The organism is Exiguobacterium sp. s133, from assembly GCF_018618595.1.
Taxonomy (GTDB): Bacteria; Bacillota; Bacilli; order Exiguobacteriales; family Exiguobacteriaceae; genus Exiguobacterium_A; species Exiguobacterium_A oxidotolerans.
Genome location: NZ_JACSMK010000003.1, coordinates 1 through 53,224 on the forward strand (window position 1 = coordinate 1; position 53,224 = coordinate 53,224).

Genomic DNA, 53,224 nt, shown 5'->3' on the forward strand with positions numbered 1-53,224 from the left:
CAGATTTTTGGATCTGATACGTACTCCCGTCTTCATTCCCGTGTAGTTGTTCGATAGACAAGCTGCTGATCATTTTCACAGAGATAGCAGTCGTAATACGCATCATTATAAAAGGCATTCGTTTTGAACATACCTTTCACCCCTTTGGGGCGAGTGTAGGGGAAGACTGGCAAAATACACTGTCTGAGAAGTAAATGTACGATGGGGGCGGTTTTATAGGCGGAGTCTGCGACGACTGCAAACGGGACGGTAAAACGGTGGATGATGAGCTCGAGCAAGGGATTTAAAATGATACTATCGTGAATATTACCTGGTGTGACAATTGTCCCGAGTACAAAGCCATTCCGATCACACGCTGTATAAAAGGAATAGGCGAACTGCTTTTCACGCTCCCCCTTCACGTAATATCCTGACTCAGAATCCGTGGTACTCTCCTTCGTCAAACGTCGATCATTCTCGTCCTTCTTCTTGGGGGTAAAACGCTTTTTTTCCGTGCGCCTCACGATCATCATTGATTTCTTGTTCCAGTTCATCATGATAAAAACGTGCTGCACGACGAACATGTTTCTTTTTATATTTAAGCTTATTCGCATTTGCTTTGACGTGTGTCGAATCGATAAACAGGACCACTGGGTCCACGAATCCAGCATCGACGCCTTGGGTCAGAATTTTGTAGAAGATATCTTCAAAAATCGTCGTGTCTTGGAAGCGTCGGACATAGTTTTTTCCGAAGGTTGAAAAATGAGGAACCTTTTCATCCAATCCAAGTCCTAGGAACCAACGATAGGCGACGTTCGTTTCGATTTCTTGGATCGTCTTCCGCATAGAAGGAATACCGAATAAATATTGAAGAAGAGCCATCTTGATTAAGAGAACAGAATCCACGCTAGGTCCTCCGTTATTTTCACAGTACAACTTTTCAACCAATGGATAGATGAATTGAGAGTCCATCACCTGATCGACCTTGCGGACCAAGTGGTCCGCAGGAACCAATTGTTCGAGTGTGACCGTGATGTTTTCAGAACGATGGGGTTGATTTCGTTTTCCCATCATGGGAAACCCTCCTTCGTGGTATATTTCTTTTACTTTATAATATGAAAGAAAGCTAAAAAAGCCTCGATTTCCGATCTAATCGCTTTCTAGTGGAAAGCAAACAGGAGCGACCCTGCAGCGAAGCGATGTTTGCCACAGGAAGACGATTAGGGAGGAAAGAGAGAGCAAAAAAAAGATGGGAGATCACATTCAAGTGACCTTCCATCTAGTTTGTCTACACGCTGAAACCCTCATTTCAAGAGGAAATAAGGGTTAACGTTTCTTTTTGAGTAATTTGAAAATTTTTCGTTTTACCCTCACATTGGATTTAAAATGACACCTGCATTATTCTCTTTGAACAGTGACTTATGGATTTCTAGAATTTCTTCTTTTTTTAACTCGATTGTATATTGTTTAGCTCCCTCAAATGAGTACCCTTTAAGTATACTACGTTTTTTAGATAAGATTTGTATCAGTGGCTTTTCAATCATGCTACTTTGTGATTCATATGTAAGCATATACTTACCTGCAGGTATCTGATTGCCAATTTCATAGTAGCCAGAATTCGAGATTTCATATTTTCCCGTATCGTCAGTTTTTAAAGGCTTCCGCTTAGAGGGTGTAAGTATAAAGGTTCCCTTCAAAGGAATTGACTCACCGTCACTAAATGAAATTCCCATCCACTTGTCATTGTTGCTCATTTTTTTCTGCATAAACATGGCGTCATCAGTAGTAGATTGAACATCGTATTGACCTTCGGGAAAATCTTCTCCGACTTTATACTCACCAGACTTTAAAGTAACTTGCTGCAGTGCATCTTGCTCTTTATGTGTGAAAAAGTTAGATACATATGGATACGTAATAGAGGCGATACACACGCACATTAGTAGTACAAATATCACTTTCTTATTCTTATTCATTTACGATTCGTCCCTGGTCGACTACAATACGTCCTTCATCCATATAAATTACGTGGTCACATATTTTTTCGATGTCTTCTTTTTGATGACTCGACACGAGAATAGTTGCGCCTCTTTGCTTTTCACGAACCAATAACTCTTGAATCAAGTTGACACCACTCTGATCGATAGCATTGGTCGGTTCATCTAACAAGATAATGTCCGGCTTTTCAAAAATTGCTTGTGCAATGTTCAATCTTTGTTTCATTCCTAAAGAATACTTCTTCACCTTCAACTTTGATGTCGGATCTAAACCTACTGCTTCGATTGCCTCAATCATATCTTGTTCGGTCGCTACTTTTCTAATTTTCGCGAGAATTTTTAAATTTGTCATTGCATCATACTGTGGTAACAGTTCCATGTTTTCAATAATGATGCCTAAACTTGGTGGAAACGATATTTCCTCATGAAGTACTTCGTCGTTAATCTTTACTGTGCCGGCAGTAGGTACGATTAATCCGGCAATAGATCGGAGTAACATCGTTTTACCCGAGCCGTTTCTTCCAAATACGCCATAAATTTGACCTGGTAAAAATTCAACAGTGATGTCTTTCAAGACAGCTTTTCTTTTTATCTCTTTACTTACATTCTCTACTTTAATCATTATCTTCACCTACATTATGTCTAATTTTTTAAATCGTTGAATTGACAGCCATACCAATAAAATTTCTAGTAACATGATACCAATCATTCCATATGAACTATTGACGATGTTACTCGAGAGGAAATCCCAGTCATTTAAACCGTTGCGCAACCCCATTGCATAGTTCGATAAAAAGAAATAGTTTGAAAGCATAGCTGTCTTTTGAAACTCGGCGCTCAGTAAGGTTGGAACAAGAATATAAATGCTTACGATGAGCTGAGCGATTTCCGATTTAAAAAAAAGCTCCATGTACATTTGTATCGAAAACATTACGACTAAGCTGCCAACATAGATTACCATCATATACGTATATGTATCGACCGATAAATCATAAGTATTGACTTTAAACAATCGAAATATAAGAAATTGAAAAGAGATAAAGAATACTAAAGACAAGAACATGGACAGGAATTGCTTCATCATGAACATATTCTTGCTATATCTTCTAGTAATATAGGGGATTCCTTTAAATCGAATTGCTTCTCTTAGGTTTCCTGAAAAATAGAAACTCATGACGATTACCGGGAAGTACCAATAGAGTAAGTACTGGTACGTCAACATTCTACTCGATGTCAATGGTACCCCATCCAAGAAAGGAAATCGGGACATCTCTAAGCTCGAAAACTTTAAGAAGATCATTTGAACAATAATCGAAAGAAGTACTAATACAAATAAACGTTTGTTTTTTATCATTATTTGTACATATCCTTTCTAACAAAGGCAGCAAGACCGAGACTAGAGGCAAATGCAGCAAAGAAAAATTGTCGGATAAAGATAAGCGCAATATCTAAGACGCCCCATTCTCCCTCAAGCATTTTGTTGTACATTGATAAATCTTTTAGCGGACCCCATATTTGACTTAACAATAATTTTTCCATAAAGAAAAGCAGACCAATAGTAAAGACTACGATGAAGAAGGACTTGGTCGAGGAATTTACAAGATCTTTTACCAATTCATACAGAATCCCCACGAAGCTATAGAATAAGAAAAGACTGATCGTGTTTAAAAAGACAATCTTCAAAAAATGATTACTTTCTAAGACTTCACTCGGAAAATGTTGATAGGACATTCCTAAATTGATCACGGAGTGCGTAAGTGAAAAGAGAAACGCAGTGAGCAAAATCTGTCTAACTCTTAGGAAGAAGTATTGTTGACGAGACTTGAACCGTGTAATAGACCATTTAGCTTCTCGCGAAAAGAAACTATTCAGTAATATCAAAAACGGTGCTACATAGAATAAGGAATATGCTTGGATCGAACTAAATCCGAAAGCACTGTTGTTGGCAATTAATAAGATATCGTCATATGTAAGGTCACCTGTCTTTAAATAGGGGTTACTTAAACTAGCCTTCGTTTGAGTATTCCAAATAAAGATTAAAAACAGGACCACACCCACTACTGCACTGATTTTTTTAGTCTTCATTGAATTTTACTCCATACACATAAATAGTCAGCGGGAACAGACATAAAACTAATAAAGACAGGAAAAAGATATTCGTCAAGTCAGCAAATCCATACTCAGTAAAGGGTTGAAGCAACAATAAGATAGAGTCTTTCTTTAAAACGAGTAAGAACCAGACAAAGAATGTTGCAGCGTATGCTATTTTTTTATCCAAGAAAAACAAACTAATACTCGTTCCAAGCATTCCTACTAATCCTGCAATGAGTGAAAAGAAGAAAATGTATAAAAGAGCTGTGGTTAATGGGTTAGCGATACTAAAATTAAACAGCGGATTGTCATCAAACTTGAGTTCAGTTTTACCGCCCGATAATGTGCCACCCCAAAAAACAATATGTACTAACACCAAATTCAGCATTAAAGAAGTCAAAATCGTACAGAAAGAAGTTACGAAAGAAATAAATAATTTTTGAGCAAAGTAAGCTTTTCGACCAATTTTACTAATCAGTATTTTTCGATATCCTGTTTTATAGTCTTGAATCGCATTGTCTCCACCTAATAACAGTAAGTAAATAGGCAAAAACCATAATAAAATAATTTGAGGTGCATGACCAATACTTGACCCAGTTAAAAAAGAAGCAAATACAGGCTGATAAACTTCATCCGACAACTGTTGTTGTCTCGTCAATAAAAAGATTTCAACCATTGGAATGCATACAATGATCAAGAATAAGATTCTACTCATACGATTTTTATAAAGATTCAACAACTGACTTTTAATCATAAAACCATCGTCCCTTCTTTCACTTTAAAAAATGAATAAATCAGTTTCTTCGTCCCAATAACCGCTTACAGTATAAGTGTTAGAAGTATAGTTATTATTTTCTGCTGCTAAACAAACATACGATTTACTCGCTGTTTGTTTAGCAGATCGATAATAACTACCCCCGCCTTGTTGAACATCAACTGTGTTGGAAACTTGAGTTCCTGATTTATCTAACCAGTATGTAGCGATTTTTCCTGTTCCTTCAGAAGTGTAACTCATGTTTACTTTCCACTTGTTAGCTGTATTTTCCGTTTGACGGTATCATTTGCCATTATAAGCATTACCATAATTGGATTTTAAAGTAATTCTGTATCCAATGTTATCATTAGAAGCCAATGCAACTGATGATGTTCCTAGAACACCAAGTCCTAGTGCTAAAGCCATTCTTGAGTTTACTAATTTCTTTTGTACTTTCATAGTTCTTTTTCCTTCTAGAAATTATATTGGTAATTAAATGAAAATATATCACATATTTCACTTATATTATTTTACATTAAGAAATTTATTTTATCATTTTAAAGGATTTTATTACTTAAATTCCCTTTATGAAAATATTTAAAATTTATTTTTCAATAAAACATTAATTTGAACATAATTATTTTATAAAAAAATAAAAAAAACTAATATTTATCAATTAAAATTACAACTTGAAAATATTTACTTACATTTCGGATTTAACAAATTGTGTAGTGCTTAAATCCTTTAATTTTCTCTCAAGAGCTTTTGAGAGTTACAGATAGTTTTACTTATATCAAATAGATTTACTGTCCACCTTTTAAAATTAAGCCTTTTATCTTACTTTTGTCAGGTGAATATTTATTTCCATCGAGTGATTGAACATTTTGAACAACACGATGTATAGCGTTTCAAATAAAATAAATAAGTTTTATACTGATTCATAATTGATTTTGTTGTTTATAAAACCTTAAATATTAATGACTTTCTTTTCTTGTTTCCTTCTAATAAAAAAGTGATGTTCTCGATTTCGAAAACACCACTTTTTTTATGTTTTATTTAAAAACGAAAGATTGACTAAAATGAACGGTTTTTTCTTCCTATTGCCGCAAAGACCATCAAGGGATTTGAAGATAAAATCGTCTTCAGTGGCTTTACATATTTTTGTAGAAGATACAGGAACACACTCATGATACAAATGGATAGATGAATTGAAAGTCCATCATCTGATCGACCTTGCGGACCAAGTGGTCCGCAGGAACCAATTGTTCGAGTGTGACCGTGATGTTTTCAGAACGATGGGGTTGATTTCGTTTTCCCATCATGGGAAACCCTCCTTCGTGGTATATTTCTTTTACTTTATAATATGAAAGAAAGCTAAAAAAGCCTCGATTTCCGATCTAATCGCTTCCTAGTGGAAAGCAAACAGGAGCGACTCTGCAGCGAAGCGAAGCGGCGCGATGTTTGCCACAGGAAGACGATTAGGGAGGAAAGAGAGAGCAAAAAAAGATGGGAGATCACATTCAAGTGACCTTCCATCTAGTTTGTCTACACGCTGAAATGCCTGACATCCGAAGAACGGGTGTCAGGCATTTTTTAGAGATGCGTATGATCGGCGACGACGGCATATTCCGTCACGGCATTCGAGAGGACAAGTGGTTTGACTTCAGAAGTCCCCTCGTCTCGTTTTTTATGGACGCCTTTATATGCTTGGCTCGCTTGCCAAGCGTGGAAATCTGCTTGTTTTCCCCATGTCGTCATGATCGTCACGACATCGTGTTCGTCCTGACTAATATCGACGAGCACTTGCATCCGGATAAATCCTTCCATCTGTTCAATCCCTTTTGTCGTCTTAAAGCGCGCCGCAACTTGATCGGACTTCCCTTTGACGACGCGTAGTTGATTCATTACAATCCACATACCGATTCCTCCCTTGTTCACTGCAACTAGTATACCGAACGAGAAGACGAGTGCCCACTCTTGATGCTTCAGTCGATGCTGTTCGACAGGAAGCGGAACCGTTCTGCGCCTGAGGCGTCCACCGCGTGGAGATCAAAGAACAGTGATTTCGGAAAAGCTTGTGGGAGCTTTTGCACCGTATGGAACCGTTCCTTCGTTGCGACGTCAAATGTACGCGTCATCGCTTCGATGGCACGGGTCTCTTCTGCCCCGTTCGTGACTGCAACCTTGAATGGTGCTACCGTCAAATGATCAATCAGGCGACGGTGATTTTCACCGACGACAATCAGGAAACGGCCGGCGTCCGTATCGATGACATCCGCTTCCGCCCACTCTTGTCCGTCGTGTACGGTACGGCGTGTGACGTGAGTGACGGCATACGTTGCCTCGTTGCGCCGTAACACAATCAAATAGCGCGTCGTCTTCGTCTCAGCATAAGCGATCGCTTGCGTGTCGCTTAATGTTTCTGTCCAGTAGACCTCTTTCGTCGTAAGCTGAATGGTCGCATTTTTGTTGAAACCGGCGACGACCGCTTGCGGTGTCAGTTCTGGGACCGAATCCTGGAACGCAGCGAAATGGTTGTCGTGTTGTAAAAATAAGAAACAACCGATCCCGACGAGGAAACTACTGATGAGCCAAACAAGTTGTTTCTTCATGCAATTCTCTCCTTGTGTAAGCGACGGTCCGTTCAACCGATTGATGGTTTCGTCTAGTTCTTTAGCATAACAAAGACCTGCTCGTCGCAACAAGAGCAGGTCTTATTTCCCGATGGAAAATCCATCAAAGTGTCGTCCGCCATGTTGTGTTAGCCACGTCTCGATCAACTGAATGACCGGTTGTTTCTCATCATGACGGAAATAACGTTCGAAAGCATCCGTGAATCGGTCAGCATCTGCTTGACTGAGGGCGGCGAGTTCACGCGGCAACCATTTTCCTTGACCGAGCCAGCGTCCGGATGCCGTTAAGTGAAAGGCAGCTGCTTGATCGAAAAGACGTGTTGCGATGGCAAGTCCTTCCGTCCGGTCGACTACCCCGATAAAATCATCGAGCAGATCCGTCAAAAAATAGCGATTCTGATTTAATTGTTCAACCGTCCATCGCGTTGGTCCGGCAAGCAATTGGCGCGACGCTTCCGTTTTCAACCGGTCGACGAGTGGATGCACCCGGACCGGCACCGCTTCCGCGACCATCCGTTGCAGCGACGGACGACGACGCGCACGGTCAGCGTCGAAAAAATCACCAATCGTCGCTTCCGTATAAATGAATGCTTCGACGGGGTATCCTTCATACAGAAACGACTCCCGGTAGGTGCGTGCTCCTGTTGGCATGAGGACGATCAGGTCGATATCAGACGTCGCTGTCGCCCGTCCACGGACATGACTGCCGGCGATCATTGCGGCTAAGGATTCAGGGAATCGTTCAGCCACCAGTTCATTCGTAAGTGTAAGAATTTCTGGATTCATGTCACTCCATGACCCGATCTTGGAATAAGGCGTTATCACTGGCGAAAACGGCCAATTCATCCCCCGGTACAGCGACGATTGAGGCCGTCGCTTCGGCGTTCAACCGTAAATCGACCGTCCAGGATTCGTAATACGTGTCCGAGCCGTTGACGACGAGTGTCTTCCCGGAACTGAACGTCAGAAAAAGGTGCGGAATCGTTTTTCCGATGCGTACACCGGTAATCCGTTCTGTATGTAAGGTGACGATCAAGTGTAACATCTCTTCTTTCGTCATATGACGGACGACCCAATCTTTTGACGATTCGACGTCCCCGTAATAGAGGCGATCGGTTTCAATCCGTAACGAAATTTCCGGGTTCATCGTATCGTAGAGATTAATGAAATCCAGGCTGACGAAACTAGCCAAGTGAATCGTCGAGAGCTGTGTTCCGGTTAAGTAGGTCGTTAAAAGTTTTCTCGCAAGTTGATGGTCTTCTTTGTTCATCTGTACACACCTCTTCATGTAAGTTTTAAGTCAGTTCAAGATGATTTCCAGTCCATACATCACCGTCATGAGTCCGGTCATCGCGAGCAGCAGACACACTAACACGATTTGCAGGATGCCGGTATACACGTGTCGCATTTGACTGAGTAGTACGATCGAACAGGCCGACAGCAAAATTCCCAAGTAAAACAGCCAACTGAACGGATCGGCGACGGCGATTCGGAAATAGCCGCTCAGGACGATACTCGAGACAATCAAATAGAGGATCGAAGAGCTGACGACGACAGGGCTCGATCGACGCAATACATGATTCAAGAGCGTACCTCCTCTTAAAAAGAATCTTTCTTCCAACAAATTTACCACATATTAGTAAGTCACGGGAGTCCTAAAGAAAAAAGGAATCCTATCGGTAACGATAGAACCCCTCTTCAGACCGACTCAGTCTGCTTTCTTTAAGATGTTGAGTAACCATTTTTGCAGGTCTTTTCCACCTTCGTAAAAAGAGCTGTCACGTAATTCGAACGTGTGCCCGCCTTGCTTGATTGCTTCGTTAAACGTATCACCAAGATCGCGGTTTTCCCACTTGCGTTCATCATTCAAATATTTAAAGCCGAAATTACATTCGACATTAAAAATGATATGGAATGGTTCTTTAAATGAATTGACGGCCCGAATCATCTCGAGCAGAATCATCCGCTTCGGTGTCGATTGTTTGATGGTGTCGATCGTCGTCGTCCGACGCCCGTGAAACTCGACGACGCGGACGGCACGTCCCTGGTCTGCTTTAAAATCATAACTTGTCCGGATGGAGACGATAATTTCTCTCATGCTTTCTGTCATACGCTCTCACTGCCTTTCTCTCGCTTTCGAGTATACCACCCCACTCCACCTTCCTTGAAGAAAAAATTTTAGTATTCCGTCCTGAGACGGATTGAATACTACCATATTTTGTATTAAAATGAAGTAAATGACGAAAGGAGCCTTGTTTTGAAACCGTTATTTTCCATTATCCTGACTGTTTGTTTAGTCTTCACAGGGTGTTACTGTTCCCTTGAAGCACGAACAGACGACCCGCACTTCAAATCACGGACACGTTCGATTTCGACGTATCATACATTCGCTATTGAATTTTCACATGGACTCCGCGCTGATCAAGTTTCGAACCGAACCGTTACCGTCACGGATTCGACGGGGGAACGGATGCAAAATGAACTCGTTGTCATCGATGGGAAAGAGTTGCGGATTAAACCGCCTCGCTCTGGGTATCGGAAAGGACGACAATACATTATACATATCCGTGACTCGATTGATGCCCGGAAACAATTGAAAACAACGACTGTCCGCGAACGGATTTTTACTGTTGATCGTTAACAGTGAGATTCGTTTTTCTTATGTATTTTATTAAAAAATCGGATTGATCAAGCGTTATTTGCTTTCGGACAAATTAAAAGATGACGGGGATGTCCGTCATCTTGATTACGCTACAGCCTATTGCCCTATTATAGTATATGCTCTCGTCTTATCGGCCTAATAGGCACTCCATCCCCCGTCTGCAACGACGATTGCCCCATTGATGAAACTCGCGTCGTCTGATGCAAGAAACAAAGCGAGCTGTGCGATTTCGTCAGGTTGTCCGGTTCTGGGGTTCAAGCCCATCCCGAGCATCGTCCGTCCCATCCCGAACTCACTGATGTTCGTCATCGATTGTCCGATGTTCGTCTCGACGGCACCGGGCGCGATTCCGTTACAGCGAATCCCTTCTTGTGCATACATGAACGCCGTGTTTTTTGTCAGACCGACGACGGCGTGTTTGGAGGCGGCGTACGCAGCACCGGCACGCGCTCCGTTTAGTCCACCGATTGAGATGTTGTTGATGATGTTTCCGGAACCTTGTGCACGAAATAAGGGAATCGCGAGCCGCATCGTCTGCATGACGGCAGTCGTATTGATGGCGAGAACGCGGTCCCAGCGTTCATCGGTCAGCTCGTCGACCCCTTCCATCCCGTCCATGATTCCGGCATTGTTGACAAGGATATCGAGTTGTCCGTAAGCCGCTAACGTCTCGTCAAACAGTTGTTTAATCGCTTCAGCAGACGTGACATCCGTTTTGATGGCGGTCGCCGTCCCGCCGGCTGCTTCAATCGCCGCGACTACTGCGTTTGCCCCGTCCAGCTGAATGTCAGACACGATGACACGTGCTCCTTCTGCTGCAAACCGCTCCGCGATGCTCTTGCCCATTCCGGACGCCGCCCCCGTCACGATGGCAACTTTGTTTTCGAGTCTCATGTTTTTTCATCCTCTCTGCTTAAACACGACGATCTTACTCGTCTTTACCCGTTTCGACGTGTCATTTCACTTCAATCACGAAAGCCGAGTTCCCGTCCCCTTGCTCCCAATCAGCAAGGACATGATACACATAGATTCCGCGCGCATCAGGTGCTTTGAGTTGTTCGTCTTGCAGCGTAACTGTCTGTCTTGTCTCTGCATCTTGCCACTGTTCGATTTTTAAATCGTCCGGCGTAGGACCGTCATGAAAGGCAATCGTAATCGGTGACTCCGGTCGGACCACGGTCGGCTTCAATTTTTCTGTCATTTCGAGCGGGTTCGTGTAGATATAGTCGACACATTGTCCCCGTATGAGACCATGCCAGCAATAGGACCCTTGCTGCGTCGGGATCGTTTGGTTTCCGACCGACACGTCAGGAAGCGGCGGTTGATTTCGGAATGGTTCGATGATGAAAATCAATCCAATCACAAGTAAGATGACGATTAAACGAATCGTCCGTCGTTTCATACGAACCAGCTCCTTTTTTTCATAAGTGTCTTCCGTAGGTTTGTCCTGCAGCAAAACAGGCAATAACTCAACAGTGAGCATAAATCAGTGAAGCAACTACTACAGGAGGTTATCAATCATGGCTGAAAACAAAGTCGTCATCATTACAGGTGCATCAAGCGGTATCGGGGAAGCAACAGCGAAGTTACTTGCGAAGAACGGTGCAAAACTTGTCCTCGCAGCACGTCGTGAAGATCGGTTGCAAGCATTAAAAGAAGAAATCGAGCAGCTCGGTGGTCAAGCGGTCTATCAAGTGACGGACGTGACAAAGACGGAGCAACTCGAACAACTCGCGAAACTGGCACAGGAGACGTACGGATCAGTCGACGTCCTCGTCAACAATGCCGGTCTGATGCCGTTGTCGCAACTCCATAAAAACAAGCAGGATGAATGGGATACGATGGTTGACGTCAACATCAAAGGCGTTCTTTACGGAATCGGGGCTGTCCTTCCGTACATGCGAAAACAAAAATCAGGGCATATCATCAACATCTCGTCCGTCGCAGGTCACGAAGTCATGCCGTCAAGCGCTGTCTACAGTGGAACGAAGTTTGCCGTGCGTGCGATTACGGAAGGTCTCCGGAAGGAAGAGTCGGTCGATAATAACATTCGCGCGACAATCATTTCACCGGGAGCCGTCGATACGGAGCTAAAAGACCACATTACGGATGAAGACATCAAACAAGGGATCGGCAACATGCAGGCGATTGATGCCGACGCGATTGCTCGGGCAATCAACTATGCGGTCAGTGAACCGGATGATGTTTCGATCAATGAAATCCTGATCCGTCCGACATCACAAAAATAAGGAGTATACAAGAACGGCCGACACATCGTCGGCCGTTTTTTAGTGCTGTATCATCTGTTCGGCGATCAACCGGTACGATTTGAGCCGTTTGTCTTGGTCGTAAGCATTGTTGATTAACAAAAATTGATTCGTCCCGTACCGGGTTGCCAACTGTTCGAGTGCTGCTTCAACTTCCGTCGCCGTTCCGACGATAGTCCGGCGCCGGTCGTGTTGGATCCGTTTTAATTGTTCCGGGTTCCAGTCCTTCGTCCCGACGGTATCAAACGACGGGACGATCGAGTTTCCGAGCCGGATCCCTTGAATCCAGGCATCTTGTGTCGTCGCCAACTGTTCTGCTTCTGTTGTCGTTTCGGCACAGATCGCAAACACACAGACGATGACCGTCGGCTCCTTGAACTGCGCACTCGGAATGAACTGCTCGCGGTATGTCCGTAATGTCTCTTCCCAGCGGTCCGGATTGATGAAATGACCGAAGACAAGCCCCATCCCCCGCTCTGCCGCGAGCCTTGCGCTGTTCGGTGACAGGCCGAGCAAATAGAGGGGAGCCGTTTGCGTGAGGCGCGGCGTCGTCTTGACGATCCGAAACGGATGCTTTGCGGACAACGAATCAGTTAAAAAACCGGACAATTCATCCATCAAGCGTGGGAACTCAGAATACTTATTCGCTTCCCCGTCCGTCAAGGCACTTCGTGTCCGCTCACTTCCGCCTGGAGAGCTTCCGATACCAAGTTCAATCCGTCCCGGATAAAAGGCTTCGAGCGTCGAAAAATTTTCCGCGACTTTTAACGGGCGGTACTGCGGTAACAGGACGCCACCCGTCCCGAGCTTAATCGTTTTTGTATCACTCCCCATCCGGGCAATGAATAATTCAGGCGCTGCGCTAAGTAAACCGTTCGTATTATGGTGTTCGGCGAACCAGTAACGCTCATAACCAAGCTGTTCTGCTGCTTCGACGAGTCGTTTCGTTCGAATCATCGTGTGTTCGATCGTATCCCCTTCGTGGAGCGGGACTTGATCGAGTATGCCAAGTCGCATCATGCGTCGCCTCCTTTACTGATAAGTGTAAAGGGTCAGCCGTCCGAAAACAAAATCGGTGCTCCGTCAGACCGTGACGAGTCGCGAATCTTCGATGACAAGTCCGTCCTTCATCTCGATTTTTCGATTGGCGCGGTCAGCAAGCTCCGGGTCATGGGTGACGAACAAAACGCCACATCCTTTTTCAGCGTTCAACCGTTTTAAAAGTTGAAAGATGATTTCCCCGGTTTCCGTATCGAGGTTCCCCGTCGGTTCATCCGCGAGGAGCCACTTCGGCTCATGGACGAGTGCCCGGGCGACGGCGACACGCTGCTGTTGTCCGCCGGAGAGCTGGGACGGCAACGAGCTGGCTTTTTCTGCAAGACCGACTTGGTCGAGTAAGGCAAGTGCCCGCTCCTTCTTATCATAGGAAACTTTGCGTCCGAACAATGGAGCCATCACATTTTCAAGTGCCGTCAACGTCGGAATCAAATGAAACTGTTGGAAGATAAATCCGACGTTCTCGAACCGGAAATCAGACAGTTCTTTGCTCTTCAACTGATTGATCGGGCGGTCGCCATACAATAGCTGCCCTGTCGTCGGTCGATCAAGTGTCCCGATCAGACTGAGTAACGTCGATTTCCCTGATCCAGACGGTCCGATGATTGAGATGAAATCACCTGCGTCGAGCGTCAGATTGACGGCGTCAAGTGCCTTCGTTTCGATACCGTCCCCTGAAAATGATTTACCGATGTCCTGACACTGAAATGTATCCTTCATCTGATTTCCTCCTTAAATTCATCTTGTCCTGAATGGAATTCGTGATATATTTGGAAAATCCTGCAAAACAAAAACGACCTTTAAAAAAAGATCGTTTTACGTCGAGACAGAGGGACGTTTAACCCGTTTTGCACAGACTTCATACGGAATCACATAAAACAGACAGGCGATGACGGCAAAGCGAACGATTCCGAGCACGTTCAGTTGGATATCGATGGATGATTGACCAAACGCTTGATAACCACCGATAAACAAGAGAATGGCGAAGGTCAACGTCGTCAGATAAATCAGGAGACGTAACGGTAAAGGGTACCGCCCGGCAATCCATAACATGGGAATCCCGAACAAAAATGAAAAAAGTGTCACGGCAAACGTTCCAAATTGATAAAGAAATTCATTTTCTAAGTTGTTTAACAGCGCATAACCCGTAAAACATAAAAACGATAAAAGGACACTCACAGCAGAGTAACTGACTAAGCGCATCGTTTATCCTCCTTTGAATCCGTTTACAAATCCAGACACGACCACCATCATCTCGGAATGAGACGATGGACGACATCAGCTAACGTTTCTGCTGCGAGTTCTGCTTCTAACGCCTGTTGAGCCCGGCTGAACGTCGTCTCGAGCGCGCCTTGAATCTCGCGGCCGATCGGACAATTCGGATTCGGGGACTCATGCATCATGAATAAGTCTTCTTTCGGCTCAACAGCACGATAGACCATCAGCAATGTGATGTCTTCCGGCTTTAGTGTCAGGATTGCACCGGTCCGTCCCGCCTGTGTCTTGAGCAGTCCTGCTTTTCGCAGGAGACCGGTCAGGCGACGGATGACGACAGGGTTCGTATTGACACTCCCGGCAATGATTTCGGAAGACATCGGTTGTTCTTCACTTGAACTGATTAAAGCGAGTATATGCACTGCGACCGCTAGTCGACTATTGATCATTGTTTTCACCACCAATATCTTCAGTTTAGTGAGGGGATGTTTTTTTGTCAATTTCCTTGACAGAATAAATTTTTGTAACTAAAATGATTACAAGTGTCATGCTACATAAACTTAAAAGGAGGAGATGTGAGATGAAAGTTGCGATCATCGGTGCAAGTGGGAAAGCAGGACGAACTATTTTACGGGAACTGGCAGAACGGGGACATGCCTTGACGGCAATCGTCCGAAATGTAACCCGGACGACGCACGACTCCGTCCTCGAAAAAGATGCGTTTGCATTGACGAAGGACGACCTGTCGGGATTCGATGTCGTCATCAATGCCTTTGGCGCGGCGCCTGGAGATGAGATTCAGCACGTCGAACTCGGTCGCCATTTGATGGAGGCATTGTCAGGAACGGCAACGCGTTTAATCGTCGTCGGTGGCGCCGGCAGCCTGTTCGTCGACCAGGAACAAACGACACGTTTGGCAGATACACCGGATTTCCCGGAAGCATACCTTCCGACGGCGAAAAGTCAGACGCTTAACCTGATTGATTTGGAACAGGCGACCGACTTACATTGGACGTTCGTCAGTCCGGCAGCCTTCTTCGATCCGGAAGGTGAACGGACAGGAACGTACCAACTCGCTTCAGACGTCTTGACCGTTAATGCAGCAGGTGACAGTTACATCAGTTACGCCGATTATGCCGTCGCCATTGCGGATGAGGTCGAACACAATCGCCATGATAAAGAGCGCATTTCAGTTGTCTCGAAGTAACAGATAACGCCCGATGTCCTGTTCAAAAGGACGTCGGGCGCTTTTTCTGTCATGCTTGGTTTAATTCTTTACTTCAAAGGAGTTACGTAATGCCCAAATCGTGGTACCTAACTCCTCCAGTAAGGCATGTGCCCGTTTTTCGATTTTTTCCGGGAGCGCATCTTGACTGAAGTATGCCAAGTCAAAACTTTCGTCATCATTGATTTGTAATGTCCCCGTGACTTCGTGCGCGTGGAACAGGTTGATCACACTATCCGTCTCGTCTCCGTTCGGATATGTGAACTGGTAGCGTGGTCCGGAAAAGACACCAATGAGTTTGACCTTGTCCGTCACAAGTCCCGTTTCTTCATATAATTCCCGGATTGCGACTTCTTCTAATGTTTCCCCGAGTTCCATCGAGCCGCCCGGTAATCCCCAATCGTTTGTATCGGAACGGTGTTGGAACAAAAGTTGTCCTTGTTCATTGATGACGAGGATTGTCGCACCGACGCTGATAATCGGTCGACTGCCGATGAATTTTCTTAATTCTGTTATGTATCCCATTAGTTGTCCTCCTTCGTTACAATTGCTTCCAATTTCACTGTACCCTCTTTTGTAAAATACTGTATGATATGAAAGTTAGTTCATTTTACCAAAGGAGTGGATTTTAGTGAAGTCGTTTCCTGAAGAACTAGACCTGTTGTCCTTATTTTCAGTAAAACCGGATGAACCGGTTCCACTCTTCTATTACGACGAATCGACGTACCGCTTTCAAAATGCCGTCGAACAGTTCATCGTTCGTCTGACACCGGCAAGCGGTCAGTTTTCCCTTCAAGTCAATCAGCGTTCCGACGGTCGACTGCTGTCGAGTATGTCCTTACAGGCATTATCGTCATTTGAAATCATTCAAGACGACCGGGAAGCTGCACGGATTTTACTGACCTTGGAACAAGACGAAGTCGTCCAAACCATCGAAATCGACGTTCGTCCGAAGTTTCGTCTCATCTTTCAAGAACAATTAACGCGTTAAAAGGAGCAGATCATGTCGTATTTCGTATTATTGGGGACTTTTTTGCTGGCGACGCTCCTCCATGAACTCGGACACGTCGCAGGTGCCAAGCTCGTCCGGATACAGGTCCGCACCCTGTCAGTTGGGTTCGGTCCCGTTCTCGCGCGGGCGACATACCGTGGCGTCACCTACCAGCTTTGTTTGCTGTTACTCGGAGGGTATGTCTTACCGGCTGACGCTGCTGTCAATCGCGGTAGACGGATCGTCTTCGTCGCTTCGGGACTAATCATGAGCATCGTCCTCGTCCCGCTTGCTTGTCTCTCGGTCCTGCAAATCATGAATCCGGCACAATCTCTAGTGGCCGGGTGGTATCACCTGATAACACCGTGGGTCACGTATCCGGTTCACTTCCTGTTTGATAGTCTGCCGTCTCTTTTGCCGGACGGTCCTTACACCGTGACGGTCCTGCTTCAGTTACTCGCTGCGACGAGTCTCTTTCTCGGATTGACGAACTGTCTTCCGCTGATCATGCTCGACGGCGGACAACTGCTTTTGCTGCTGTTTGAAGGTTGGTTTCCCATGTTGCGGCAACAAGAGCGCAGATTACTCAAAATCAGTTATGTCCTGCTCGGCCTATTGATTGCCGTCCCGATTCTCATTGTATTCGTCAAACACATCGAGACGACGTATCCGATTCTGTTGGTCGGTGCCTTCATACTTTACCGCGTCGTCAAACTGTCTCCGGGCATGCGCCTTTAAAATCAAAAAACAGACCACTTTGTGTGCAACGGCAACAAAGTGGTCTGTTTTTTGTATAGAGAATATCCCCTCGTCCGGTCATTTGACGATCATGACGGGGCTTTTAACGCGTTTCGCGACTTTATGGCTGACGCTGCCGAGGACCATTTCCTGAAGCGAGTTCAACCCGCGGCTACCGATGATCGTCATATCCGTCGGCTGCTGATTCGCATGCTCGACAATGGCCGGCCCCGGTTCCCCGCGGAGGATTGTAACGTAATAGGACACCCCTGCCGCTTCGAGCTTTTCTTCGACCGGTCCGAGCTTTCGTCGCCGTGCGACTTCTAGCGCCCCGCTCCCCTCCGAATGCAAGACTTCTTCGCGTGCTTTCGCGAAGTCTGCGACGAAGACGACCTCAATCTTGCTCGATTCGTTCAAGCGTGCGAGTTTAATCGCCTCTTCCGCTGCACGGACAGAATGGTCAGAACCGTCGACGGCTAATAGAATATGATTGTACATACAAATCACTCCTTCAGGTTAATGGGGTGAGGACTTCGAATCCGGTCGGTTATGAATCGCCAAGCGATCGACGAGACGTTTACTTTCCGGATTCAATCCAAGGATCGTGATACTATTCTGATTCGACATCAAGCGTAACATTACCTTGTCGATGGCACCGACTCCTGAATCATCCCAGATTTGTGTCGATGAGAAATCGATGATGATCGCAGTATCGTGGACCTCATAATCAAAAGATGCGATGAAGTGATCGACGGAAGCGAAGAAGAGTGGTCCCTGGACGGTATAAATCGTCTGATCCTTCTCCTGTCGTTTGACGACGTTGATTTTTGAGACTTTCGCGACAAAGAACAAGGCGCTCAAGATGACTCCAGTGATGACTCCGATTGATAAATCATGTGTTGCGACGACCGTGATGACCGTCGTCAACATAACGATTGCATCGGCTTTCGGCGCCTTTCGGATATAGGTGAAGGACGACCAATCAAATGTTCCGATTGAAACCATGATCATAATCCCGACAAGAACCGGCATCGGAATTTGAATGACCCAGTTGCCGAGGACGATGATTAAGAACATTAAGAACAGTCCCGCGACGAGCGTCGAAAGTCGACCACGTCCCCCGGATTTAACATTGATGACGGATTGTCCGATCATCGCACATCCAGCCATTCCTCCGAAAAAACCGGTGACGAAGTTCGCGATCCCCTGCCCCCGTGCTTCGCGGTTCTTTTCGCTCTCCGTCCCCGTCATGTCGTCGACAATCGTTGCTGTCAGCAACGATTCGAGCAATCCGACGATCGACAAGGCGAGTGCGTACGGGAAGATGATGCCGAGCGTCTCGAATGTGAACGGAACGTCCGGTAAGAAGAACGATGGCAATGACCGCTCGATCGTTCCAAGATCTCCGACCGTCCGTAAGTCGAAGCCGAAGTAAATCGTCAGTCCCGTCAAGACGATGATGGCAACGAGTGGTGCCGGAACCGCGTTGAACAAGCGCGGCAACAAATAGATGATGGCGAGTGTGATGCCGACAATGACATACGTCAACGTTGAAATCCCGACGAAGTGCGGGACTTGTGCCATAAAAATCAAGATTGCCAGTGCGTTGACGAAACCAATCATGACGGCTCTCGGGATGAACCGCATGAAGCGGGCAACCTTCAAGATACCGAATACGAGTTGAATGACACCGGTTAAAATCGTTGCCGCTAATAGATAATCCAGTCCGTGTTCCTTGACGAGCGGGACCATCAGGAGTGCCATCGCACCGGTCGCTGCCGATATCATTCCCGGACGTCCGCCGACGAAAGCGATGATGACGGCGATACAGAACGAGGCATACAAGCCAACCATCGGATCGACACCGGCAATGATCGAGAAGGCGATCGCTTCCGGAATCAATGCGAGGGCGACGACGATTCCCGCTAAAATATCACCGCGGATGTTTGAGAACCACTGTTCCCGGAGTGTCAAATTCATCAATTTCGTTCCACCTTTCCTTTCACCCCTACAGGGTTTCCCGTATACTAAGGATGACCCGAATGGGTGGTTTCGTTGAATGTCCGTTAAGCGTACCACTTAAAGTATCATAATGGAACTGTTTTGGGACGATTGATTTTACGACTAGTGTACGATGTGAGGAGAATTTTATGATTATCAGTTATATGCGTCCGTTTTATGAAGATCCGGAATGTATCCTTCAAATGGAAGCCGTTCAAGCCTTCAAACCCGAACGCCAAGTCATCGAAGAACACGCTTCGTCCAAACGACGGGAAGCGCTCGAACAGTTAATCGCTTCACTGGCGACGGGGGATGTGGTTGTCGTCTCGCAACTTTATGTCTTGGCTGACTCATCGCGCCATTTGATTGAATTGCTTGAACAAATCGAACAAAAGCAAGCATACCTCGTGACGATCCGGGAACAAATCGATACCCGCGAACCGCTCACGCACTCGTTTCGAGAACTCGTCGAACATCTTGTCGCCCTGCAAAGCGATGTCGTCAGTATGACGACACGACAAGGGTTGACGAAAGCGAAGGCGGACGGGAAACAGACGGGCCGCCCGCGTAAAGCAGATGCCAATGTCAAACGGGCGATTGAAATGTATCAAAGCAAACAGTACAACCTCGCTGAAATCCGTCAGGAAACGGGGATTAGCAAAAGTACGCTCTACCGCTATTTGGAGCAATGATGCGAGACCTGTTAATCAAATCCGTGTTTCCTTCCGAAGTGACAGGAAACACGGATTTTTCATATTTTACAGTGAAAGTGGGTATACTGACTGTAACGAATAGATGAAGAATGGAGGTACTCCCCATGACTGCAACGGAAGAAGAACAGACAGTACTGAAACAACTCGAAACCCGCTTCAAGGAACAGATGCACCGGCATCCGAATGTCGACTGGGGTAATGTCGAAAGACGCTTACAGGAACAGCCTGATGCCTTAGCGGTTCTCAAACGAATGGAACAGACCGGTGGTGAACCGGATCTCGTCACGGACCCGGACGCACCCGATGACTTAACCTTTTTTGATTGCGTCAAGGAAAGTCCGACGGGTCGCCGCAGTTGCTGTTATGACCAGGCTGCCCGCGAGAAGCGTAAAAAAAATTCACCTGCGACGAGTGCGCTCGAACAGGCAACGGAGATGGGGGTCAGCTTATTGACAGAAGCGCAATACCGAATGCTGCAAGCACTCGAACCGATTGACCTCAAAACGTCGAGTTGGGTTGCAACGCCATCATCGATTCGTGACCAAGGTGGTGCGCTTTATTGCGATCGCCGGTATGATACGGTATTCGTCTATCACAATGGAGCGGATTCCTATTATGCGAGTCGTGGCTTTCGCGGCTGCTTGACGCTGTGACGTGAAACAGAGATAAACCAAGAGTTACTCCGTGCTTACGTTGGAGTGTGTCTTGGTTTTTTGTTTACCGTCTAGTCAAGGTGTGGTCACTTGCATCAATCGCTCGTTCAAGGAGTTGGACCTGTTGATGCATCGTATCTCCATGACGTTTTAACTGTTCCTGCCGCGCGATGTTCACATTCATTTGATCACCCAGCGTCTTGCCGTACGTTTGTAACGTCAGTAAGGTGTGCTGGATGGTCTTGAGGTGCGAGGCGACTGCTGGATTCACCGTATTGACCGCATGGCGTTCCAGCTCGACGTGTCGTAATGCTTCTTCAATCCGGGATGAACCGGAAAATAGCTGGGTCATCCCGTCCGTCGCTTGACCTAACTGTTGGAACGTGTCATTGATGTGGGTCGTCATCTGGCTTAAATCGCCTTCCATCGTCGTGACACTCGCTGTCAATTCGTCGTTGGCTTGATTGATGCTCCGAATCAAGTGCGTCACGTCAAGCGATAGCAGTTCGACTTCTTTTGCGACGATTGCGAAACCACGCCCCGCTTCACCGGCGCGCGAGGCTTCTATCAAGGCATTAAGCGATAACCGTCGTGTCGCCTCAGCGACGCGTTGAATCTGCTGAATGGAGTGGTTCATCGAATCATTTTTCTCACGTGTGCTGTGTAGTGACCGCAAGACGACGTCGGACGACGTATGTAACGTCTGCGTTCTGATTTTCAACGCATCAAGAATGGTTTCTTCCTGTGCGATCTCCGACTGGAACTGGACGAGCGTCCGTTGACTCTCTTGTAGTGATTGATTCATCCGTTCTAACGCTAACGAGGAGGTGTGCAGGAGTTGATCCGTTTCTTCGACGACAGATTCCACTTCCCGTGAATGGGTGGTCAAGGAAGTGGCGACTTCTGAGATGGCGGTCACCGACTCCTCGGTTGCCGATAGCTGAGTCATGAATTCCGGTTGCATCCGTTTGAGCTGGTTACTCGTGTTGCCCAGTTCATCCGTCAAGCTTGTGATTTGGTTCATCAATTGATTGTACTGGAACACTAACTGTTCGACTTCAAACGTGGTGGTCTTAAGTGAAAGCGGCCGATAGTTCCGTTTCGCGTGGGCCTCTTCAATCTTCAGCGAGAGGACGGATAACGGGGCCAGCTGTTGTTTAATCCGGAAGCGGATCAGCAGACTGACGAAAAACAGGACCGCGAGGCTTAAGGTCCCGAGTTCGAATGCCAGTGCCTTGGCCGGACCAATCAGTTGATCCCGGTCGACCGATAAGAAGACGATCGTATCGAGTTCCTGAATCGCTTTTACCAGGATGAACCGGTCTCCATGTGTTACCGTCGTGACGGTTTTCGTGTTTAAGTCGCGCCGGACGGTGGTTTGCTCGGTGTTCGTTAATGCAATTGCCGGGAAAACCTGATCTTTCGTACGGAACGTTTCGAACGCAGCTTCATAATCATCTTGCGCAAGATCCGCCAACTGTTGATTTTTCGTCCGTTTCACCGCTTGATCCCGCGCTTTATTCGCTTCCGGATAGGTCAGCGCAATCGCTTTGACGCTTGTATCGAGCATCGTCAACTCCCGTTCGAGCCGTTCCGTCACTGACTTCGTCGATGTCTGATATACTTCATAGACGCTCAGTAAACTAATCGTCAGTAAGCCGATTCCGACTAACGGAATTAACCACCCGTTCAATTGTTCACTCAGCAATGGTTTTCTTTTTCTAGGTCTCATGGCGTATCATCTCCTCGTCGAGTCTATCGGAGATGTCGACCGTTTCATTTATGAAGGGCGTGTAACGATTCGGTAAACTTCTGGTGCGGGCTGCCGCTACACGACTTCGAAAGGAGAAATGACATGACAAACTGGCAAATCTGGATGGACCATTATGGGTATCTCGGTGTCTTTCTCGCCCTGTTCGCCCACTTTATCCCGACCGAACTGATCATGAGTTATGCCGGCTTTTTAGTGGCGACGAATCAGCTCTCCTACGTTTTGATGCTTGCGACGGGCGTCATCGGATTCGTCCTGTCGCAACTCGTTTTGTATGGTCTCGGCTACTTCGGCGGTGAACGGCTGCTGCATGTGCTGACGAAGTGGCTTCACGTACGTCCGGACCGTTTGCAACGCGCCGAACACAACTTACGCCAGTATGGTGGCTGGTACCTGCTCTTGTCCCCGCTCTGGAAAACGGTTTTTGCGTTTGGTGCCGGGACGGTCCGGATTCGCTTGACGACATTTTTACTTTCAACGGCACTGTCCTTTACGGTCTGGTCCTTGCTCTTCATGACGAGCGGTTACTATCTAAAGGAACGCTGGGATCTCGTTGCCACATTTGCCATGAAACACGTCTCCTGGATGGTCTTGTTCGTCGTGCTTTCTGTGCTCGTGATTCGTTGCTGGAGCAGGAAAAGAGATTGATTGAAGAAATCAAGGACCGCATGACTCGTCTGACTTTACTTGATACTTCCTTCGATTCGAATCGAGATTTGTTTAATCAAGATTGCGACGAATAAGATGAACGGGAAGAATTGAAGTGGGAACAAAAATAATAACAACGTCGCCGTGACGAAAGGTTGTTTCAAAATGACGGTACAGCTCGCAGCAACGGCGACGGCGACGAGTAACCCGGGTGTATACGGAAACAAGACGGCAAACGCGAAGCCGATGGAGGTACTTGAGAAAATCGCCGGAAAGATTTTCCCGCCCCGCCATCCGAATGAAAAACAGATATTCGTCAGCAAAGCTTTTCCGAGCGCAAGCAAGACTAAAAAGAGAATGGATTGATCGAGCGCTTCTTTTGAAAAGTCTAATAGTTCATGTTCACCGGAAAATAAAAAATACGGTGACCAGATACCAAACAAACCGATGGCGAGTCCGGCGCTGATTGCGAGTCCGAGCGGTGATGGATATTTGATTGCAAGCTGGTCCGTCCATCGACCAAGAAGAAGAAACACTGCTCCGAAACCTGCCCCGATGAGGATTGCCGGGACTATGAAGTAAAGGACTTCCCGCGTCCAATTGACTTTTGGGGTACTGATACCGAATACGGAAGCACTCGGGAAGAGGCGGTTCAACAACGTAAACGCTAAAATCCCGCACGCTGTCGTAATCCCGTACAAGAGGGCTTTCGTCAGTTTTGATTGAAAACGACGTTCTGCGATTCCCTCTTCGATCGCTTCACTGACACCGACGAACGGTGCATAAAATATCGTCGCTAACATCGCCCCGATCCCGAGTTCAAGCAATTGTTCCTTTTTATGAATCGTCCACGTCATCCGGTCGCCGATCCACGTCATCAATCCTCCCAAAATACTGACGAGTGCCGCTTCCGGACCAAGACTTGCCCCGAACGTTAAGACAAGTAATGCCGCGCTACTGTTTTTGATAATCGCCCCTTCATACGTAACCCGTCCGGTTTCCTGAAATTCACGTAACGTTTCGTGCATCGTCTTCGGATAATCCCCGATGTATTTCTGAAACAGTCCAATCAACACCCCACCCGTCGCTCCCATCCAAATCGGGTACCAGGTGCTGTCAAACGTTTCCGGTAATGTCGTCCACACAAGATGAATCAATGCGTTGACGACGCCTAAAAAAAGTGACGCGACTACACCGACGAGAATCCCGAGTAAGCAACTGTAGAAGATAAAAACCAGATTGAACTTCACATCATTCCCCTCCTCCTTTAGACCTCATTTCGGCTTCCGTTTCGTTTGATGAAATTCTTTTAACGCCCGATTGAAGTTGGCAATGACGGCACTGAGGACCCCGATGCCAAGCAACACGTAGACCATCGAAAAGATTTTTCCGAGTGGCGTGATCGGATGAACGTCACCATAGCCGACCGTCGTCAATGTCATGACCGCTAAGTAGACGGAATCGAGATACGTCAATTTTTCGACGCTATGATAGAAGAACATTCCGACCGCGAGTAAGAAGACGACGGAAAACATGACAGCTTTCTGTTCTTCTTGGCGAAACAGGATTCGGACGACATGAAACATGTTTCGCATCAATATGAAAAAGGCAATCATCGAATCAGTCCTTTAATTGGAATGGAAGTTCATCAAGATTGAATGACCGGTTGCTGAACCAGTTGGATTGACGCAACCGTTCTTCGAGATAACGGTTCAGGACGGCTGCTGCTTGTTCGCCCGTCAAGGCGTTGATGTCCGGGACCTGATTGATCACCAAGTTTGTATCCGCTAATCCATAGTCCGGTAAGCTCGATTCGATTGCCGTCACCTCTTCTTGAGACAGGCGTTTCCCGGTGACCGTCACCGTCAATTGTTCTTTTTGTTCATCATAGGACTGGTCAATCACCACGTTTTCTGCGAACTGCTCATCGATTAACGACGTGATCCCGGTACTGATGACACTTTCCTGGACTAACGTCACGGCAGAAAAAATACTGGGGATCGTAATCAGGATGGACAGGACGGCAAGTGCAATGTTAATGCGAGGGTTTTGACGTTTATTAGCATTCACTGCAGAAGCGATGCCCATGAACCGAATACCGATGAACGTCGCAATCGTGATGAAGCCGCAATTGATGACGAATAAATAACTCGACCCTAAAAAATAGTCCAAATTCATCGTCGCAATCGAATAGCCGACCGTACAAAGAGGCGGCATTAAAGCGGTCGCAATCGCGACACCGGGGACGATGTTATTGCTTACTTTTTTTCGCGCACCGATGATGCCTGCCGTCCCGCCGGCAAACGCAATCACGACATCCCAAATCGTCGGTGACGTTCTTGCAATGATCTCATTACTTGCATACGTGATGGGTGAAATGGAAAAGTATAACGTTGCCACAATCAGACTGACGGACACTTGGACAATCAATAATTTCGTCGCACGTTTGAGGAGTGTTAAATCGGATACGGATAATGCAAATCCGACACCTAAAATAGGGGTCATCAACGGCGAGACGAGCATCGCGCCGATGATGATTGGAATGGAGTTCATGTTCAGACCGATTGAGGCAATGAAGATTGAACACATGAGAATAACGGAGTCGCTCGGTGTTACTTTTAAATCGGCATACATCTTATCTTTAAATTCACTCGGCGAATAATGATGATCCATTATTTAATCAACTCCTTTAAAACAAAAGGACAGCTGTCGTGAACGATGCATGATGTTGATCCATTTAATTAATGGTGATGCGAATGAGGTGCGGCACGCCCCTCGAGTTCACAAAGTAAGGCATCACTATGCTCGTGATTGGCAGTCTCGATTTGAATCGTCGCATGATGGATATGTTGATCTTCAAGCTTATGCTTGATTTCCTGAAGTAACGCCTCCCCTTCAGCAATCGACATGTCCCCGTCCGTGACGACGTGACACGACAGGGCATTCAATCCACTCGTGATCGCCCAGACATGTAAGTCATGGACGTCGTTGACACCCTCTGTCCCTTGAATCGTCGCGGTGATTTCTTCGAGATTGACGTTCTCAGGGACACCTTCCATCAAAATATTGACGGCTGATTTCGTCACGAAGTAACCACTTCGTAAGACGAGCAGCGCTACGATGATACTTGCGAGCGGATCGGCCCAGTTCCAACCGAAAAACATGATGAGCAAGGCTGCTGCAATCGCACCAATCGAGCCGAGTGTGTCACTCAAGACATGGAGATAGGCACCTTTCATGTTCAGGTTTTCTTTGACGTCGCCTCCGCGTAGCATGATCCAAGCGACAAGCAGATTGACGAGAAGACCGATGACACTGACGATCAGCATCCCTGTCGAGGCAATCGACGTCGGCTCTGTAAAACGACGAATCGCTTCATAAAAGATATAGAGCGAAATCGCGATTAAAGCGACACCGTTGATGACGGCAGCCAGGATTTCGAAACGTCTGTAACCGAATGTCTTACTGCCGCTCGCTGCCCGTTCCCCGAGCTTAAACGCGACGAGCGAAATCGCGAGTGACGCCGAGTCACTTAACATATGTCCGGCGTCAGCGAGAAGTGCCAAACTATTCGTCAAGTATCCGCCAATCACTTCAACGATCATAAATAGTGTGATGATGGAAAAAGCAATCAATAATACACGTTTGTTTCCAGTGTGTGCATGGTCGTGCCCGTGGTCATGTCCCATTTCATTCTCTCCTTTAAGTGTTGTCTGCAATTCGGACAGTCGATCGTCCGTAGATGCACGCGGAAAGGATGAAGCAGCTTCTTGTTTAAAGCAGATCGCAACCCGTTCAATTCCTCGTATATTGCAAGTAGTTCCTATCCACTCGATACCCGAAAAAGACAGGAACAATTCATCCGGTTCAAAAAAAGGAATTACAGTTCTGGATGGAAGCAGAACGGAAACCTAAAAAATCGTCGTGTAAAAAAGTAAAATAATTCAAAAAACATGGTATTATATAGGTTATATAGAATACAAGAAGGTGAATCCGCATGCTTGTTTTAGGAATGAGTATTGGTATTATCATGGCATTAATCTTTACCAAACTTCAAAAACCCGATGAAGCTTCTCAATTATCAGTTGAACTGATCGGACATCATACGAAAGATGTTATTTACGTTTACGAAGTGAAACCGATCCAACGCTTTCGGTACATCAGCCCGTCGCTTGATGAACATATTGGTGATGGCGTCGTCGATGCGAGCTACGCCGATCCGGCTGTTTGTTTTGACCGTATTCATCCGGATGACTTTGATATTTTGATTGCAAAGATATCAGGTACGGGAAATTATGATACCGCCTTTTTACAACGGTGGCGGACGAATGATGGACGATATGTCTGGTTTGAGGAGTATACAACTCCGATTTATGAAAATGATGAACTTGTCGCAATCCAAGGAATCATACGTAATGTTGAACAAGCGATAACTGAAAAAAATGAATTAGAGAAACGGTGCAGGACCGATGCTTTGACAGGACTTTATAACCGTTATCAATTTGATAATATGATATCGGAACTTATGCCGTGTCAAAACGTTCCACTCGCTATCTTATTATTTGATTTAAACGACTTAAAGATTCAAAATGATCATCACGGTCATGCTGCCGGAGATGAATTGCTCAAATTGACCGCGTTCGCTCTAAAGCAGCATAGCCAAAACGTTTACCGCATTGGCGGTGACGAGTTTGCCATTATCGAATCACACTTGACGCTTGAAGAAATCGAAACACTAAGAGCAGGCATTCATGCTGAAATGGACAAGATGCATATCGCTCTCGCTTCGGGCTTCGCGAACGGAATGGCACAAGATGTCGAGCAGCTCATCATGCAAGCTGATGCTGCCATGTACATTGATAAATCAACAAAAAAAATCCGTACATCTTCCACACTTTAAAACGCGGAAGATGTACGGACTTTTTATATAAGCGAATGAATGGTGCTTCGCCTTACCGACTGATTTCGTCATGCTCAGGAGCACCGTCTGAACGAATCAATTTCTCTAGAATCTGAACAAGCCTTGAACGTTTGACCTGACTGGATGCATCTTGATGCGGATTTACGAACTGGCAACTATCGTTATCGTAATATTTTCCAGAAGCATTTTTGAACTCGTCTGAAAGTGCGGCGTCCACTAAAATTTTTGCGCCAATTTTCACATCATGACCTTCAATGCCAAATGCAGACTTGACCATTTTACTTCCTAATAGTGATTTAGGGTTAATAGCGATAAAGGCAGGTGCTTGCTGTTTCGCCATTTCGATGGTCCACATTGTAAGTGCTAACTTGCTTTGAGCGTATGCATCCCCGTCAGGCAATACTTTTTTTCCGAGAAGGGCATCGACCTCTACTTCTTGTTGAGCTGCTGACGAAACGTTAATGACGCGACTACTTGAAGACATCAATGGCAGAAGCGCTTTTGTCAGCGTATAAGGAGCAATTGTATTTACGGCAAACCGAATGTCTAAACCTTCAGCAGTAACCGTTTCGGGTGCACCGTAGACGCCGGCATTGTTAATGAGCACATCGATTCCGGAAACCTCATGAGAGAGTTGCTCCGCCAATCGCTTAACCTCGATTAACCTAGACAAATCTGCTACAAAAGGTACGATTGTCGAGTTTTTCAAAGTTTTACACACAGCGGTTAACTTCTTTTCGTTCCGTCCGTGTAACAATATCGTATGACCTTGTTCGGCTAGCATCTTTGCTGTCTCAAGTCCGATTCCGTCTGTAGCACCGGTGATTAGGATATTCATCAGAATTCTTCGATGATTTCAGATTGCTCGAGTCGCGATTTTGGTAAGGATGCATTAAAATCAGAAGCAGCCCGATAGCCTAATGAAACGACGACACTTGAAGTGAAGCCTTGCTCGCGTAAGTTAAATTCTTCATCTAATACTTTCATGTCTAGTCCTTCCATTGGGACAGCATCGATTCCTAAATCCGCGACGCCGAGAAGGAATGACCCTAAGTTCAAGTACACCTGCTTTTCCGTCCAGTGTTGAAGATCTTTAAAGTCGTATTTGTGTAAATCAACGAAAATTTTTCGCCCCCCATGATTTGCCTGCTTAAATTCTTCTTCAGCAAACCGGCCATCCGCATCTTCTTTTTCCGTCAGATGAAGTAAATATTCGTCTGAAATGTCGCTTTTCGCGGCAAAGATCACGACAGCTGCTGCACCGGTGATTTTTGATTCGTTGAATCCGAAAAAGCCTTGTGCCGCCTTTGCAATCCGTTCTTTCCCTGCTTCACTTGATGCGATGACAAAGTGCCACGGTTGGACATTTGTTGACGAAGGTGCTAGTTGAAGGAGTGATTTAATTGTTGCCATATCTTCTTGTGAAATTTGTTTTTCCTGATCAAACTCTTTTGTAGAGTAGCGTGTTTGTAATGTGTTGATCAATGTCATATTGCCACGTCCTTTGTATGTTTAATGTGTAAAGTACTTCGTCAGTATATATCCCAGAAAATCGGCAAACAAGTACTGACATTTTTATCCGTACGGACATTAAAGTACAAAAAACGTGAACCGTTCACCCCTTAGTAAAAGGCGCACAGTTCACGTTTTTATGTTTTTTACTCGTATTCCTCGCTAAAAGAAATTTCACCATACTCATACGTTTCGTGGTAGGTTTTTCCCCAAGTGCCCAACTCTTTCAAAATCGGCAGTAATGCTTGTCCCAAGTCCTCTAACGCATATTCGACTTTCAATGGCAATTCGTCATATACTGTTCTTTTTACAAGCCCCGCATCTACCAGCTCTTTTAGTTGTCTTGAAAGGACACGTTCATTCACATTCGGTATTTTTCGTTTCAATTCGCCGAACCGGAGGATTTTTGCTCCGCCGATATGATAAATAATCAAAGGCTTCCATTTACCGCCCATGACATCTAAAGAAAGTTCAACATTACAATAAAAGTGCTTCTTGTTTTGATTCACCATCTTAATCTCCTTTCTATCATTCCCTTTTTGAGTTTATGCTTTTTGAATGAAAGAAACTAGGAAAATGCTGATTGATGGTAATACCAACTTGATTCGAAAGGATTTTTAAACAACTGTTTACAGCTTGATTGATGTAGCTAGTAATTTCTTGATTGTGATTTTTATAAATTTCCAGCTTCTCGGTTTCTAATGAGGCATCAAGTTGAAAATCCAATGCCAACTCGTCAATTAAAGTAGGCAGATAAGTCTGATCATAGCCTTCGATTTCAAACAAAGGAACCGTTAGCGGAGAGAGTTTGAGTTCATATAATTTAATAATCCGACCATTTAAACGGTTGAAATCCCTGTAAGATTTTTCTAAATCCGCCTGCCATTGCTCGCGTGAGACGTACGCGACCTTCTCGAGGTAAAACGCTAACCATACCTGATCGGATATCAAATGACAGAGGTAACCGAGGTAAAACGGTTCCGCTAATCGTGTTTCATATGTATGCAAAAAGCGGTCCAGGTTAATCCGGTTCTTCCCGTTCTCATCCAGGTCCTTAAAGTGGGTTTTCCCTTTCGGCACGCCCATCAGACCGTGGATATCCGGTGCAATCCCGCCTAACAGAAAATCACTCCGGGGCTCCGGTTTCAGCTTGTCCGCGAGCAATGACGCAATACAATAATGCATGATCCGCGATCCCATATGTCTTCGCTCCTTTTAGTTTAATCGTTCGCGCGTTCATCGATTCGGCGGACGGCATCAAGGACGGCGTCCGGTCGGTCCAGATGAATCGCATGACTTGCCTGCTCCACAAACTGCAGCTCGCTTTGAGTCGACAGGTCGCCCTGTTCGCAAATCAATTGTTCCCATGTGTCCTCAAGTAACCGTAGCTCCGCTTCCGGCAACCCCTCTTCGATTCCGCTGTTCACGGCCAGTTCCTTGTCGCGTCCGAGCACAATAAGTGGAAGATTAGCGAGACGACCGCGTCGTTCCAACGTAACAGCGTCGTTCTGCCACTGTTCGATGGCGGTGGCCATTTCGCCGTACAGCAACGGATCGGTTTGGAAATCGAGCAGCTCTCGTTGGACGCTTACCGGTAACTGCCGTTGCTCGTGTGTCAGTTCTGGTCGAATGGCCTCGCATAAGGCGTGACGTGTCATTTCCGCGTAACTTCGGCACTTGTCAAGCCAGACCTGATCCGTCGACAGTTCATCGAGGACCGGTAACGTCAAGGAATCGAGTTGCCGTAAGCGAACGGATGTCGAGTCGACGAGAACGAGTCCACGGACGGTTTCCGGGTAATCATGCGCCATCTGTTGGGCACACAGCCCGCCGTAAGAGTGTCCGACAAGCAGGACCGGCTCCGTGACGTCTAAAGTTTTCAGTAATTCCTGCAATTGCAAAGCGACCGCAACTGTCCCGGTTTGAGTTGTGTTCATCAGTTCATGGCGGTGAAATGAAATCACGCGAAATGTTTGTTTTAATGATTCAATGACTGGATACCATTCATGATAGGTGCAGCCAAGACCGGGCAGAATGACGAGTGGTCGTCCCGGCGTTTTCGTATCGAAATGGGACATGTATATCCTCCGTTTTCTACAGTATAAACATTTTTTCCTATAGTCGTCATTTTTCCATTATAATGAAATTATGTTTTGATTTTATTATAAGAATGGCGGTAATTGAAATTAAAAATATTCAAGCTGTTATCTTTGATTTAGACGGTACCCTTCTGAATCGTCAGTTGTCCTTACAAAGATTCATCACGGGACAATACCAGCGTTTTTTTAACGACTTACAGCCTGTTTCACTGCCGGACTATTCGCGTCGCTTCATCACATTAGACAATGATGGTTACGTTTCAAAAGATGTTGTCTATCAACAATTACTTCAAGAGTTCGAGATCACGACGGTAACGTGGCGTCAATTATTCGACGATTACCTCGTTTTCTTTCCAGACCATTGCATCGCGTATCCTGATACGACGGTCATGTTAAACAACTTAAATAAACAAGGTTATCTGATTGGCCTCATTTCAAACGGCGCATCTGACTTCCAGCGCGCCAATTTAGAAGCTTTAGGGATTGTACATTATTTCAATCACATCCTCATTTCGGAAGACATTGGAATCAAAAAGCCGGACCCGCTTATTTTTAACTACTTTTTAGAAAAGTGTGCCCTTGACGCACATGCGACCGTCTACATCGGCGACCATCCCGTAAACGACGTTTACGGTGCGCAGCAAGTCGGGATGAACGTGATTTGGAAAAGAAACGGATCCACGCGTCGGCCCCCGTGTACGGACTGGATCGACGACTGGTCCGAATTAGGCACATTGCTTCAGAATGACCAACAAAAAGGAGTTTTTACCATGTCAGAACTGCAATACCAAATCCGCCCCTACGCGGACCACGATTTCGAGGCGATTCAACGGTTGAATGCGGCTGAAGGCTGGAGTAATCTCGTCGCCCGTGCTGACGAAACAAAACGCGCCTTTGCGGCGTCTAACGTTGCTTACGTCGTCGTCATCGACGGCACCGTTTCCGGCTACATCCGTGGCATGACGGATACGGCGATCACGCTCTACATCTGTGAGCTGTTGATCGCGGACAGTGCCCGCGGGCAGGGACTCGGACAAGCCTTGCTCGGACACGTCCACGCCCTCTATCCGGCGACACGGCTCGAGATTCTCGCGAGCGCCTCCTCCCACTCGTTTTACGAACAACTCGGCTATCGTCCGTTTTATGGTTTTCGAAAGACGATCGATGCCACCGTCACAACGCCTCCCACATCGCTTTGAAGACGACCGGGTCGACCTTAAAGAAGACACCCAGTTGGTGATAGACGACGTAGCCGCCTGCAATCAGCCGCAGCGACACTGTGATCCCGTCCGCTTGCGTCACGCGTAAGACCTTCATTGTTTTGTAATCCGTGACTTCTGGCGGTACTTCTTCGCGTGTCATCGCACGGCCCTCGTACAAGGCATCAATGAAAGCCCGGTACCGACTGTCCGCTGTCATCGGTTGTGCCGTTTCGTCGTCGTTCCACTGGTCAAATGTTTGATAGGCGAGGCGTCTGACCGGCGCGTCGAGGTTTAAATCCCGGAAAAAATCGTTGCCTGTTTTCAGCACGAAGCCCGTCTGGCGCTCGAGTAGCCAGACTTTTTTTATGCCTTCTTCCTCCCCTACAGCGAACAGGCGCACGGACGGCTTATAGCCGTCGACCCGATACAAAGTGACCGGTCCGAGGTTCGAGCCACTTTCCAGTGTTTCAGGGGTAGTATCACCCGTTTCCTCAAGTGTTGCCGTCACGCGCCCCAGTTTCTTCCCTTGCAGGGCACGGACGTCATCCGTCAGCGGTGTCTCCATCGCAAGATAAAGCTCATTTTGATAGACGAGCCCGAGGAGCATACTGCCTGCGGTCGAACTGCCCTCCACTTGTTCGTCCTGCGCCCAGTTCGGGACGACGACGGCACCGTCTGTCCGTACGATTTCTGCCGCAGGCGGTGTCTCTTCCAGTAGCATGCCGCCACCGACCGCCAAAAGGAGTGCTGCTGCAACCAGTCCTGTCGCGGTCTTACGTCCGACGAAGCGCGGACGGCGTGCCTGCTGAACGCCGGCGAGCAAATGACTGCGAACCTGTCCGCGGGGCACATCGATTGAATCCACTGCGCGTTTGACCTGCTCTTTCATTCCGCCCCGCCCCCTTTCACCTGTTTGGCCTGAACCTTTTGAATGGCCCGGTAGAGTGTACTTTTGACCGTGCTGACCGGTATTTGCAGAAGATCGGCGACGTGCTGCAGTGTGTAGTCCTCGTAATACCGTAAGAACAGGATCGTCCGTTCCGCTACCGTGAGCACTTCGAGCAGCTCCTGCAAGTAAAGATCATTGACGAGTCGCTCCTCGAAAATAACTGGTTCGGCGACATCCGTTGCCGCCGTCGCATAATCGACCCGGATTCCTTGGGTTTTCTTTAGCATGTCGAGCGCACAATTGATCGCGATCCGCGTCAACCAGGTTTTGGCGATCGTCGCGTCCAATAAAGTATGGCGGTGTTTCCAGGCGCGATAGGCAACTTCCTGCACATTTTCGAGTGCATCCTGGTCATTTTTTAAGTACAGGTAGGACATCTTGTAAAGATAGGTATCATGACGCGTCAAAAACATCAGAAACGTTTCATCGTCAAACGCGGGTTGCCGCTTGTTTCGCCGACCGATCATCGCCCGTTCTCCCCTTTCTGTCTGTCACTACCTGTTAGACTGCGTAACCGACGGATTTCGTTTCAACGATTTAAATTTTTTTCACTCAAGTTGATTCATTCTCCGCTTCATGGACACCCGGCCAGTTCTTTCCCCACTGTTTTTCCGTCAGCCGTTGCCGGTAAATCACTTGCCGTGCCGTCGCCTGGAACAGCGGCGTCGGCCGCAGCCGTTGTTGCAACAAATCACCAACACCGTAGGCCGTGAAAAATTCGAGCTGGTCCGCTTGTAGCGTCAGACCGATCGCCGTCACCGTCTCCGGAAACTGTGCCATTGCGTCGCGGGACGACCGGTATGGCGGTAAGTCATTTTTGGTATGCATCCGTGCCTGATTTTTGACGGACCAGGGGTAGTCCGGCAACTGTTCGTTCAGTCGGGCTTCCAGCATTTGGTCAGTCGCTTCCGTCGTGTCGGATGCGTCAAAATAGATGACGTCGATGTCCGCCACCGCTGTCGCTTCCTTTTGCTCTAAAACATCCCAAACCTTTGCCCGGACATACCCGGCACAAATCCACCAGTCCGGTAAGTCGAGTGTCGCGACCGCCTCAAGAAGTATTCTTGTCTCCCGGTCCCGTTCAAACATCTGGACGATATCTGTTTCCGTCTTCATTTGCACCATCGCTCCTTTTTAATCGAACCACGTCACGCCATGCTGCTTGATGAAGGCAAGTTCTTGCTCATAATGCGTCGCATGCCCCTCCTCAATCATCCACTGAAACGCCTCCTCCCCGTGGGCTGCTTTACGGTGAATCGTCAACAGGAGGGCTTCAATCCGTAGCAGTAACGTATCAAACAATTGCTCTTTTAATTCCGGCATCCCGTAAGCCGCTAAAAAGATGTCGATGCGGCGTTTGATCCGGTCCGGTCCCGTAACGGGGTCATAATCGACTTGTCGCCCGTGTTCATCGTGATGATGGCGGCTGAGCGGGACGAACGTATACAACGTGTAGGCGATGTCCCAAATCCGTGGTCCGGGTGCCGCTAAATCAAAGTCGATGACGCCGATTGGTTTTTTGTCCTTAAAAATGACATTGTAGACGGCAAAATCATTGTGACAGATGACTGCATACGGCAGCGGCGTATTGTCGAGCGGCTCCCATGACGCGGGTACTTCGAAGTCTGCCGTGGCATCATGAAACTGACGGAGTAACCGGGCCGTCTCTTCTAACACGGCCTCCGACCACATGTAGGCTTTGAGGGGATAGTTTCCCGCCTCCCCGTCAAGATACGACAGGATTTCCCGATTTTGCGGATCGATTCCGAGAAACCGTGGACTTGCCGGATACTCTTTTTTCTCGAGATGCACGAGCAGCCGGTGAATCCGCGGACTGTCCGGCTTTTGTTCCCGCCGGACCGTGTCGCCTGCGCGACTGACGGCAGAAACGTTTCCCCCTGTTAACGGTTGTTCCTGTTCGCTTTTCTTTGACAAGATGTAACCTCCCTATCGTTTCGAATCAAACTTGGGTAAGAAGACGATGATACCTGCACCAATCAAACACATGATGACATCACTGAACGTAACCGACGCTACATCAAAATCAAGCATCGTCCTGACAAGCTGCCAGACGAGCACGAGCGTGATTGCTAAAGGAACGGTCCGTTTCATCCAGCGGGGTATGCGAATCCATTCTTGTAATAACCGTGCTCCCCATTTCTTCAACACGTCACCTGCTTTCACGATTGGTTAATCCCATATTTTCCCTATCCAATTTCAGTATAGCATTATCGGAAGGCGTGATACACTGGTTAAAAAGACTTGTCAGAGAGGGTGGATGCTCGGTGAAAGCAATGACGATTGAAAAATATGGAAACGTACCACTCGAACTAACGGAACAGCCTCTTCCCGTTGTCTCCGCACATGATGTCTTAGTCGAAATTCATGCCGCGAGCATCAATCCGGTTGACTTTAAGATTCGGGACGGCAAGGTCAAACTGTTGATTCCCTTCCAGTTCCCGTTGATTCTCGGCAACGATTTTGCCGGCATCGTCACGAGGGTCGGTTCCGCGGTAACACAGTTTCAAGTCGGCGACGCCGTTTACGGACGCGCCGAAAAACAGCGGATCGGGACGTTCGCGGAATTCATCGCCATTCATGAAGACCTACTCGCACGAAAACCGGAGGCGTTATCGTTTGAAGAGGCGGCGTCGATCCCGCTCGTCGGTTTGACGTCCTATCAGGCACTTCACGACGTCTTACAAGCGACACCGGGTCAAAAAATCTTGATCCAGGCCGGTGCCGGGGGTGTCGGGACGTTCGCCATCCAACTGGCGAAGGCGATGGGACTGTATGTTGCGACGACTACCAGTCCTGCCGGTCATGATTTGGTCAAAGCACTCGGTGCCGACGAAATCATCGACTACCGGACCGTTGCGTTCGATGAGGTCTTACATGACTTCGACGGCGTCTACGATACGATTGGCGACGACACGCTCAGACGGGCCTTTAAAATCGTACGGCCCGGTGGACAAATCGTCTCGATTTCCGGATTGCCGAATGGTCGGTTCGGTAAAGCGTACGGTTCCGGATTTTTAAAAACGATGTTATTTCGTCTCTTGACGGTCCGTGAGGCCTTTCTCGAGCGAAAATACCGCGTCACATACACGTTTTTGTTCATGAAACCGAGCGGACGACAACTGCAGCACATCACGGAATGGATTGAGACGGGGCAAATCAAACCGGTCATCGATCGCGTCTATCCGTTTGAAGCGGCACAGGAGGCACTCGCCTATTCGGAATCCGGTCATGCGAAAGGGAAAGTCATCTTGAAGGTGAAGTAAGCGAATTAAATGTTTTTGACAACCCATGCTGAAAGGAGCAGACGGATGCAGTTTTATATTGGATCAAGCTTTGCAAATATCACGAACGTCCGGATATTACAACACAAACTGATCGATCGCGGATTTACGCTGACGTATGATTGGACCCAAAATGAACGGGCGACGAGTAAAGCGGCACTGCAAACGATTGGTCATGCTGAAAAACAGGCCATCACGCTCTCGGACTGCGTCATCATTTTACTGCCGGCAGGGAAAGGAAGCCACATCGAGCTCGGAATCGCCTTAGGACAAGACAAGCCGATTTTTCTCCATTGTGTTGATCAGACATACGACCGGTTCGAGACGACGAGTACGTTCTATCATTTGCCGGAAATCATCCCCTGCAGCGGGACGCTTGAAGAATTGACTGAATTGATCGTCCATCATTGCCAGCGGATGTCTGCTCGTGGATTGTAGAGGGTTCTCCTCTGCAATCTTTTTTTTGTATCGGTAACTACTACATATGGATTTTTTTGTAAGTTTCACTAGCTATTTTTTGCTATTACCGCTATGATTTATTTAACGGTTAACTTTTATTAACCGGTTTACTTTATGAGAAGAGGTGTTGGAAATGATGCAAAAATCGATTTTGATTTTAGAGCACTATGAACAGCTGAAGGTCATCAGTGACCCGATGCGGACAAAGATGTTGATGCACTTGATTGAACAACCGCATACGGGTCACCAGTTAGCTCAAAAACTGGATGTCTCCCGGGCAAAAATCCTGTACCACTTACGTGAACTCGAAAAGTACCAGCTGATTGCATTGGTGAAAGAAGAGATTCAGGGCGGAAACGTCTTGAAATATTATCAATCCGTCGCACGCGGCTTTATCCCGGCGGATCATTTGCTTAATTTAGTCGAGACACAACAAGCGACACGTCAGTCTTATCTTGAAGTCCTCGACCGCGCGAAAACACGTGTCCTCACTGCGCCGGACGACTCCTTTCAACCGCGTTCTTCCGATGTCGAAGCGTGGACCAGTTTGTCCGTCCAAAAAGAAGTCGCGACGACACCACAAAAATTTTTAGAATTCACGAAAAAATACCGTCAGCTCCTGGCTGAGTTAGAAGATCAACTTGAAACGAAAGACAACAACAAACTTTTTTATATCATGGCGACCGGGTTTGAAATCGACGAGGCATTATTCGAGGAAAAATAACAGAAGGAGGAACGCTGATGTATGAACGCACGGTGAAAGAAAATCGCTCCTTTTTTCGAAACCGCTCCTTTATTAGTCTTTGGCTAGCGAGTACATGTTCTTTTCTTGCACTATCGACTTACCTCTTTGCTGAACAATGGTATATCTTACGGGTGCTGCAGCAAGAGGCTTACCTCGGTATCGTCCTGATGTTGACGCTTCTTCCGCGAATTTTTCTCATGTTGATCGGCGGCGTGATCGCGGACCGCTTCAAAAAGGCGATGATCATGCGCTTTTCCAGTCTATTCCGGTTAGGTTTCGTCATCGCCCTTTTGTTTGTCTATCAAAATGACGCCTTAGGAATCGTCCAGTTGTCACTGTTCGCGTTTCTATTCGGTTGCATCGATGCGTTTTTTTCACCCGCCAGCTCAGCACTCCTTCCGTTACTCCTGTCATCCGAAGACTTCACACGGGCAAATGCCGTTGTCCAAACGTCGAACCAACTCGCCTTATTTTCCGGACCGCTTCTCGGCGGGATTCTTTTAACGACCTACTCGTTCACTCTTTTATTTGTTGTCGTCGGCTGTTTTTTGTCCGTGACGTTCCTTTGTTCCTTATTCATTAGCGAACGCCGTGTTGAACACCGACGTTCAACGTCTGCAACGGCTGAACTTGTCGAAGGCGTCCGTTATGTTTTTTCTGAACCTTATTTACGAAAGATCCTGTTCATCTTAATCATCATCAACTTTTTCTTTTTCGGTCCACTCTTAATGGGGATCCCGTTATTAGTCGATGGTGTGCTGCACGGGCAAGCCCTCGATTTAAGTTATCTGCAAGGAGCGTATCAAATCGGCATGTTGCTCGGTGCTGCCTTGATAGGACTGCGCAATATCAAAAGTCAGTCGATCCGCTTACTGCTTCTACTGATTGGCGGATTAGGCATCGGGTTAGCCGCACTGGGTCAAATCTCAACGGTCTTTCAAGGTGTCGTCCTGTTGCTTACAATGGGGTTACTGTCCGCTGTCATCAACGTCTTACTCTTGACGACCATTCAAGCGACGAGCCAACAGCCGATGATGGGACGTGTCATGAGTTTAGTGAATGCGGCGTCGAACGGCTTAGTCCCGCTGTCGTATGCGTTAATCTCACTTTCGCTCTACTTCCATTTCACCATCACATGGATTCTCTTGTATTGCGGCATCATGATCGTGACCACTTCCTGTTTTTTCTTCATCCGTTCAATGAAAAAAGATTGATGAAGCTTAAAGATTTTACGTACAGATGCCGTTTTGTCGAGACGGAATACGCTTTAATACGTTTAGATGACGCATCTTTTTTTGGCATCTTCTAAATAAGGACAGATGCTTTTATCGCTCAATATGACTTTGGCTACATATTGAACTATATGTACGAATTGATGATTTCAGTTGGAAAAACCGCTTAAATTGGATAAAATTAGAAATAGAAACATAGGACAATAACTCATTCGGCAATGCCCATACATTTTAGTAATTCAGAACATGAGAGGATACAACAGATGCTAACATTACAAAACATTTCGAAAACGTTTGATGATCGGCTTGTCTTATCAGATATGTCGTTCACGATTCCACGGGGAAAAGTAGTCGGCTTGATTGGTCCGAACGGTGCCGGGAAAACAACACTGATTCGAATCATGAACGGTGTGATCTCCCCGACGCATGGCACGGTCCGTTATGATGATCAGCCGATTGAAGTCCTTCGCACGAAAGCTGGCATCGTCACCGAAAGTGCGGGATTGTACCCTGACATGACGGCACTTGAAAATTTAACTTTTTACGCGTCTTTATACGGTGTCAGAAATAAAGATTATTTGCTTGAACTGCTAAACCAGTTTGATTTGACCCATGTCCGCGATGTCTATGTCCATACGTTTAGTACCGGTATGAAAAAAAGACTCGCGCTCGCTAAAGCAATGCTGCATGACCCGGAAATTTTATTTTTGGATGAACCGACGAATGGACTGGACCCCGACGGCATTCGCCAGGTCCTGGATATGATTCGGTCCGTGAATCAAACGAAGGGAACGACCGTCATCATCACGTCGCACCTCCTCTACCAATTGGAGAGTGTCTGTGACGCCTACATCTTCATCGAACAAGGCCGCTTCATCGATCAAGGGACACTCGCGGACTTACTGAAGCGTCACCAAACTGCGATTCGCGTCAGAATCCGGACAAACCTTCCACCAGGTTCCGTCCACACGATGTTCGAAACAGCTGTTGCACCTGTTGCTTCTGACGTGATTGAAGTATCGTTTAAAGACGAAACGTGCATCAGTCCTTTTTTGAAACAAATCATTGATCAGGGCTACGCGGTGTATGAGTGTCAAGTAATCGACCGTGATTTAGAAGGTGTCTATTTTAAGTTAAGGGGTGAAACGAAATGAATTTACCACTCGTGCTTGCCGTGATTAAAAAAGACAGCATCCAACTCTTTCGAAAAAAGATCTTGCTGTTTACGTTGATTATCATCCCGGTCTTGATGGGGCTCGTTCTTCCGATCGGATTCTCCTGGTTCATCATCGAGCTTGATCCGTCCACGTTAACCGACCCGGAAGTGCTCGATTTACTGAATCGTTTTTTGGCGACTACGGCCAGTCCGGATGTCCTGACACTGACGTTTAATGAACAATTGCTTTATTTGTTCCTAAACTATCCGCTCGTGACGTTATTTTTGTTAGTTCCGGTCATTACATGTTCCGTCATCGCTGCCAATAGTTTCGTCAGTGAAAAGGAACAGCATACATTAGAAAGCCTACTGTTTTCGCCAATCACCATCCGTGATTTGTTTTACGGCAAGCTGCTGATCTCGATTGCCTCATCCTACCTGATTTCCGCCGTCTGCTTTTTGATAAATCTGCTCGTCATCAACACTTTGATTTCCGTCAACGGCTTTTCAGTCAGCTTTCCCTCGACCCAGTGGTGGGTGTTACTCTTCTTGCTGTTACCGATTCTTTTATTGACGACGGCGTTAATTAATTTATTGATCTCGACTCGGGTCAGTACGTACCAGGAAGCACAAAACTTGAGCGGTATCATCATCTTACCGTTCATCGGATTAATCATCGGTCAAATCAGCGGATTATTCTTCATCAATACGCTGTTCCTGATTCTGTTATCGATCGGTTTACTGATTCTAAACGTTTTCCTGTTAAAACTCGCGTTGCGCTTCGGGACACGCGACCAGCTATTTAATTCCCAAATGTCATGAATCGGGTAACTTATGAAAAAATCGGTCTTGTTGAAGTTTTGCGTCACGGTTTTAATGCAGGTGTCTGTGTAAGGAAGTAACAAAAAACGCCTTTCGGGATTCAAAAGAATCTCGAAAGGCGTTTACTTTATAGCCGGATCAGGACAATTCCGCCGATCATCACGAGCAAACTGAGAATTTGAACACCGGTAACCGGCGTCCGGGCTGCCCCGAACCAACCGAACCGGTCAATCAAGAGACTCCCCGTCAACAGACCGATCGTCACGATGATGATGGCGACGCCGGTGCCGACGAGCGGGACGATGAACGCATTTCCGGCAATGAACGTCGCACCAATCAGACCGCCGATGAACATCCACCACGGTTTTGGTGCCGTCCGGTCCACTTGGAGCTTCGGTCGCACGAGCAACAACACGAGCAGCAACGTCAGCGTCCCGATGACGAAGGAAATCAATGCCCCTTTAATCGCTGAATCGAGGACACTTCCGAGATGCCCGTTAATCGCTGCTTGCATCGCACTCATCATCCCGGTCGCGATGCCGAGTAAACGCCAACCGGTCAGGTTGACTTCCGCAAGGTTCTTCGTTTCCTGTTGTCCGCGTTGCCGGCGTTTCGCTAACCAATCCCCTAAGGCGACCGTACCGACGACACCAAGCAGGACGAGCACGGCCCCGATTAACCGGGTCGGCGACAACCGGTTGACCGCTGAATCAAACCATCCGAAATGGTCAATCAACAGCCCCATGATGACTTGTCCGAAGATGGGCATGATGACCGTCTGGACCCCGCCCAGTTTTGGAAAGAGTAAGATGTTTCCCGTCAAGAAGATGACCCCGAGAACACCACCGAACCAAATCCAGCGGGGTTCCGTCGTCCAGAGGGCTTCGTTCAATGTGAAGTCCCCTTCGACGATCAGGGTCAAGAGGACTAAAAAGACCGTCCCGATACTAAACGAGATGAAGGATGCCGTAAACGGTGATCCGACAACTCCACGCAGCCGCGTGTTGACGCTCGTCTGCACCGGAACGATGATGCCGATCGCTAAACCAATGATAATTGCTAACATGACGTGCCTCCTCTAACTACAAACAGATTCCGTCTCATCATACGGCAACTGTTTGCGAAAAGGCGATTCCTCTGCCTATATGTTCAGACGAACTTATGATGAGAGGCACCTCTCTGTTCCTTAAACGAGCTGCGTGATCGCCATCAGGTCATCGACGATATACTCGGCCGTCGCGAGCTCCGCTTCCTGTGCAAAATCAAACCGGCAGCCGATCGCCGGCCAGCCGTTTTCTTTCGCTGCCGTAAAGTCCGATTGCCGGTCGCCGACGACGACACCCGACTGTAATCCGTGTTTCGTCCGAATCATCCGGACGAGTTCGGATTTGTTGAGCGAATCAACGTCTTCGATGCTATAGACGCCGGTCAGGTAACGGTCTAACGCAAACTGCTCGACGATCGCCGCTAGATATGCCGAAAGTCCGTTACTCGCGACATACAGGTCGTGTCCGGCAGCGTGGAGTGTTTGCAATACCGTCACCGCTTCCGGATACAAGGCACCTTGTCCTGCTTGAATCCGCTCAATCAAGGCCTGTTGAAACCAGTCGTCCATTTGCTTTCGGTCCGCCTCCGGATGGTTCGGCAAGAGGGTCGCCCAGACTTGCGGTAACGGGACACCCATGATCGCTTCATATGTATCGAGCGGTGTTGCGTCATGCCATTTCCCTGCTTGCCGTAGCCGGGTGAACGCCACGTCTAAAGCCGGTCCTAAAATCCGGTGCGTCTGAAATAATGTTCCGTCCATATCAAAGATGATCGCCTGTTTCATCGGTCTCCTCCTCTGCTTGAGCGTTCATATGTAACCAGTCGCTCCAGTACATCGTACCCGTGATCCGGTGCGGATTGTCGACCGGGCAGATGAACTCGAGACTGTTCCCGTCCGGATCATTGAAATGAACTTTTGCGTGCGCGTGGTGCGACAGTGCCATGACGAACGGTTCCGTCGGTTCGAATCCGAACGCTTTTCGTGGCGTATAACCGCGCGCCGTCAGCCAATCGACGGCATCCGTCAATGCCTCCAGTTCGACCTGAAAGGCGATATGCCGGATCGACGGGTGATAGTCGAGTTCGACTTGATCCGCGACCCAGAGGCCGAGCCAACTTTCTTCTTTGACAATCCAGAGGAACGCCAACCGGTCGTCGACGATATGATCGAGCGTCAGCCCGAGCCCTTCGTAAAAGGCAATCGATTGTTTTAAATTCCGGACCGGGAGATGGGCTTCGTACAGGCCGTTAATCATGCCTGCCGCCTAATGCGTCGATGTAGCGCGCGGCCGACCGGGCGACCGCTCCCGCCGCGTCCGTCTCGACGATGCGGTGAAAGGCATCATACAACTGGTTGAACGACAGCGGGCTGAGTTGTCTTGCCATCTGCGCTACCGTCGTTGCCGGCAGCGGAATCAGGTTCGGGTAACTGTACATGAAGCTGACCCATGCCCGGTCAGCGACGACACGGACGATATCGCCCGTCAACAGGACACCCCGTCCCGCGTCTCCCTGCGTCCACTCAAGGACCGTCGCTCCGTCAAAATGTCCACCGATCCGGTGCAGGACGAGGTCTTCTGCCAGTTCCAGCCGGTCGCCGGACCAGAAAATAATCCGGTCGCTCGGTCGCGTCACCCACTGTTCGTCCGCCTGGTGGATATAGATTGGAACGTCAAACGCTTCTGCCCAGTCGACTTGTGTCGCATAGTAGTGCGGATGCGATAAGGCGATCGCGTCGAGTCCCCCCTGTTGGCTGATTTCATCAATCACGGTCTGATCGAGATAAGTAATGCAGTCCCACAACAGCCGTTTTGCCCCGGCGACCAGATACGCCGTTTGTCCGATTCCGAATTGTGGTGATGTCACGAGGCTCATCAGACCCGGCTGCTCCGGTGTCACCGTCGTCCGGTAGTTCTTGGACGCGACCATCGCCTCACGCGTCGTCCACGATTGTCCGTCCGGATTGACGTATTGCCGTTCATCACTGCAAATCCGGCAGGTCGTTGGTTGAACCGCCTCCTCATCCGTCTGCACCCCGCAGGTCGTACAAATCCAATAACTCATTTCTTTTCCCCCTTATTTTAACCAGTTACGCGTGCCGCTTCTTACGGGCCACTACGGCACTGATGCCCCCTAACAGGAGTGCTCCGCCGACGAATCCGAGAAAAACACTCCAGTTGAACTCTCCTTGTACGCTGTACATGATTGTTACTCCAATCAAGGCGCCGATTGTGATCGCGATCAGTCGCGCTGCTAAGGATGACGCGCGGTTCTGTTTGTTCATCTTGGTTGCCTCCCTTTTAGTTAAAACTCGTGTCATAACGTCCGTGGTGGACTCGCCATCGCATTCGCAAGAATCATGTAGATGATGACGTTGACGGGCAGTGGAATAAAGATAAAAATCAAGCGGACGGCGAATGACGACAACCCAAGCTGTTCCGCAAGTCCGCCGCAGACACCCTGGATTGATTTGTCCGTCGCTGATTTCCGTAATGTTCTTGCCATTTCGATGCACTCCTTGCTGAATGTAAATATTCGATTTACCTGAACCTCCATAAAAAAAATTGGATAAACCGTCCATCTGTTACAATAATTAGGTACTCCACCAGTCTACACGTTTTGGTATCGTTTTTCATCTGATTGACAATTTTCACTCTACTAAAAAAAGGAGACACTGGTCTCGGTCGGTACGAAGCATTCATACAACCTGTCGCCTTTTCTTGTCGGGCAGACGGTCCAGGTTGCCACGGAGTATCTGTATGAACACGATATTTACTACACGCACTTCATCCAGACGAACGAAAACAAGGTCAGCAGTACGATCTACTGCTATACCCCGGGGTCGAACACGAACGAAGTCATCCAGACGGTCGATCAGCCGATTGGCTCATTGACCGGTGTGTCCCATTACCTGTTCTGGGTCGCGTCAGCGCCGGCAGAAGACGGGTTTGCCTGGACGATTCGTAGCTTCAATCTTAAAAACGGAAAACAGGATCTGCTTGACCGAGGGATCAGCCGCTTCGACGCCTCCATCCCGGTGCTTGACGCTTCAACGACCCGCCTCTCCTGGCTGATCCATGACGCGACCGCGAAGAAGACGACAACGCTGATGAAGTCCTTTGATGTAGCCGCCGATACAATCATCGTACACGAACAGTATGACCTAACCAAAAGAAAACAGGACGGCATCTTACCGTTTGATTTCCGGTCGGGCGACGCCGGACGCTTGATTCATACCCGCACGTTCAAGGACGGGACTAAAACCTCGCGCCTTGCGAGTGATGACGGCAGGTTCCAACGACCGATTGATGGGTTGATTGATTTCGAGTACGGTGCCGATTACGTCGCAACAGGTGAAGAAGGACATGCTGCTTTTTTACCGCTTGATTCAAAACAATCCGACTTCACTTATGAATTATCCGATCGGCATTCGACCGTCGCTTCGTTTCGTTTCTTGTCCCGCGACCGGGTAATCTTCCGTGAAAACACGTCGCAGCTCCTCTATGCCGACTTAACGCGCGGAACCGTCGCCCCGTTGACCGAAATGGAAGACACGATGTCTAAACCGATTTACGTCAATAGGACGATTGCCTATGCCGTTTCGGACGGTCAGGATGTTACGTTTCATGTCGTCGACGTCACGCCGTAACCGCTACTCCACCTTGATCTTTTCTTGAACGGGTGGCGTTTTCCGTCTGCATTGAAACGGTTTAAAATATGCTAAACTGACATATAGACTAAACAACGGAGCGCCGACTGCGGTCCGTTTCGAAAGGACGTCCTTACGTTGAAACAAATCCATCACCTCTGTATCCAAACGGCTGATTACGCGGCCTCTAAATCCTTTTACGAAGCACTCGGGTTCGAACTCGTCCAGGAATCACCTGACTTTCATACACGTGCGTTCAACAGTTGGCTGAAGCTCGGCGACTTTTACATCGAGCTGCAAACGGCAAAAACGGGTGAATCGTTGTCGCCTTATACGAAACATACGTCCGGTCCCGTTCATTTTGCTTTATACGTCGACGATTTAGCGGCGGAAGTCGCACGGCTCGAACAACGCGGTGTCACCTTCCTGCCGAAAAACGGCGGGAACATCTATTTCGTCGTCGACGGGCACCTCAGTAAATTAAAAGCACCGGAAGGGACGATTGTCGAGCTTCGCGATACATTTGTCATTTCCTGACCGCTCAATCATTGACAGCCTCTCTGTTTTAATTTAAAACAAGATTTATATTTTTTTGGAGGACTTCTAACATGCGCATTCAAATCATCGGTGGATCCGGCACCGGCAAAAGCACGCTCGGCAAGTGGATCGGGCAGCAAGAAGGCATACCATGGATCGATAGCGATCACTACTTGTGGACGGATCAAACATTCACTGAAAAACGGTCGGTCGACGACCGGTATGCCTTATATAGACAGGACATCGAACGCCATCAACAGTACATTGTTTCCGGTTCCGTCTTTTCATGGAATCCATACGGCTTCCCGGACCGCGAGCTGCTCGTATTTTTAACGTTGGACGAAGAAACACGGATGAACCGGTTAATCAAACGGGAACAGGCACGCTATCCCGATTTTTCAGGGTCAAACGATTTCCTCGATTGGTGCAGGACGTATTTGACGGAGACGGATCCTGCCAAGATCGGGACATTGGCAGAACATCAGCTCCAGATGATCCTTTCAAGGTCACCTGTCATCCGGATCGATGCCGCACAATCGACGGACCAGATGTATCAACAAATCAAACAGCTGTATCACGAGCTGTGTCCGACAACGTAGTGCCCGCTTTTTTTTTGATATAAAATATACGAATCATAAGGAGTGAGAAAAATGGGGCAACACCGGCTGTACACGACAGCGTTCTCAAGCGTCTATCCGCTTTACGTCAAAAAAGTGGAACGGAAAGGTCGGACGAAACAGGAAGTCGATACAATCATCCGTTGGTTGACCGGGTACTCGGAACAACAGCTCTCGACGTTATCGCAAGATGCGACGACCTTCGAAACCTTTTTTGCGGAAGCACCAGACATGCAGGAGCGCCGATTGTTAATCAAAGGTGTCGTATGCGGCGTCCGGGTCGAAAACGTCGAGGAGCCGTTGATGCGCGAAATCCGCTATCTCGACAAACTGATTGACGAGCTGGCAAAAGGAAAAGCGCTCGAAAAGATTTTACGGTGACCGTGGGGAATGCCTCATGTTGGCGACTCTCGCTTCCATCTTCGGTGCAACATCCCTTATAACCAAACGCTTCTAAAGAAAAACCGGGCCCCTAAAGAGGAGTCCGGTTTTTCTGAACTGTTAAAAACGCTCATCCAACCAGTTCAAGATGTCGGCAATCATGTCATCTGAGACAGTATGGTTGATCAATGGATATTTGAGGAACGTGACATCACTGTTAGTTGAAGCAGATTGTTCCACAAAATGCTGTTGTGTCGCAATCGGAATGACCTCATCGTCCTCTCCATGTAACAATAATGTCGGCGTCACCTGCTCTTGCGACAAGGGATCATACTTTCTCAGGCGTTGTTCTTCTGAAGTCGACAACGTCGTTCTTTTATCGCGGCTTCGTAAAAGCTGTTCCGCAAAGAGGAAGGAGCCTGAGCCGTTGATGTTAATCAATCCCGCGCTTCCCTGTTGTTTAGCCGCTGCACCGCTCGCGATGAATCCTCCCATCGAGACGCCGAGCCAGATGATGTCCCCTCTTGGAACGTTCAGCTGTTTTGCGAGCGTGCCCGATTCTTCAATGCTTTGAAACACCACTTCCCAAAAGTGCTGTTCGACGATGCCTTGATCAAAATACGCACTTAGCGCATTGCGGCTGTCATGCAGAATCAGCTCCGGCACAATGACGGTAAATCCTTTACCGGAAAGCATCCGCGCGAATTCATCATATTTGGTCACACTCGATCCCCAGCCATGATACAAACAAATCGTTTTACGGTGTTTTTGATGTTCGGCCGGATATGTCCGGGTCGACAGAACGGAATCATTTACTGTATGCATCGGTCTGTCCCCCTTTCAATTTAGATGTAAATAAATTACAACTATGTGAGTTGCATAATTTTCCCGTTTTTTATTATTTTTGTGAACGAGAGGAGGAGAAACATGCACTTACTCTGGTTCAATCTGATCATGTTTTGCTTTTACTTCCCCAGCCTGATTCTGCACGAATACGGCCATACGATCGTTGGTCGCTCGGTTGGGCTACGACTATAATCCATTTCCATTGGTAAAGGCGAACCCTTCTTACGAATTGGTCATTTTCCCGTCGCCCGAAAGCAATTTCGGGAGGGACTCTACCAATCTCACCCGTCAGAGATTCCGCTCCGTCGCGGACAAAGAGCAGCGATGTTACTCGGTGGAGTTGGTGCCAACTTTATCAGTGGTGTATTCGTCTTTATTCTGAGTCAGCACTTCCCAAGTCCAATCATGCATCTGTTGGAACTGCCCTTCATTCAGATGTCAGTCATTTTCGTCTAGTTAAATCTGTTTCCGATTCGGTTGACAAGTTTGTGTTCCAAGCGACGGACTGCAGTTGCAGCAACTGTTTTTCAACAAAAATCAACGGATATCCTGATAGGAGTTGAGTTCATGTTAAAACCATTGCTGTTCGCAAGCAGTCTACTGCTCGCCGGATGTGCTTCTTCCGAGGAACCAAAAACCGTTCCGTGGGGTGAAAATACACCGGCTCAAATGGAACGACTACAGTCCAACGACATTGATTTTACAGTTGAAGGCGACCAATTGCTGATCCCGCAAGATCAGGTCGATCAAGCGACAAAGTGTTTTACCTGATGCAAAAGATATAGCGGCCAATCCTAGACAATTCAGGAACCAGCCGCTATTTTGTATTGATTTAAGAATCGGACTGATCCAGTTCTTTTTGTGTCCGGCGTAATGAGATTTTTGTGAAGACCCATTCGTACAGTTGCAAAAATGCGATTACGACAACGAATGTCACCAGGACTCTCAGCCAGTCACGCAACGTCTCCGGCATCCCGCGCAGGAAAAGCATGACGATTGCAAAAAAGAGACCGCCGGTAAGGTGTGTCCAAAAATGTTGTTTCATTTTCTTCTTGAAACTGCGTTCGTCATCGACTTCCGTATCATAAATACCTTCCAGTGCCATCTTCGCTAACGCATAAAAAACATAGACGATGACATAGACGAGACTGGCTCCCCAATGTGAAGCCGGACGGTCCAAAATGAATCCCCGGACAATCAGGTCAAGCATCGCCAGGACGACGATAAACAGTCCGGCATTATGGAATGACCGTAACTCCTTCAGTTGTGTCCGTTCATCCTCTACAGTTTCAATCCCTAACCATTGTTTTAACTTATTCATCGGCTTCCTCCCAAAATAGCGTATTTAAATCGGTGTGCAACGCATGGGCAATCTCAAGACATAGTTTCAGACTCGGATTAAATTTTCGGGCTTCAATCAGGGCGATGGTTTGACGTGTCACTTTTACACGGTCGGCCAATTGTTGCTGCGTCCACCCTTGTTCCATTCGTTTTGATTTCATCGGACTCATGCTTGGACTCATGTTACTCACCTACTTCAAAGATTTTCCTTTTTAGTATGTCATATATACATTCCATATGCAATGTATAAATTACATTTCTTTATCCTGACCTGATTCTATGATTTTTTTCAATAAAATTCATACAATCCGTCATCGAAATAGCGGAATGTTTCTTCTGAGATTGGTGAAAATCCATATCCCGAATAGAACGCATCGAACATCTTGATATCCTTCCGAAAAGATCGTGTCGCCAAGGCTTCATCGTAGCGGGAATCGCCGACCTTCATTCCAGCTAGGTCAATGAAAGCAACGATTTCGTTGTCTCGGACCAATAGATTGTCTGTCGTACAATCCCCGTGTATCCACGTCGCTGGAACAGGTTCCGGCTGCTTGGTGGATAATGCGTTGAGCAACTCGCGTGAACCATTTGTCCGGCCCTGTTCAATGTAGCGATTGGCTTGAAGCAGCTGTTTGCCCAGCCAGTCTTTTGAAGAATGGGTAGGGCTAGTCCCGCTCGTATGAAGCTGTCTGAGGAACCGTCCGAATGCACGAATCAGCTCAAGACGTTGCAGTTCGGAAGCACCCGCTAGTGCCGCTGTCAACGTCTCACCGGCTATGTAGGACATCAGTAAATAATCCTGTTGCGCGTCTTCGATATAATCAATATAAGTCGGGATAATGATGTGTTTTGACTTGAACGTCTGCATCACTGTCGCTTCCTGCGCCAACCACTCGCGGTATCGGGGTAAGCTTGCCTGCTTGAGGATATAGGTACCGCCTAACGTTTTCACATAGTAGACGATGGCTGTTCCCCCCTGCTCGGGAACGGGATGGACCGAATCGATCACACCGACTTTTTGTTCGATTCGTTCTTGGATAGAAACGTTCATATCAAAATCCCTTCCCCGACCGTAAACGCCTTAAACGCAACCGGCGACGACAGACGAATCCAGGTCGACGGTTTTCCGTATTCCATCGAAGCATCGATAAACGCTTCCAGTGTCTCGACTGTCGGCGTGTACAGTTTGACCATGAAATTAAACGTCCCGGCGAGCCGGTGGCACTCGACGACATCCGGATGATCTTTACAAAACGTGATGAACGCCGCACAGCGTGTCTGCTCGAACATCAAAATCGCCATGATTGTTTTTTCGATCGCGACGGGATTGATGACGGCGCGGTATCCTTCAATCACTCCCCGATCTTCCAACTTCTTGACCCGTTCGTTGACGGCGGGGGTTGAAAGACCGACCGTTTTGCCGAGTTCCGTCCAGGACATCCGTCCGTCCGCCTGCAACGCCCGGATGATGGCGTAATCAATTTCGTCCATTTTTTCACCCTCCTAATATTATGAAGACATATCTTTAAATTACCATTGTTTCTTAGGCGAAGCTACTTGAAAACGAGGAAAACCATCTGTCGGACCGTGACTCCATTTTGTAAAATAAAGATAGGTAAACAAGAAAAGTGAGGTGAGACCGATGCAGGCAACGACGTGTACCCGCTGCGCAGAGGCGTTCAAAGACAACCAAGTGACGTATCATTGTTCGCACAACTGTACATATTGCGCAGATTGTACAAAGACACTCGATTCAATTTGTCAAAATTGCGGGGAAACATTGGTTCAAGTAAGGCAGTAAAATCGATTTTTCTCTACAGAAAAAGCCCTCCTGCTTAGGAACGGGCTTTTTTGTCTGCTTCACTGTTGTTCTGCATATTCTTTGAAGCGGTCAAGAATCGCCTGCCAGCCTGCTTGTTGCATCTCGGGCGGATTCGCCGACTCCGCTTCAAATGTTTCGACGACGTTCGTTTCGTCCCCGTTCGCTTTAAACAAAACCGTCACGTGGCGACCGTCGTCCAGTGTATAGGCTAATTTTTCGTTCACGACAACATCGTCATAAACACCGGAAAAATCAAACCCCATACTGCCATCCTTTGCTGCCATGTGACTGGAGAACCGACTACCAGCCTGGACATCATTCGTCGCTTCCGTCGTGTGCCAATCGTCCGATGCCGCATTCCATGCTTTGATATGCTCCGGTTCTGTCCAGTACGTCCAGACTTCGGCGACGGGTCGTTGGATTACAGTATGGATCTGAATTTCTTGAGCTTGGCTCATATGAATCACTCCTCTGTAAGTTCAGAATCTGTTCTTTGCTTAACGTTCTGCTTTAACTGAACAAATCCTTCTTTTTTAAAAATGGTTTACTTTATCAATATTTCAATCGTTTCAGACTTAAGTTGATAGTTTGTCAAATTAAGTGCAACACTTCTTCCGAGAAGACCTCGTATGCCGTTTTCCAGTTGAGATATTTTCTTGGTCTCTCATTGATTCAGACAAGCGCTTGAGCGAATTCAGAACTTTCCCGACGGGAAGTAAAGATGCAATACTTGAATCGCAGACTTCATTGATTGAGCAGACCGATTATTAATCGGTACAGCCCGATATAAACGGCTCTTTCGCTCGACGAACTTTGCGACACGAGCCTTGGATTTCCCTCTACCCGAGACAACAGTATCAAGTTCCCAATGTCCGAACGTTTGACGCTCCTTAACGTCAGACTGGCGTTTACTGATTGGCAGTCCGACGTTGAAGCGTCCACGCGTTTCATCTGGTTTCTGACGCTTTCCTTTTTGTCGAAGGAGTCCAGAGTCAGCCTCGACGAGGCCCGTATAAATCCAGCGATAAATCGTCTTGAACGAGAGTCCTTCTTCTTGGAACAAGCGTCCTGCAATCTTTCGTACAGCGAAACCTAACTCGAGGTAAATCTCTATTTTGACTCTTTCTGATGTGGTAAGATGAACATAGCTCATAACAAATCCACCGTTGAATTTTGTGCGGTAACTTTATTCTA

73 protein-coding genes and 2 pseudogenes are annotated in these 53,224 nt (G+C 47.3%); 22 read left to right on the top strand and 53 right to left on the bottom strand.

Annotated elements, in window-relative coordinates; all coding sequences use genetic code 11:
* Positions 1-32: 32 nt before the first annotated feature.
* The 16 genes and pseudogenes from KNP96_RS04610 to KNP96_RS04680 all read right to left on the bottom strand — a co-directional run bounded on the left by KNP96_RS04610 (position 33) and on the right by KNP96_RS04680 (position 9,549).
* Positions 33-536 carry a transposase gene (locus KNP96_RS04610; protein ID WP_214769086.1) on the bottom strand — a complete coding sequence of 168 codons (504 nt, stop codon included), beginning with the start codon at positions 534-536 and terminating at the stop codon, positions 33-35.
* Positions 451-1,053 carry a transposase gene (locus KNP96_RS04615; protein WP_214769089.1) on the bottom strand — a complete coding sequence of 201 codons (603 nt, stop codon included), beginning with the start codon at positions 1,051-1,053 and terminating at the stop codon, positions 451-453. The genes KNP96_RS04610 and KNP96_RS04615 overlap by 86 nt, the downstream gene beginning before the upstream one ends.
* 296 nt (positions 1,054-1,349) lie before the next feature.
* Positions 1,350-1,952, bottom strand: a complete 603-nt coding sequence (locus tag KNP96_RS04620; protein WP_214769092.1) for a hypothetical protein — start codon at positions 1,950-1,952, stop codon at positions 1,350-1,352.
* On the bottom strand, positions 1,945-2,595 hold the full coding sequence (locus KNP96_RS04625) for an ABC transporter ATP-binding protein (protein WP_214766121.1): 651 nt from the start codon (positions 2,593-2,595) through the stop codon (positions 1,945-1,947). The genes KNP96_RS04620 and KNP96_RS04625 overlap by 8 nt, the downstream gene beginning before the upstream one ends.
* A 9-nt stretch (positions 2,596-2,604) precedes the next feature.
* A complete protein-coding gene (locus KNP96_RS16905) occupies positions 2,605-3,327 on the bottom strand; it encodes a DUF2705 family protein (protein ID WP_214769094.1) in 723 nt (240 codons plus the stop codon).
* On the bottom strand, positions 3,327-4,058 hold the full coding sequence (locus KNP96_RS04635) for a WxPxxD family membrane protein (protein ID WP_214769097.1): 732 nt from the start codon (positions 4,056-4,058) through the stop codon (positions 3,327-3,329). The genes KNP96_RS16905 and KNP96_RS04635 overlap by 1 nt, the downstream gene beginning before the upstream one ends.
* A complete protein-coding gene (locus KNP96_RS04640) occupies positions 4,048-4,818 on the bottom strand; it encodes a hypothetical protein (RefSeq protein WP_214769099.1) in 771 nt (256 codons plus the stop codon). The genes KNP96_RS04635 and KNP96_RS04640 overlap by 11 nt, the downstream gene beginning before the upstream one ends.
* Positions 4,819-4,842: 24 nt before the next feature.
* Positions 4,843-5,109 (bottom strand): annotated as a pseudogene (locus tag KNP96_RS16680) (DUF2712 domain-containing protein); the annotation flags it as partial.
* Between the two features lie 12 nt (positions 5,110-5,121).
* Entirely contained in the window at positions 5,122-5,277 is a 156-nt protein-coding gene (locus KNP96_RS16685) for a DUF2712 domain-containing protein (protein ID WP_251135719.1), read from the bottom strand.
* Between the two features lie 725 nt (positions 5,278-6,002).
* Positions 6,003-6,140: a hypothetical protein gene (locus tag KNP96_RS04650; RefSeq protein WP_214769101.1), complete on the bottom strand. Its 138-nt coding sequence runs from the start codon at positions 6,138-6,140 to the stop codon at positions 6,003-6,005.
* Between the two features lie 271 nt (positions 6,141-6,411).
* Positions 6,412-6,735 carry an antibiotic biosynthesis monooxygenase gene (locus tag KNP96_RS04655; RefSeq protein WP_214769104.1) on the bottom strand — a complete coding sequence of 108 codons (324 nt, stop codon included), beginning with the start codon at positions 6,733-6,735 and terminating at the stop codon, positions 6,412-6,414.
* 68 nt (positions 6,736-6,803) lie between these two features.
* A complete protein-coding gene (locus KNP96_RS04660) occupies positions 6,804-7,430 on the bottom strand; it encodes a hypothetical protein (RefSeq protein WP_214769107.1) in 627 nt (208 codons plus the stop codon).
* Between the two features lie 102 nt (positions 7,431-7,532).
* On the bottom strand, positions 7,533-8,237 hold the full coding sequence (locus KNP96_RS04665; protein ID WP_214769110.1) for a nucleotidyltransferase domain-containing protein: 705 nt from the start codon (positions 8,235-8,237) through the stop codon (positions 7,533-7,535).
* Between the two features lies 1 nt (position 8,238).
* Complete coding sequence (locus KNP96_RS04670; protein ID WP_088837151.1) at positions 8,239-8,721, bottom strand: hypothetical protein; 483 nt, start codon at positions 8,719-8,721, stop codon at positions 8,239-8,241.
* A gap of 30 nt (positions 8,722-8,751) precedes the next feature.
* Positions 8,752-9,036, bottom strand: coding sequence for a hypothetical protein (locus tag KNP96_RS04675; RefSeq protein ID WP_088837150.1), 285 nt, complete (start codon positions 9,034-9,036; stop codon positions 8,752-8,754).
* A gap of 123 nt (positions 9,037-9,159) precedes the next feature.
* The gene (locus KNP96_RS04680) at positions 9,160-9,549 is read right to left on the bottom strand and encodes a hypothetical protein (protein ID WP_239456893.1); all 390 of its coding nucleotides are present in this window, start codon (positions 9,547-9,549) and stop codon (positions 9,160-9,162) included.
* 159 nt (positions 9,550-9,708) lie between these two features.
* Between KNP96_RS04680 and KNP96_RS04685 the strand changes: the two genes are divergently transcribed.
* On the top strand, positions 9,709-10,092 hold the full coding sequence (locus KNP96_RS04685; protein WP_088837148.1) for a hypothetical protein: 384 nt from the start codon (positions 9,709-9,711) through the stop codon (positions 10,090-10,092).
* Between the two features lie 156 nt (positions 10,093-10,248).
* Here the strand turns inward: KNP96_RS04685 and KNP96_RS04690 are convergent, their stop codons facing one another.
* Both KNP96_RS04690 and KNP96_RS04695 read right to left on the bottom strand, forming a co-directional pair.
* Positions 10,249-11,007 (bottom strand): SDR family oxidoreductase, encoded by a 759-nt coding sequence (locus KNP96_RS04690; protein ID WP_214769113.1) that lies wholly within the window; start codon positions 11,005-11,007, stop codon positions 10,249-10,251.
* Between the two features lie 61 nt (positions 11,008-11,068).
* A complete protein-coding gene (locus KNP96_RS04695) occupies positions 11,069-11,515 on the bottom strand; it encodes a hypothetical protein (RefSeq protein ID WP_088837147.1) in 447 nt (148 codons plus the stop codon).
* 118 nt (positions 11,516-11,633) lie between these two features.
* Between KNP96_RS04695 and KNP96_RS04700 the strand changes: the two genes are divergently transcribed.
* Complete coding sequence (locus tag KNP96_RS04700) at positions 11,634-12,362, top strand: SDR family oxidoreductase (protein ID WP_088837146.1); 729 nt, start codon at positions 11,634-11,636, stop codon at positions 12,360-12,362.
* Between the two features lie 39 nt (positions 12,363-12,401).
* On the opposite strand, the gene KNP96_RS04705 is transcribed toward KNP96_RS04700, so the two are convergent.
* The 4 genes from KNP96_RS04705 to KNP96_RS04720 form a co-directional block, all read right to left on the bottom strand.
* Positions 12,402-13,400 carry an LLM class flavin-dependent oxidoreductase gene (locus KNP96_RS04705; RefSeq protein ID WP_239456892.1) on the bottom strand — a complete coding sequence of 333 codons (999 nt, stop codon included), beginning with the start codon at positions 13,398-13,400 and terminating at the stop codon, positions 12,402-12,404.
* 63 nt (positions 13,401-13,463) lie between these two features.
* A complete protein-coding gene (locus KNP96_RS04710) occupies positions 13,464-14,156 on the bottom strand; it encodes an ABC transporter ATP-binding protein (protein WP_088837144.1) in 693 nt (230 codons plus the stop codon).
* 96 nt (positions 14,157-14,252) lie between these two features.
* Positions 14,253-14,639 (bottom strand): hypothetical protein, encoded by a 387-nt coding sequence (locus tag KNP96_RS04715; RefSeq protein WP_088837143.1) that lies wholly within the window; start codon positions 14,637-14,639, stop codon positions 14,253-14,255.
* Positions 14,640-14,686: 47 nt separating this feature from the next.
* Positions 14,687-15,100, bottom strand: coding sequence for an Rrf2 family transcriptional regulator (locus tag KNP96_RS04720; RefSeq protein WP_088837142.1), 414 nt, complete (start codon positions 15,098-15,100; stop codon positions 14,687-14,689).
* A 131-nt stretch (positions 15,101-15,231) separates the two neighbouring features.
* Here KNP96_RS04720 and KNP96_RS04725 point away from each other — a divergent pair, with 131 nt between their 5' ends.
* Positions 15,232-15,858 carry an NAD(P)-dependent oxidoreductase gene (locus tag KNP96_RS04725; protein ID WP_088837141.1) on the top strand — a complete coding sequence of 209 codons (627 nt, stop codon included), beginning with the start codon at positions 15,232-15,234 and terminating at the stop codon, positions 15,856-15,858.
* A gap of 60 nt (positions 15,859-15,918) precedes the next feature.
* Here KNP96_RS04725 and KNP96_RS04730 read toward each other — a convergent pair whose 3' ends face one another.
* Positions 15,919-16,401, bottom strand: coding sequence for an NUDIX hydrolase (locus tag KNP96_RS04730; protein ID WP_088837140.1), 483 nt, complete (start codon positions 16,399-16,401; stop codon positions 15,919-15,921).
* Between the two features lie 106 nt (positions 16,402-16,507).
* Between KNP96_RS04730 and KNP96_RS04735 the strand changes: the two genes are divergently transcribed.
* The gene (locus tag KNP96_RS04735; protein WP_088837139.1) at positions 16,508-16,867 is read left to right on the top strand and encodes a hypothetical protein; all 360 of its coding nucleotides are present in this window, start codon (positions 16,508-16,510) and stop codon (positions 16,865-16,867) included.
* A gap of 12 nt (positions 16,868-16,879) precedes the next feature.
* Positions 16,880-17,605: a site-2 protease family protein gene (locus KNP96_RS04740; protein WP_088837138.1), complete on the top strand. Its 726-nt coding sequence runs from the start codon at positions 16,880-16,882 to the stop codon at positions 17,603-17,605.
* 78 nt (positions 17,606-17,683) lie between these two features.
* Here the strand turns inward: KNP96_RS04740 and KNP96_RS04745 are convergent, their stop codons facing one another.
* Positions 17,684-18,103, bottom strand: a complete 420-nt coding sequence (locus KNP96_RS04745) for a universal stress protein (RefSeq protein WP_029330103.1) — start codon at positions 18,101-18,103, stop codon at positions 17,684-17,686.
* Positions 18,104-18,121: 18 nt separating this feature from the next.
* Complete coding sequence (locus KNP96_RS04750; protein WP_214769116.1) at positions 18,122-19,585, bottom strand: SulP family inorganic anion transporter; 1,464 nt, start codon at positions 19,583-19,585, stop codon at positions 18,122-18,124.
* A 170-nt stretch (positions 19,586-19,755) separates the two neighbouring features.
* Here KNP96_RS04750 and KNP96_RS04755 point away from each other — a divergent pair, with 170 nt between their 5' ends.
* Positions 19,756-20,298 carry a recombinase family protein gene (locus KNP96_RS04755; protein WP_088837135.1) on the top strand — a complete coding sequence of 181 codons (543 nt, stop codon included), beginning with the start codon at positions 19,756-19,758 and terminating at the stop codon, positions 20,296-20,298.
* Between the two features lie 125 nt (positions 20,299-20,423).
* Positions 20,424-20,972 (top strand): DUF4256 domain-containing protein, encoded by a 549-nt coding sequence (locus KNP96_RS04760; RefSeq protein WP_214769118.1) that lies wholly within the window; start codon positions 20,424-20,426, stop codon positions 20,970-20,972.
* A 64-nt stretch (positions 20,973-21,036) separates the two neighbouring features.
* Here the strand turns inward: KNP96_RS04760 and KNP96_RS04765 are convergent, their stop codons facing one another.
* Positions 21,037-22,704: a methyl-accepting chemotaxis protein gene (locus KNP96_RS04765; RefSeq protein ID WP_214769122.1), complete on the bottom strand. Its 1,668-nt coding sequence runs from the start codon at positions 22,702-22,704 to the stop codon at positions 21,037-21,039.
* A gap of 123 nt (positions 22,705-22,827) precedes the next feature.
* On the opposite strand from KNP96_RS04765, the gene KNP96_RS04770 reads away from it, so the two are divergent.
* On the top strand, positions 22,828-23,391 hold the full coding sequence (locus KNP96_RS04770) for a DedA family protein (protein WP_088837132.1): 564 nt from the start codon (positions 22,828-22,830) through the stop codon (positions 23,389-23,391).
* 35 nt (positions 23,392-23,426) lie between these two features.
* Here KNP96_RS04770 and KNP96_RS04775 read toward each other — a convergent pair whose 3' ends face one another.
* The 4 genes from KNP96_RS04775 to KNP96_RS04790 all read right to left on the bottom strand — a co-directional run bounded on the left by KNP96_RS04775 (position 23,427) and on the right by KNP96_RS04790 (position 27,080).
* Complete coding sequence (locus tag KNP96_RS04775; RefSeq protein WP_214769124.1) at positions 23,427-24,641, bottom strand: chloride channel protein; 1,215 nt, start codon at positions 24,639-24,641, stop codon at positions 23,427-23,429.
* 24 nt (positions 24,642-24,665) lie between these two features.
* Positions 24,666-25,007, bottom strand: coding sequence for a potassium channel family protein (locus KNP96_RS04780; protein ID WP_088837130.1), 342 nt, complete (start codon positions 25,005-25,007; stop codon positions 24,666-24,668).
* A gap of 4 nt (positions 25,008-25,011) precedes the next feature.
* Positions 25,012-26,064 carry a DUF389 domain-containing protein gene (locus KNP96_RS04785; protein ID WP_251135720.1) on the bottom strand — a complete coding sequence of 351 codons (1,053 nt, stop codon included), beginning with the start codon at positions 26,062-26,064 and terminating at the stop codon, positions 25,012-25,014.
* A gap of 68 nt (positions 26,065-26,132) precedes the next feature.
* Entirely contained in the window at positions 26,133-27,080 is a 948-nt protein-coding gene (locus KNP96_RS04790; protein WP_088837128.1) for a cation diffusion facilitator family transporter, read from the bottom strand.
* Positions 27,081-27,388: 308 nt separating this feature from the next.
* Here KNP96_RS04790 and KNP96_RS04795 point away from each other — a divergent pair, with 308 nt between their 5' ends.
* A complete protein-coding gene (locus KNP96_RS04795; RefSeq protein WP_214769126.1) occupies positions 27,389-28,291 on the top strand; it encodes a sensor domain-containing diguanylate cyclase in 903 nt (300 codons plus the stop codon).
* A gap of 52 nt (positions 28,292-28,343) precedes the next feature.
* Here KNP96_RS04795 and KNP96_RS04800 read toward each other — a convergent pair whose 3' ends face one another.
* The 5 genes from KNP96_RS04800 to KNP96_RS04820 all read right to left on the bottom strand — a co-directional run bounded on the left by KNP96_RS04800 (position 28,344) and on the right by KNP96_RS04820 (position 31,902).
* Complete coding sequence (locus KNP96_RS04800; protein ID WP_214769128.1) at positions 28,344-29,150, bottom strand: SDR family NAD(P)-dependent oxidoreductase; 807 nt, start codon at positions 29,148-29,150, stop codon at positions 28,344-28,346.
* A complete protein-coding gene (gene nfsB, locus KNP96_RS04805) occupies positions 29,150-29,803 on the bottom strand; it encodes an oxygen-insensitive NAD(P)H nitroreductase (RefSeq protein ID WP_088837125.1) in 654 nt (217 codons plus the stop codon). Before nfsB ends, KNP96_RS04800 begins: the two co-directional genes overlap by 1 nt.
* A 167-nt stretch (positions 29,804-29,970) precedes the next feature.
* Positions 29,971-30,333, bottom strand: a complete 363-nt coding sequence (locus KNP96_RS04810) for a winged helix-turn-helix transcriptional regulator (RefSeq protein WP_239456891.1) — start codon at positions 30,331-30,333, stop codon at positions 29,971-29,973.
* Positions 30,334-30,352: 19 nt separating this feature from the next.
* Positions 30,353-31,024, bottom strand: coding sequence for a zinc dependent phospholipase C family protein (locus KNP96_RS04815; RefSeq protein WP_214769130.1), 672 nt, complete (start codon positions 31,022-31,024; stop codon positions 30,353-30,355).
* A 20-nt stretch (positions 31,025-31,044) separates the two neighbouring features.
* Positions 31,045-31,902: an alpha/beta fold hydrolase gene (locus KNP96_RS04820; protein WP_214769132.1), complete on the bottom strand. Its 858-nt coding sequence runs from the start codon at positions 31,900-31,902 to the stop codon at positions 31,045-31,047.
* Between the two features lie 92 nt (positions 31,903-31,994).
* Between KNP96_RS04820 and KNP96_RS04825 the strand changes: the two genes are divergently transcribed.
* The gene (locus tag KNP96_RS04825) at positions 31,995-33,122 is read left to right on the top strand and encodes an HAD-IA family hydrolase (protein WP_162288270.1); all 1,128 of its coding nucleotides are present in this window, start codon (positions 31,995-31,997) and stop codon (positions 33,120-33,122) included.
* On the opposite strand, the gene KNP96_RS04830 is transcribed toward KNP96_RS04825, so the two are convergent.
* From KNP96_RS04830 to KNP96_RS04850, 5 genes are all read right to left on the bottom strand, one after another.
* Positions 33,097-34,014: a hypothetical protein gene (locus KNP96_RS04830; protein ID WP_214769135.1), complete on the bottom strand. Its 918-nt coding sequence runs from the start codon at positions 34,012-34,014 to the stop codon at positions 33,097-33,099. The genes KNP96_RS04825 and KNP96_RS04830 overlap by 26 nt on opposite strands.
* On the bottom strand, positions 34,011-34,541 hold the full coding sequence (locus KNP96_RS04835; protein ID WP_214769138.1) for an RNA polymerase sigma factor: 531 nt from the start codon (positions 34,539-34,541) through the stop codon (positions 34,011-34,013). The genes KNP96_RS04830 and KNP96_RS04835 overlap by 4 nt, the downstream gene beginning before the upstream one ends.
* 85 nt (positions 34,542-34,626) lie before the next feature.
* Entirely contained in the window at positions 34,627-35,190 is a 564-nt protein-coding gene (locus KNP96_RS04840) for a nucleotidyltransferase family protein (protein WP_214769141.1), read from the bottom strand.
* A gap of 18 nt (positions 35,191-35,208) precedes the next feature.
* Entirely contained in the window at positions 35,209-36,009 is an 801-nt protein-coding gene (locus KNP96_RS04845; RefSeq protein WP_214769144.1) for a phosphotransferase enzyme family protein, read from the bottom strand.
* Between the two features lie 12 nt (positions 36,010-36,021).
* Positions 36,022-36,258: a hypothetical protein gene (locus tag KNP96_RS04850; RefSeq protein WP_214769147.1), complete on the bottom strand. Its 237-nt coding sequence runs from the start codon at positions 36,256-36,258 to the stop codon at positions 36,022-36,024.
* Positions 36,259-36,359: 101 nt separating this feature from the next.
* Here KNP96_RS04850 and KNP96_RS04855 point away from each other — a divergent pair, with 101 nt between their 5' ends.
* The 6 genes from KNP96_RS04855 to KNP96_RS04880 all read left to right on the top strand — a co-directional run bounded on the left by KNP96_RS04855 (position 36,360) and on the right by KNP96_RS04880 (position 41,790).
* A complete protein-coding gene (locus KNP96_RS04855; protein ID WP_214769150.1) occupies positions 36,360-37,358 on the top strand; it encodes an NADP-dependent oxidoreductase in 999 nt (332 codons plus the stop codon).
* A gap of 45 nt (positions 37,359-37,403) precedes the next feature.
* Complete coding sequence (locus tag KNP96_RS04860; RefSeq protein ID WP_214769153.1) at positions 37,404-37,814, top strand: TIR domain-containing protein; 411 nt, start codon at positions 37,404-37,406, stop codon at positions 37,812-37,814.
* A 154-nt stretch (positions 37,815-37,968) separates the two neighbouring features.
* The gene (locus KNP96_RS04865) at positions 37,969-38,559 is read left to right on the top strand and encodes an ArsR/SmtB family transcription factor (protein ID WP_214769156.1); all 591 of its coding nucleotides are present in this window, start codon (positions 37,969-37,971) and stop codon (positions 38,557-38,559) included.
* 17 nt (positions 38,560-38,576) lie between these two features.
* Complete coding sequence (locus KNP96_RS04870) at positions 38,577-39,794, top strand: MFS transporter (protein WP_214769160.1); 1,218 nt, start codon at positions 38,577-38,579, stop codon at positions 39,792-39,794.
* A gap of 281 nt (positions 39,795-40,075) precedes the next feature.
* Positions 40,076-40,966, top strand: coding sequence for a heme ABC exporter ATP-binding protein CcmA (ccmA, locus tag KNP96_RS04875; protein ID WP_214769163.1), 891 nt, complete (start codon positions 40,076-40,078; stop codon positions 40,964-40,966).
* A complete protein-coding gene (locus KNP96_RS04880; protein ID WP_214769166.1) occupies positions 40,963-41,790 on the top strand; it encodes an ABC transporter permease subunit in 828 nt (275 codons plus the stop codon). Before ccmA ends, KNP96_RS04880 begins: the two co-directional genes overlap by 4 nt.
* Positions 41,791-41,917: 127 nt before the next feature.
* Here KNP96_RS04880 and KNP96_RS04885 read toward each other — a convergent pair whose 3' ends face one another.
* From KNP96_RS04885 to KNP96_RS04910, 6 genes are all read right to left on the bottom strand, one after another.
* Positions 41,918-42,856, bottom strand: a complete 939-nt coding sequence (locus KNP96_RS04885; protein ID WP_214766059.1) for a DMT family transporter — start codon at positions 42,854-42,856, stop codon at positions 41,918-41,920.
* A gap of 120 nt (positions 42,857-42,976) precedes the next feature.
* Positions 42,977-43,621: an HAD family hydrolase gene (locus KNP96_RS04890; RefSeq protein WP_214769169.1), complete on the bottom strand. Its 645-nt coding sequence runs from the start codon at positions 43,619-43,621 to the stop codon at positions 42,977-42,979.
* Positions 43,599-44,093, bottom strand: a complete 495-nt coding sequence (locus tag KNP96_RS04895) for a VOC family protein (RefSeq protein WP_214769172.1) — start codon at positions 44,091-44,093, stop codon at positions 43,599-43,601. The genes KNP96_RS04890 and KNP96_RS04895 overlap by 23 nt, the downstream gene beginning before the upstream one ends.
* On the bottom strand, positions 44,086-44,901 hold the full coding sequence (locus KNP96_RS04900; protein WP_214769175.1) for an MBL fold metallo-hydrolase: 816 nt from the start codon (positions 44,899-44,901) through the stop codon (positions 44,086-44,088). Before KNP96_RS04900 ends, KNP96_RS04895 begins: the two co-directional genes overlap by 8 nt.
* A 25-nt stretch (positions 44,902-44,926) precedes the next feature.
* The gene (locus tag KNP96_RS04905) at positions 44,927-45,121 is read right to left on the bottom strand and encodes an LPXTG cell wall anchor domain-containing protein (RefSeq protein ID WP_088837105.1); all 195 of its coding nucleotides are present in this window, start codon (positions 45,119-45,121) and stop codon (positions 44,927-44,929) included.
* Between the two features lie 32 nt (positions 45,122-45,153).
* Positions 45,154-45,342, bottom strand: a complete 189-nt coding sequence (locus KNP96_RS04910; protein ID WP_088837104.1) for a PspC domain-containing protein — start codon at positions 45,340-45,342, stop codon at positions 45,154-45,156.
* 385 nt (positions 45,343-45,727) lie between these two features.
* On the opposite strand from KNP96_RS04910, the gene KNP96_RS04915 reads away from it, so the two are divergent.
* The 4 genes from KNP96_RS04915 to KNP96_RS04930 all read left to right on the top strand — a co-directional run bounded on the left by KNP96_RS04915 (position 45,728) and on the right by KNP96_RS04930 (position 48,021).
* On the top strand, positions 45,728-46,486 hold the full coding sequence (locus KNP96_RS04915; RefSeq protein ID WP_214769179.1) for a hypothetical protein: 759 nt from the start codon (positions 45,728-45,730) through the stop codon (positions 46,484-46,486).
* 138 nt (positions 46,487-46,624) lie between these two features.
* Complete coding sequence (locus KNP96_RS04920; protein WP_214769182.1) at positions 46,625-47,023, top strand: VOC family protein; 399 nt, start codon at positions 46,625-46,627, stop codon at positions 47,021-47,023.
* A gap of 71 nt (positions 47,024-47,094) precedes the next feature.
* Complete coding sequence (locus KNP96_RS04925; protein ID WP_214769185.1) at positions 47,095-47,622, top strand: shikimate kinase; 528 nt, start codon at positions 47,095-47,097, stop codon at positions 47,620-47,622.
* A gap of 51 nt (positions 47,623-47,673) precedes the next feature.
* Positions 47,674-48,021, top strand: coding sequence for a DUF2200 domain-containing protein (locus KNP96_RS04930; protein ID WP_088837100.1), 348 nt, complete (start codon positions 47,674-47,676; stop codon positions 48,019-48,021).
* A gap of 120 nt (positions 48,022-48,141) precedes the next feature.
* Here the strand turns inward: KNP96_RS04930 and KNP96_RS04935 are convergent, their stop codons facing one another.
* Positions 48,142-48,846, bottom strand: a complete 705-nt coding sequence (locus KNP96_RS04935) for an alpha/beta hydrolase (protein WP_214769187.1) — start codon at positions 48,844-48,846, stop codon at positions 48,142-48,144.
* Positions 48,847-49,434: 588 nt separating this feature from the next.
* Here KNP96_RS04935 and KNP96_RS04940 point away from each other — a divergent pair.
* Complete coding sequence (locus KNP96_RS04940) at positions 49,435-49,638, top strand: hypothetical protein (protein WP_088837098.1); 204 nt, start codon at positions 49,435-49,437, stop codon at positions 49,636-49,638.
* A 61-nt stretch (positions 49,639-49,699) separates the two neighbouring features.
* Here KNP96_RS04940 and KNP96_RS04945 read toward each other — a convergent pair whose 3' ends face one another.
* The 4 genes from KNP96_RS04945 to KNP96_RS04960 form a co-directional block, all read right to left on the bottom strand.
* A complete protein-coding gene (locus KNP96_RS04945; protein ID WP_088837097.1) occupies positions 49,700-50,188 on the bottom strand; it encodes a DUF6773 family protein in 489 nt (162 codons plus the stop codon).
* A complete protein-coding gene (locus tag KNP96_RS04950; protein ID WP_239456920.1) occupies positions 50,181-50,390 on the bottom strand; it encodes a helix-turn-helix transcriptional regulator in 210 nt (69 codons plus the stop codon). The genes KNP96_RS04945 and KNP96_RS04950 overlap by 8 nt, the downstream gene beginning before the upstream one ends.
* 107 nt (positions 50,391-50,497) lie before the next feature.
* Complete coding sequence (locus KNP96_RS04955; RefSeq protein WP_214769189.1) at positions 50,498-51,259, bottom strand: phosphotransferase; 762 nt, start codon at positions 51,257-51,259, stop codon at positions 50,498-50,500.
* Entirely contained in the window at positions 51,256-51,699 is a 444-nt protein-coding gene (locus tag KNP96_RS04960; protein WP_214769191.1) for an Lrp/AsnC family transcriptional regulator, read from the bottom strand. The genes KNP96_RS04955 and KNP96_RS04960 overlap by 4 nt, the downstream gene beginning before the upstream one ends.
* A gap of 151 nt (positions 51,700-51,850) precedes the next feature.
* On the opposite strand from KNP96_RS04960, the gene KNP96_RS16910 reads away from it, so the two are divergent.
* Entirely contained in the window at positions 51,851-52,009 is a 159-nt protein-coding gene (locus KNP96_RS16910; protein WP_214769193.1) for a DUF1272 domain-containing protein, read from the top strand.
* Positions 52,010-52,068: 59 nt separating this feature from the next.
* Here KNP96_RS16910 and KNP96_RS04970 read toward each other — a convergent pair whose 3' ends face one another.
* Together KNP96_RS04970 and KNP96_RS04975 are read right to left on the bottom strand one after the other, a co-directional pair.
* Complete coding sequence (locus KNP96_RS04970; RefSeq protein WP_214769195.1) at positions 52,069-52,488, bottom strand: SRPBCC domain-containing protein; 420 nt, start codon at positions 52,486-52,488, stop codon at positions 52,069-52,071.
* Positions 52,489-52,621: 133 nt separating this feature from the next.
* Positions 52,622-53,183: pseudogene (locus tag KNP96_RS04975) on the bottom strand (IS30 family transposase).
* Positions 53,184-53,224: the final 41 nt, after the last annotated feature.

What these genes read in the sequence shown, in the direction of transcription:
- KNP96_RS04610 (WP_214769086.1), bottom strand. Translation starts at nt 536, where the DNA reads ATGATGAACTGGAACAAGAAATCAATGATGATCGTGAGGCGCACGGAA.
- KNP96_RS04615 (WP_214769089.1), bottom strand. Translation starts at nt 1,053, where the DNA reads ATGATGGGAAAACGAAATCAACCCCATCGTTCTGAAAACATCACGGTC.
- KNP96_RS04620 (WP_214769092.1), bottom strand. Translation starts at nt 1,952, where the DNA reads ATGAATAAGAATAAGAAAGTGATATTTGTACTACTAATGTGCGTGTGT.
- KNP96_RS04625 (WP_214766121.1), bottom strand. Translation starts at nt 2,595, where the DNA reads ATGATTAAAGTAGAGAATGTAAGTAAAGAGATAAAAAGAAAAGCTGTC.
- KNP96_RS16905 (WP_214769094.1), bottom strand. Translation starts at nt 3,327, where the DNA reads ATGATAAAAAACAAACGTTTATTTGTATTAGTACTTCTTTCGATTATT.
- KNP96_RS04635 (WP_214769097.1), bottom strand. Translation starts at nt 4,058, where the DNA reads ATGAAGACTAAAAAAATCAGTGCAGTAGTGGGTGTGGTCCTGTTTTTA.
- KNP96_RS04640 (WP_214769099.1), bottom strand. Translation starts at nt 4,818, where the DNA reads ATGATTAAAAGTCAGTTGTTGAATCTTTATAAAAATCGTATGAGTAGA.
- KNP96_RS16685 (WP_251135719.1), bottom strand. Translation starts at nt 5,277, where the DNA reads ATGAAAGTACAAAAGAAATTAGTAAACTCAAGAATGGCTTTAGCACTA.
- KNP96_RS04650 (WP_214769101.1), bottom strand. Translation starts at nt 6,140, where the DNA reads ATGATGGGAAAACGAAATCAACCCCATCGTTCTGAAAACATCACGGTC.
- KNP96_RS04655 (WP_214769104.1), bottom strand. Translation starts at nt 6,735, where the DNA reads ATGTGGATTGTAATGAATCAACTACGCGTCGTCAAAGGGAAGTCCGAT.
- KNP96_RS04660 (WP_214769107.1), bottom strand. Translation starts at nt 7,430, where the DNA reads ATGAAGAAACAACTTGTTTGGCTCATCAGTAGTTTCCTCGTCGGGATC.
- KNP96_RS04665 (WP_214769110.1), bottom strand. Translation starts at nt 8,237, where the DNA reads ATGAATCCAGAAATTCTTACACTTACGAATGAACTGGTGGCTGAACGA.
- KNP96_RS04670 (WP_088837151.1), bottom strand. Translation starts at nt 8,721, where the DNA reads ATGAACAAAGAAGACCATCAACTTGCGAGAAAACTTTTAACGACCTAC.
- KNP96_RS04680 (WP_239456893.1), bottom strand. Translation starts at nt 9,549, where the DNA reads ATGAGAGAAATTATCGTCTCCATCCGGACAAGTTATGATTTTAAAGCA.
- KNP96_RS04690 (WP_214769113.1), bottom strand. Translation starts at nt 11,007, where the DNA reads ATGAGACTCGAAAACAAAGTTGCCATCGTGACGGGGGCGGCGTCCGGA.
- KNP96_RS04695 (WP_088837147.1), bottom strand. Translation starts at nt 11,515, where the DNA reads ATGAAACGACGGACGATTCGTTTAATCGTCATCTTACTTGTGATTGGA.
- KNP96_RS04700 (WP_088837146.1), top strand. Translation starts at nt 11,634, where the DNA reads ATGGCTGAAAACAAAGTCGTCATCATTACAGGTGCATCAAGCGGTATC.
- KNP96_RS04705 (WP_239456892.1), bottom strand. Translation starts at nt 13,400, where the DNA reads ATGATGCGACTTGGCATACTCGATCAAGTCCCGCTCCACGAAGGGGAT.
- KNP96_RS04710 (WP_088837144.1), bottom strand. Translation starts at nt 14,156, where the DNA reads ATGAAGGATACATTTCAGTGTCAGGACATCGGTAAATCATTTTCAGGG.
- KNP96_RS04715 (WP_088837143.1), bottom strand. Translation starts at nt 14,639, where the DNA reads ATGCGCTTAGTCAGTTACTCTGCTGTGAGTGTCCTTTTATCGTTTTTA.
- KNP96_RS04720 (WP_088837142.1), bottom strand. Translation starts at nt 15,100, where the DNA reads ATGATCAATAGTCGACTAGCGGTCGCAGTGCATATACTCGCTTTAATC.
- KNP96_RS04725 (WP_088837141.1), top strand. Translation starts at nt 15,232, where the DNA reads ATGAAAGTTGCGATCATCGGTGCAAGTGGGAAAGCAGGACGAACTATT.
- KNP96_RS04730 (WP_088837140.1), bottom strand. Translation starts at nt 16,401, where the DNA reads ATGGGATACATAACAGAATTAAGAAAATTCATCGGCAGTCGACCGATT.
- KNP96_RS04740 (WP_088837138.1), top strand. Translation starts at nt 16,880, where the DNA reads ATGTCGTATTTCGTATTATTGGGGACTTTTTTGCTGGCGACGCTCCTC.
- KNP96_RS04745 (WP_029330103.1), bottom strand. Translation starts at nt 18,103, where the DNA reads ATGTACAATCATATTCTATTAGCCGTCGACGGTTCTGACCATTCTGTC.
- KNP96_RS04750 (WP_214769116.1), bottom strand. Translation starts at nt 19,585, where the DNA reads ATGAATTTGACACTCCGGGAACAGTGGTTCTCAAACATCCGCGGTGAT.
- KNP96_RS04755 (WP_088837135.1), top strand. Translation starts at nt 19,756, where the DNA reads ATGATTATCAGTTATATGCGTCCGTTTTATGAAGATCCGGAATGTATC.
- KNP96_RS04760 (WP_214769118.1), top strand. Translation starts at nt 20,424, where the DNA reads ATGACTGCAACGGAAGAAGAACAGACAGTACTGAAACAACTCGAAACC.
- KNP96_RS04765 (WP_214769122.1), bottom strand. Translation starts at nt 22,704, where the DNA reads ATGAGACCTAGAAAAAGAAAACCATTGCTGAGTGAACAATTGAACGGG.
- KNP96_RS04770 (WP_088837132.1), top strand. Translation starts at nt 22,828, where the DNA reads ATGACAAACTGGCAAATCTGGATGGACCATTATGGGTATCTCGGTGTC.
- KNP96_RS04780 (WP_088837130.1), bottom strand. Translation starts at nt 25,007, where the DNA reads ATGATTGCCTTTTTCATATTGATGCGAAACATGTTTCATGTCGTCCGA.
- KNP96_RS04785 (WP_251135720.1), bottom strand. Translation starts at nt 26,064, where the DNA reads ATGGATCATCATTATTCGCCGAGTGAATTTAAAGATAAGATGTATGCC.
- KNP96_RS04790 (WP_088837128.1), bottom strand. Translation starts at nt 27,080, where the DNA reads ATGGGACATGACCACGGGCACGACCATGCACACACTGGAAACAAACGT.
- KNP96_RS04795 (WP_214769126.1), top strand. Translation starts at nt 27,389, where the DNA reads ATGCTTGTTTTAGGAATGAGTATTGGTATTATCATGGCATTAATCTTT.
- KNP96_RS04800 (WP_214769128.1), bottom strand. Translation starts at nt 29,150, where the DNA reads ATGAATATCCTAATCACCGGTGCTACAGACGGAATCGGACTTGAGACA.
- nfsB (WP_088837125.1), bottom strand. Translation starts at nt 29,803, where the DNA reads ATGACATTGATCAACACATTACAAACACGCTACTCTACAAAAGAGTTT.
- KNP96_RS04815 (WP_214769130.1), bottom strand. Translation starts at nt 31,024, where the DNA reads ATGGGATCGCGGATCATGCATTATTGTATTGCGTCATTGCTCGCGGAC.
- KNP96_RS04820 (WP_214769132.1), bottom strand. Translation starts at nt 31,902, where the DNA reads ATGTCCCATTTCGATACGAAAACGCCGGGACGACCACTCGTCATTCTG.
- KNP96_RS04825 (WP_162288270.1), top strand. Translation starts at nt 31,995, where the DNA reads ATGGCGGTAATTGAAATTAAAAATATTCAAGCTGTTATCTTTGATTTA.
- KNP96_RS04830 (WP_214769135.1), bottom strand. Translation starts at nt 34,014, where the DNA reads ATGAAAGAGCAGGTCAAACGCGCAGTGGATTCAATCGATGTGCCCCGC.
- KNP96_RS04835 (WP_214769138.1), bottom strand. Translation starts at nt 34,541, where the DNA reads ATGATCGGTCGGCGAAACAAGCGGCAACCCGCGTTTGACGATGAAACG.
- KNP96_RS04840 (WP_214769141.1), bottom strand. Translation starts at nt 35,190, where the DNA reads ATGAAGACGGAAACAGATATCGTCCAGATGTTTGAACGGGACCGGGAG.
- KNP96_RS04860 (WP_214769153.1), top strand. Translation starts at nt 37,404, where the DNA reads ATGCAGTTTTATATTGGATCAAGCTTTGCAAATATCACGAACGTCCGG.
- KNP96_RS04865 (WP_214769156.1), top strand. Translation starts at nt 37,969, where the DNA reads ATGATGCAAAAATCGATTTTGATTTTAGAGCACTATGAACAGCTGAAG.
- KNP96_RS04870 (WP_214769160.1), top strand. Translation starts at nt 38,577, where the DNA reads ATGTATGAACGCACGGTGAAAGAAAATCGCTCCTTTTTTCGAAACCGC.
- ccmA (WP_214769163.1), top strand. Translation starts at nt 40,076, where the DNA reads ATGCTAACATTACAAAACATTTCGAAAACGTTTGATGATCGGCTTGTC.
- KNP96_RS04880 (WP_214769166.1), top strand. Translation starts at nt 40,963, where the DNA reads ATGAATTTACCACTCGTGCTTGCCGTGATTAAAAAAGACAGCATCCAA.
- KNP96_RS04885 (WP_214766059.1), bottom strand. Translation starts at nt 42,856, where the DNA reads ATGTTAGCAATTATCATTGGTTTAGCGATCGGCATCATCGTTCCGGTG.
- KNP96_RS04890 (WP_214769169.1), bottom strand. Translation starts at nt 43,621, where the DNA reads ATGAAACAGGCGATCATCTTTGATATGGACGGAACATTATTTCAGACG.
- KNP96_RS04895 (WP_214769172.1), bottom strand. Translation starts at nt 44,093, where the DNA reads ATGATTAACGGCCTGTACGAAGCCCATCTCCCGGTCCGGAATTTAAAA.
- KNP96_RS04900 (WP_214769175.1), bottom strand. Translation starts at nt 44,901, where the DNA reads ATGAGTTATTGGATTTGTACGACCTGCGGGGTGCAGACGGATGAGGAG.
- KNP96_RS04905 (WP_088837105.1), bottom strand. Translation starts at nt 45,121, where the DNA reads ATGAACAAACAGAACCGCGCGTCATCCTTAGCAGCGCGACTGATCGCG.
- KNP96_RS04910 (WP_088837104.1), bottom strand. Translation starts at nt 45,342, where the DNA reads ATGGCAAGAACATTACGGAAATCAGCGACGGACAAATCAATCCAGGGT.
- KNP96_RS04925 (WP_214769185.1), top strand. Translation starts at nt 47,095, where the DNA reads ATGCGCATTCAAATCATCGGTGGATCCGGCACCGGCAAAAGCACGCTC.
- KNP96_RS04930 (WP_088837100.1), top strand. Translation starts at nt 47,674, where the DNA reads ATGGGGCAACACCGGCTGTACACGACAGCGTTCTCAAGCGTCTATCCG.
- KNP96_RS04935 (WP_214769187.1), bottom strand. Translation starts at nt 48,846, where the DNA reads ATGCATACAGTAAATGATTCCGTTCTGTCGACCCGGACATATCCGGCC.
- KNP96_RS04940 (WP_088837098.1), top strand. Translation starts at nt 49,435, where the DNA reads ATGTTAAAACCATTGCTGTTCGCAAGCAGTCTACTGCTCGCCGGATGT.
- KNP96_RS04945 (WP_088837097.1), bottom strand. Translation starts at nt 50,188, where the DNA reads ATGAATAAGTTAAAACAATGGTTAGGGATTGAAACTGTAGAGGATGAA.
- KNP96_RS04950 (WP_239456920.1), bottom strand. Translation starts at nt 50,390, where the DNA reads ATGAGTCCAAGCATGAGTCCGATGAAATCAAAACGAATGGAACAAGGG.
- KNP96_RS04955 (WP_214769189.1), bottom strand. Translation starts at nt 51,259, where the DNA reads ATGAACGTTTCTATCCAAGAACGAATCGAACAAAAAGTCGGTGTGATC.
- KNP96_RS04960 (WP_214769191.1), bottom strand. Translation starts at nt 51,699, where the DNA reads ATGGACGAAATTGATTACGCCATCATCCGGGCGTTGCAGGCGGACGGA.
- KNP96_RS16910 (WP_214769193.1), top strand. Translation starts at nt 51,851, where the DNA reads ATGCAGGCAACGACGTGTACCCGCTGCGCAGAGGCGTTCAAAGACAAC.
- KNP96_RS04970 (WP_214769195.1), bottom strand. Translation starts at nt 52,488, where the DNA reads ATGAGCCAAGCTCAAGAAATTCAGATCCATACTGTAATCCAACGACCC.